Source organism: Paenibacillus sp. GM1FR (genome assembly GCF_002803315.1).
Taxonomy (GTDB): domain Bacteria; phylum Bacillota; class Bacilli; order Paenibacillales; family Paenibacillaceae; genus Paenibacillus; species Paenibacillus amylolyticus.
The window spans coordinates 1-57,671 of record NZ_MKZL01000006.1; the positions used below are offsets into that span (position 1 = coordinate 1).

A 57,671-nucleotide genomic window follows, 5' to 3' on the forward strand; every position below is an offset into this window, starting at 1 on the left:
GAGTGAAAGTGACAAATAACACTGAGCCTGAACAGCCCTGCTGTCAGGCTAGCGTCTTTAGGCGCAGTTTGGCAACAGGGGGTTATACCCCAAGAGCAAACCACCCGTTGGACGGGTGGTCCTGATTTAGATGCAAAGAGCCTACAGAATGGTGCAGGTAATGTCGGATGCGAAGAGAATGACTTTGCTAAGCTTAAATTAACGTGGGAGGGATGATATGGATACGCTGAGGCGGTTAAATGAAGCCTTGAATTATATTGAGGAGCATCTGATGGATGTCGTGGACATGAAGGAGATTTCCCGAATTGCCTGCTGTTCGGAGTATCATTTTACACGCATGTTCTCTTTTCTTAGTGGTGTAACACTCTCGGAATATATTCGACGTCGCCGCTTGACACTTGCGGCCATGGAGCTAAGTCAAAGTGACAGCAAAATCATTGATATTGCACTAAAATACGGGTATACATCGCCGGATTCTTTCTCGCGTGCTTTTCAAAGCATGCATGGCACTACGCCCTCCGAAGCGCGAAACCATGGTCCATCCCTTAAAGCCTTCCCACGGATGACATTTCAACTGACCATTCAAGGAGGAAGCGAAATGAACTACCGCATTGAAGACAAAGAGGCTTTTCGAATCGTGGGTATTCGTAAAAGGGTGCCAATCGTATTCAACGGGGTTAATCCGGAGATCGCTGCGATGTACCAGAGTCTCACACCGGAATTGATTGATACGATCAAGGGGGCATCAAACGTCCAACCTCTGGGCTTAATCAGTGCTTCAGCCCATTTCAGTGAGGGACGGATGGCGGAACAGGGAGAACTGGATCATTACATTGGTGCAGCTACGACAAAAGAGACGCCTGAAGGACTGGAACAGCTGGAAGTTCCTGCTTCGACGTGGGCTGTATTTACTGTCGTTGGCCCGTTTCCAGGCACGCTTCAGGAGGTGTGGGGCCGGATCTACGCGGAATGGTTTCCTTCATCGGACTATGAGCTGAGTGAGGGCCCGGAAATGTTATGGAATGAGCACAAGGATGTTACTGTAGAGCAATATAGAAGTGAGATATGGATACCTATTCGGAAGAGATGATACTGTCTCTAGCTTGGTATCTGCGGGCGCAGCTTTTTGAAGCTGCGTTTTTTGTATTCAGAATTTGCTATCGGATATGCGAGCCGTTTTCATTGCAAATTTATGTAATATAATGGTATTATTTTATTGGAATTGTAAGAATACTTGTATTTAGAAGAGTGATTTAAGAAGGGGGTGGCGAGATCAGGTTTACATGAAGTGATGACTCTATTCTATACGCACGCAGACATAACATTCCATTGATTATGGACAGGCTCACATAGCAGACATATCGATATGAGACGGAAGTGCCAGTTATTATACATTATTATGTAAGCGCTTTATTAAATGAGTTCCAAGGAGGGAATTACTCATGACCAAAAGTATAGTGAGAAAGGCGCTTGGTTTGTTTTTAATCATCGTTATGATCGCAACAGCTGTTGTATACCCTGCATCTACCGGACACGCGGCAACCATTAATGTTACGGATAACGGCTCCAGAATTGAAGTAAACACCGGATCAGGATTAGTCTATGTGGTGAACAAAACCAATGGGGATATTATATCGGCCAAAATGAACGGTACGGAGCTGAACAGCAACAGAGGATCGCATATCGGCTCAGGTTTGGGTTCCTCCGCCAATGTGACGTGGAATACCTCTCCTTCAGGATCAACCGTGTTAATCACGGTATCCACAAGCACACTGACTCACTATTATGCTTCGCGTGGTGGGGAGAACATCATATACATGGCCACGCATATCACAGCTCAACCTTCGATCGGGGAGCTGCGGTACATTTTCCGCGGTAATGGTAGTGTGTTGACAGGTGTTCCGGCGAATTCCAATAATCGAGGTAACACAGGAGCGATTGAAAGTCAGGATGTGTTCGGGTTTGCAAATGGACAGTCGGCCTCCAAATATTATGGTAATGATCAGGCCAAAGATTTATCCGTTCGTGGAGTTACGGGGAATGGCGTCGGTGTATTTATGGCCTACGGCAATCGGGAAAAAAGCTCTGGTGGTCCATTCTTCCGCGACATCCAGTTCCAAAGTGGAACAGAGACGGAAGTATATAACTATATGAACTCGGGACATGCACAGACGGAGAATTGGCGCCTGGGTCTACATGGGCCGTACGCTTTGATCTTTACAACGGGAGGTACGCCAAGTGTACCCGATTTCAGCTGGATGTCTGGTCTGAATCTGCAGGGTTGGGTATCCAGTCGGGGGAACGTAGTGCTTAATGGCCTCTCCGGGATGGATACAGGATATGCTTACACAATTGGGTTCGCTAATAGCAATGCCCAGTATTGGGTGGGGACGTCTTCAAGTGGGGCGGCCGCCAAATACAGCATGATCCCGGGCACGTACACTATGACAGCTTATAAGGGAGAACTGGCCGTATATACGGAAACGGTTAATGTCACGGCAGGGCAAACGACGACTCTGAATACACGTACGATCAACAATGACCCAAGTAAAGCCTCTAACATCTGGCGAATCGGCAACTGGGATGGTACACCACGGGAGTTGCTGAATGGACAGACGATTCCGATCCGTCACCCTTCCGATAGTCGCAACCCAAGCTGGGGACCTGTCACCTATGCCACCGGTAGCGCGACCAATCGATTCCCGGCAATCCAGTTCCGTGGTCAGAATTCTCCAACCACAATAACGTTTAATTTGAATGCATCTCAAGCGGCATCTTCTCATACGCTCAACATCGGTATTACGGCAGCTTACAATAATGGCAGACCGAGTGTAACGGTTAATGGACATGCTTTAACCAATCCTGCTGCATCTTCACAACCCAATTCTCGTAGCTTCACCATTGGTACGTATCGTGGGAACAACACAACCTTTAGCTGGAATGTTCCAGCATCCTACTTCGTGAATGGTTCCAATACTATCACGATTACGCCGATCAGCGGTTCTAGTGACTTGGGTAACTGGTTAAGTGCAGGCTGGGTCTATGATTGTGTTGAATTGCTGAATTGAATGAAGAATGCAATATAGTGGAAGGAATATAGGAGGTAGCCTGCCTGGTTTTCTTAACCAGGTTCAGGTTACCTCTTTTAGCTTTGTCATCCGAAATGAAAAGATATCGCTTCGTGATATCCCTAAGGATCTTGCTTTGCTGGAGATGGTGATCCGGATAGTGGTATAATTTTCAATACGTAATCATGAGTGAATGAACGGGGAGGAAAAGAGAATGAGAGACGATCTGTTGGTTCAATTGCAAGAGTGGCATGAAGAAGATGAGTTTCAGGAAATTGTAGATGCAATTCAGGCAATTCCTGTGGAAGAAAGAGATTATGAGCTGGTTAACCATTTGGGGCGAGCGCTGAATAACTTGGAACAGTATGAAGAAGCGGTTGAACAATTCCTGACGGTTGCTAAAGAGGGCACAGGTGACCCACTCTGGCATTATCGGATTGGACTGGCTTATTATTATCTGGAGCAATATGCGCATGCGCTGCAGGCGTTTGAAAGAGCGGATGAATTGGACCCTGAGGATGAAGATACGCTGGAGTTTCTGGGATGGATTCGAAGCAAAATGGAGGAGCCGTCCGAATCTGAACCTGAAGTTGAAACTGATCCAGAGGCTGTTGGAGAATTCCATGTACCCGTTGACGTTGTAGCGACCTTTGAAGCGATTCCCAGACCGGAATCCGGCGAATTCTGGAACGATAGTGAGCAGGCACTGGAGCACTATGTGTCCAATCCGCCAAGTGATGGCCTCATTGATTCTGTTGAGGAGCAATTGGTGTTCCGACTGCCGGCTTCCTACATTGAGATGATGAAGCTACATAACGGCGGTATTCCGTACAATCGTTATTTCCCTGTGGCGAACACAGATACGGGAGCTACGGATTATGTTGAAATTGAAGGTATACTGGGCATTGGCCGTGAGAAGCCTCGCACACTAGCGGGTATTCAAGGCAGCTGGAATTTGATTGAACGTGAAGGGTATCCGGAGATTGGTGTGGTCATCGCGGTATCTCCTTCGGAGTCGGGGGTTGTCATGCTCGATTATCGTTCATTCGGTAATGATGGAGAACCTGAGGTCGTTTATGTGAAGAGGGAGAATCCCAAAGAGATCATTCCGCTGGCACCGAACTTTGAGACGTTTATCCAAGGGCTGATGACTCCAGAAGTCTAAAAAATCGACAGAGGTTCTTTAAACTGTTGTGTGGAAGGGAGACAGAAGGTGATATGGAGGAACCGATCAAGGTATATAACACCGCAGTGGAAGCTTTTCTTGAAGTAATCGGGGGGAAGTGGAAGCCTGTTATTCTATTCCATCTTACCTTTGGCAAGAAACGTAATGGTGAGCTGATGAAACTGATCCCTGCGATCACTCAGAAAGTGTTGACGCAGCAACTTGGTGAATTAACGGAGGCGGGAGTTATTGTCCGTATTTCCCATCACCAGGTCCCACCTAAAGTGGAATATGAGTTAACAGCGTATGGATGGAGTCTTAAAGAGATTCTTCATCTGATGTGTAGGTGGGGCGATATACACGTGGAGAATGTATATGGTGATCGAGGAAAAATTCTGTTTAAGCCGCCAACTACTACTGACCGTTGAGGGACTTATATTAGCCGATTCTGGAATTCAGGAATCGGCTTATTTTGCATTTTATTTACTTTACGGAAGGATCTTGCGATCACGTAGATTTCTGAAAATATCCATAAACATAGTCTCAGTGTCAATGAAATCATGGAATCCGAAGCGGCGAGCTTTGGAACCATCTGCGAAGAAATCGTAATCCCACGAGAAGACAAAATCACCAAATGCCCAGGAAGAGACATCATCATAAGGGGTGTTTACCAAACCATACTTTTCAATCATGGAATTCCAAAGATTTTCTTTATCTGCCATCACTGTTGCAAGTGAAAGGGGCAGTGGAGGTGCTGTTTCCAATTCGAAAAACGCAGCGATTTTGGGCCATAGCTCATTCCAGCGAAACAGATCACCATTGGTGATATTAAATGCCTGATTGGCACATTGCGGATCGGTTGCTGCCCATACGGTTGCATGAGCCAGCAATGTTGCATCAGTCATTTCAAGAAGAGAATGATATGCTCCTGGTTTCCCAGGAAATCGAAGGGGCAAGCCAAGTTCCTTGGAGATAGCAGCATAAACGCCAATAACCATGGCAAGGTTCATTGGATTACCCAGGGCAAATCCACATACAACAGACGGGCGCAGGGCTGACCAGGTCCAGCTGCTTCCGGGTTGCCGATCCTCGAGAAACCGTTGCTGATCGACATTGAATTCAGGGGGCATATGATATGCGTCCGTTTCTTTGGCAGGTGTTTTGAATGGCCCCAGATGTGCACCGTACACTTTATAACCTTGCATTAGGCTAATATGTTGGAGATTTGGAGCGATCGGTTCGATGGTATTCACCACATTGACGAGCATGGCCAGGTTGGGCTGTACCAATTCGGCCCAAGTTGGGCGATCCTGATACGCGGCGTAGAAAATATGCGTAACCGTCGTTAAATGACTCAGTTTGTCTTGGGTGTCTACTTCGTTCAGTAAATCAGCTGATATATAACGTAACCTAGGGGCATCTTCCCCTCCGCGGCGAGATACACCAATGACATTCCATTGCGGAAGTGTCATCAGATAATCAATAAGGTTTCTTCCAATGACGCCTCCAGCACCAATGACAAGTGCGGTGTAACGGGTAACGGATTGTTCGGGTTTCAATGGACATGCTCCTCTCTTCTTCTGTTCATATTGTGGGTCAGAAAAAGAAGGATGAGAAGTACGCACCTCAAAGTGATATACGCACCTTGAAGTAATATATGAGCCTGGTACAGGATATGAGCGTTATAATTGGCACTTCATTGGATGTTACTTGCCTACAACCACAAGAAGCTGAAAAAGGAACAATCGTCCTTTCACAGCTTAGATGTGTCTGTATATTCGTTCAATAGATCTGTTGTAAATATGGTTTACGCCGGGAACCCGCCACCTGGAGGCGGCCATGCGCCGTAGAAGCGACGCAGCAGAACAATCTCCCCTAGATGGTACGAGTTATGGGAGGCGATATTGCGCAGAAGTCCTGCTTTAGTTTCACCCGGGAAATAGAGCAGTGGATCATCTAATTGTGCAGTTTCTGCAATGGCTACGGCTTGATCAACTCCATCCAAGAATGCCTGAATATCTGCCTTCCACGTCGCTTCGTCCTGTGGACCCTTCTCTTCAGGCCAGCTTTCACTCACGTTAGCAGGGAGCTGTGGCTTGCGTCCTTCCAAGTGTTCGAGCATGAATTGTTGCCAATAATGCATGTGCTTCACCAACTGATAGATCGTATATGGCATGGCATCGTGCGTACGAGTAGCAAGTGTGACATCGATATCGGGTAGAGCACGGGCGATGCGGATATGACCGCGTTCCCCCACTAATGATTTGACAAGGGCTTGCCCAAAGCTTTGATTAACATCTGACATATGGAACCTTCCTCTCTTCCAAGACCGGATCTGATAACCTGTCTTCTATTTAGTATTATACAATTAAATTGCTAAAAATTAAAAATGGGTAACGAAGAACGCTAAATACTTAAAATGCCTATGATATAATAGTGAAAATAAATCTCAAGACCTCAGGGTCGAGGAGGAAGCTCCTGTGAAAGTGATATTGGTTGACGACGAACGTCTAGCGTTGATAGGCCTTCAAAAATCACTAGAAAAAGAAGTAAGCGGCATTGAAATTATCGCTACATATATGAATCCAACAGAGGCTGTGGCGGGTATTGTGGAGCACCGTCCTGATGTTGTATTTCTGGATATTCATATGCCGGAGATGGATGGTATGGATCTGGGAAGACAGATTCAGGCGGCAACACCGGGCACCGAAATTATATTTGTGACCAGTTACGATCAATATGCGGTGCATGCTTTCGAATTACAGGCTTTGGACTATGTGATGAAGCCGATCCAAAAGGATCGATTGAAGCAGACGGTGAGCCGCGTAAGAGAGAAACTGAGCGTAAAACGCGAGCAGCGGTCAAAGGATACAAACGTACCTTTAATTTGCTGTTTTAATCAGATTCAGTTTAAGCTTCCAGGCAAGGATGTTCAGGTGGCCAAATGGCGTACAAGCAAGGCGCAGGAGCTGTTTGCATACTTGCTTCACCACCGGAACCAGGTCATCCATCGCAGTGTTCTGCTGGAGCTTCTGTGGCCGGGAATGGAAGAGGAGAAGACGACACATCAACTCTACACTGCAATGTATCATGTCCGCCAAACCCTGAAAACTTGCAATATGAATATGATCACGATTCAGAGTGGACACCTGGAGGCAGGTTATCGACTCGAATTGGGTGAGGCTCAGTTGGATAGTGAGCAGTGGGAACGGGAAATCAGGCAATGGAAAGTCGTAGACGCAAGTACCGTTCATGCCTATGAGCAAGCGCTTCATCTATATAAGGGTACCTATCTTGGCAATTACGAATACATGTGGGCTGAACCTGAGCGGGAAAGATTACGCTATCTGTGGCTGTATCATATGAGACAACTAAGTCTGTATTACCAGCAGCATGGGCTGGCGGAGAAAGTGGTCGAGAGTACACAACGTATCCAGCATATGCTTCCGGACGAAGAAGAAAGTTATTTTATGCTAATGAAGTTATATGATGAAATGCACAACGATCTCGGTGTGGAGGAGCAGTATCGTCTCTTAACCACCAGAATGGAGCAAGATTTGGAGATACCGATCAGTGAGGACATTACCGAATGGTATCAGGACTGGAAGCTCGGTTTAACCAAAGTCATGAAAAAATAATTAATGAAATTACTTCAAACGAAACGTATGGACCGTTACAGATATTTGTTCATCATGCTAATCATTTTTGGAGTGTTAATTGGCATGCGCTCGGTATGGTCTGAGCTATTCCACACAGTAGATGAGCATCGCGCCGTTAACGGGGTGCTTGATTTGAGAGATGTGGATCTGGATCAGTCCCCTGTCATGTACTTGAATGGGGAATGGGAAATTTACCCGGATGAGTTGCTGACCCAACAAGATATTGCGAAGAGGAATGGCGGTGCGAAGAGTGTTCAGGTCCCAGGAGACTGGGGGAGTGCACAGAATCAGGAACACGAGAGTTCGTACGGTTACGGAACATATCGATTGCGCATTTTGACAGATCCACTTCAGACACCGGTAACTTTCTGGTTCAAGGGAATCCGAAGTTCATCCGAGGTTGAGATGAATGGACACAACGACGGGGGTATGGGTGAGGTCTCCTCGGATAGCAGTACATATATACCCCGAAGCACTTCATATACAGCGACCTATGATCAGGAAGGAACAACCTCCATTGAACTATTGGTTCGTGTAGCCAATTACGATAGCCCGTATATGGGCGGAATTAGCAAACCTGTTCGCTTCGGTTCACAGGCAGCTGTTGATTTTTCGCGTTGGTATTCTATTGGTTTTCAGATGCTCACCTTTCTGGTTCTGCTCCTCCACGGCATGTATGCCTGTATTCTTTACGCATTTAATCGACAGGAACGTTCCTTGCTGGTTGGAGCCGTATTAACTTTATCTGTGGGCATCACGGTTACGATGGGTCATGACAATATATTGATGTTATGGCTTCCTATTAATTATACTTGGGGCATTAAAATTCGATTGATCTCATTGTTGCTGCAAAATGTTTGTATCCTTCTGTTATTCCAGAGATTAACGATGGTTCATGTACGAAAGGCATGGCTACAGTGGCATGTTGTCATGACCTTGATCTATACGGCCGTGATTGTGGTGGTGCCCATTCATATTACATATGCCATGATCCATTACAACGTCATTAACCTATTCTTTCTTGTATCCATGATCTGGTTTCTATACATCGTCGGAACGATGATCTTCAGGAAACAGGCGGACCGGGATATTGTTTTTCTGCTGCTTACTGCAGGAGGCATTATATCCAACCTGATATGGAGTGTGGTCGAGACAGCCAAAGATGTGACAACAGTCTATTATCCCATTGACATTATCTTTGCGATTACCGGCTTCTCCGCCTATTGGTTCAAGAAATACTTCAGGAATGTCAGGGAGAATATGAAGCTGAACACAGAACTACAGAAGGGCGACAAAATTAAAGATCAATTCTTGGCGAATACATCACATGAACTGCGGACCCCGCTGCACGGGATCATTAACATCGCTCATAACGTGATCACCCGGGAGAAAAACCGGTTGGATGAACGGAGCCTGGAGGATATGGAGTTGCTGATTACGATCGGTAGACGGATGTCACATCTTCTTGGTGATCTACTGGATGTAGTCCGGCTGAAGGAGCACCGCATTGAGTTACGTCAGGGGCCTCTTTCCATACAGTCGGTTGTGCCTGGCGTTATCGCCATGCTGCAATTCATGGCAGAACGAAAACCAGTTCGCCTTCATATGGAGATTCCGGAATCGTTCCCTCAGGTCATGGCTGATGAAGAAAGGCTCGTTCAGATTTTGTATAATCTACTGCATAACGCGCTTAAACATACAGAGGAAGGAACGATATCCGTAAGTGCCGAAATTCGTGAAGGACATGCTCTGATTCATGTGACGGATACAGGCATTGGCATGGATGAGGATACACGGATGCGTATTTTCCTCCCGTATGAACAAGGGTCGTATGGAATCAGTGATGGACAAGGCATCGGGCTTGGACTGAACATCTGCAAAGAGCTCGTAGAACTGCACGGCGGGGCACTTACGGTTCACTCGGAACTCGGAAAGGGCTCGGTATTCAGCTTCGATCTACCACTCGCGGATGAAGCCGCCGATCAGGCTCAGTCGCAGCTACCTCTAATTTGGGAACAGGCCGCGGAGATGATGGAAGATGCACCTAGCGGATTCCTGTTACCCCGCCCAGGTATGGGGGACGCGGAAGCCTTGGCGACAGCAGAGATGGCTCCGTTGTTAAAAGAGGGGAGAGCTACCATTCTGGCTGTGGATGATGATCCGGTGAATCTGGATGTGTTGGTCAGCATTCTTTCGACGGAACCATATGATATAACTACAGCAGGTTCGGGTCAGGAAGCGATGGAATTGCTCGGCACACGTCAGTGGGATCTGCTCATTACAGATGTGATGATGCCCAATATGTCCGGATATGAGTTAACCCAGAAGGTGAGGGAACAATTCTCGATGTCTGAGCTTCCTGTGCTGCTGTTGACGGCACGAAGTCAGCCGCCAGATATCTACACGGGATTTGCATCGGGGGCCAATGATTATGTCACGAAGCCTGTAGATGCGGTGGAACTGAAATATCGGATACGTGCATTGACCATGCTAAATCAGTCTATCCAAGAGCGCCTGCGCATGGAGGCCGCTTATTTACAGGCTCAGATTCAGCCTCACTTCCTGTTTAATACGTTGAATTCACTTATGGTTTTAAGTGATATTGATACAGAGCATATGCGGAAGCTTGGCGATGCTTTTTCATCCTATTTACGGATCAGCTTCAACTATCTCAACACAGGGGAACTGGTGAAATTATCATATGAGCTGGAACTCGTTGAAGCCTATCTTTTTATTGAAAAAACACGATTTGAAGATCGCTTGTCGGTGGTATTAAACGTCGAACCGGATCTTCCGTTGCTTCTCCCGCCGCTGTCGATTCAGCCTTTGATTGAAAATGCCGTCAGACACGGACTATTAAGCCGCAATGTAGGCGGTACGTTATGCCTATCCATCACTCGTCATGAGGGTTATACCCGTATTGAGGTGAAGGATAATGGCAAAGGCATGGAACCCGAGAAGGTTGCTGAGCTACTGCGTGCTACACTGGGTGGAAAAGGCGGAATAGGCATTGCAAATACGAACCGTAGGTTGCTACAACGTTATGGTCAGGGATTATCGATTATAAGCGAGCCGGGTGAGGGAACGATGGTGTCATTTGATATTCCGGATGAGATATAAGGAAAAGGCCGCAGAAGTGAAAACTTCCGGCCTTTTTATTTTGCTTGAGCGTTCATTCCCTAATTTTAATTATTTCTAATGCTTCTTTCATATGTTAGTATATTTAACATTAGAAGCGCGGGTTCCGGCATTGGGCGCTAAACGTTGTTATAGTGGGTGAAGAGATCGATGCGCAATTGGGTCAAAAATGAGAATGTGCAGATGACGGCCATTGCCTTTACCACTGCGGTAGGGGCGCAATTCAAGATAAATCCGTTCCGGGAAGATTACTTCCGAATCGGGCTGGGGGTTAGCATCCTTTTATTTCTGCTGATGATCATGCCACACTTGTCTTATGTGAAGACAGGAATCCTGACAGGCATCGCGAATTTGCTGTTTCAGTCGGTAGATCTCATCAATCATGTACAGACGGTGTCTATACTGGAAAGCATGCGGGACAATCTGGGTGCAGGTATGTATTATGTTTTCTTTGCCTATGGGCTTAGCAAATTCAAGCATCGATTCCATGAGATGCAGCCTCTTCTGCTCGGCGGGTTAATCACATGTATCGATTTCTCCTCTAATCTTGTTGAGCTGCTTTTTCGCGGAATGTTAAGCGGGACCAATATCTTTTATATGAAGGAATGGTTGTATCTGCTTGTGGTAGGTGGTCTGCGAAGTTACTTTGTGATTGGGCTATATAACAGCATTGCGGTGAGGCAGATGCGGCTCTTACATGCAGAGCAGGAGAAGCGGATGGAGCAGATGCTGAGTGTGAACTCGGGTCTGTATGGCGAGGTCTTTTACCTGAAGAAAGCGATGAATACGATCGAAGGCATTACGGCTGACAGCTATGATCTATATCGCGATCTCCGGGAGCAGGACATGAATCAATACAGTCAGCGCACCCTGGGCATCGCTCAGCAGATTCATGAAGTGAAGAAGGATTCACAACGCATTCTCGCGGGTCTGCTGAAGCTGTATGATAACGAAAAAGCAGTCAACATGAGCCTATCTGAAGTACTGAACTTTGCCAGCAAAGCAAACCGAAAATATAGCGAAATGCTGCATAAGCAGGTCGAGATCGATATTGAGCAACAGTATGATTGTGAGTCTCCGTATTACATTCCTCTTCTCACGGTAATGAATAACTTGATTGCCAATGCGGTAGAAGCGATTGAGCATGACGGGAGGGTCCGAATTCGTGTGTATGAGCAAGAAGATGACGTGCATTTCGTCGTGATGGACACTGGAAAAGGCGTACCTGAAGCCAAACGGGATGTTATTTTTGAACCAGGCTATACAACAAAGTTCAATGAAGTTGGCATTGCTGCGACGGGCATTGGCTTGTCCCATGTACGTGATATCGTTCAGTCGTTGGCGGGACAAATTAAGGTAGAGTCGGCGCCTCCGGGAGAGACAGGGACAACATTTGTTATAGCTATTCCCAAAATAAATCTGATCAAGGGGGCCGATGTCGATGACACTTTCTATCATGATCGTGGATGATGATGTGGTAAGTCGGAGCATGCTGCATGATATCATTGAATCCTGTGGTATCGGCGAGCTTGCGGGCATGGCGGAGGGCGGAATAGAAGGAGCACGCATGATCATGGATCTGCGTCCCGATGTGGTGCTGATTGATCTGCTGATGCCGGATCAGGACGGAATTGAGACGGTGGCGAAGCTGAAGCACGGGGGTTATACCGGGAAATTCATCATGATCTCTCAGGTGGAGAACAAAGAGATGGTAGGAGCGGCCTACCAAAACGGCATTGAATTCTTTATTCATAAACCGATTAATCGGGTGGAAGTGGAGCATGTGCTCAGCAAAGTGAATGACCAGTGGAAGTATGAACGATACGTGCTGGAGATCAAGCAGTCGATGGCCCGATTGAATCTGGCGGAAGCGCCGGCCCCTGCCCAAGGTCGTACGGTGCGAGATGCGGCACGAAACATTCTAATGGATCTGGGGATCATCGGAGAAAGTGGTAGCAAGGACATCATTGCGCTCATGGAGTATGCGATTGATCAGAAGCAGGTCGCAGAGTGGCCGCCACTGAAGGAGTCCTATGAAGCGGTGGCCCAGACGTACAAGTCCACGCCCAAAGACGTCGAGAAAGAGAGCAAGGCGATGGAACAGCGCATTCGCAGAACGGTAATTGCCGCGTTAACAAACATGGCCTCGATTGGACTCACCGATTATAGCAACCACAAGTTTGAGCATTATGCTCCCCTGTACTTCGACTTCCAGGATGTTCGAATGAAGATGAGAGCCATGGAAGAAGATCAGGCAGGCGACAAAGGCAAGGTTAATATCAAAAAGTTCCTGCATGTGTTCTACATGGAGACGCTTGAAAAGATGAATAACTAAATAATTATAGTAACTGAGATAGTTATCTCTTAACCAAAAGCCGATGTCCAGAGGAGGAGAAAGTGAAATGAACATAACTATTGATCAGCAAGGCAATTCCAAGGTCGCCATTATTGAAAGTGATGGTATCGTCATCAACAATGCTCAAGATGCACTGGATTTGATGGCTTCGGTAAGGTATACCGATGATGCTGATAAACTCATTATCGACAAATCGAACATCACGGAAGAGTTCTTCGAACTAAAAACCAAGCTTGCAGGCGAGATTTTGCAGAAATACGTGAACTATCATGTTAAGCTTGCTATTGTGGGAGATTTCGAAGGACATAACAGCAAGAGCTTGAGAGATTTCATCTATGAGTGCAACAATGGCAAGCATGTTTTCTTTTTGAAAAACAAAGAGGAAGCGCTTCAAAAGTTGCATAATATCAGTTAAGCGTACATCCGAGGCATGTAGAGAGCCTGCTTATAATATGAACCAAACGTAGGAGGTTTGCACCGTGATATCTAATGAGAATTTAAAGGTATATACTCTGCCTGAGATCGGAAATCTTAAAGTGCATGGCAGAACAACTGGAGAGCGATCGCCGTTGACGTTATTTTGGACGGGGAGTGCAGTTGAACTCAATGTACAGGGCTCCGAACTATGGGTTGAAGTAGAGTCGCAGTATGACATGTATGAGTCATGGATCAGCATTCTGATCAATGGTGTTTCGGTGAGCAGACAGATGTTAACGGCGGGAAGGTACTGGGTCTGTGTATTCCGAGGTATGAACGCGAATGTGGTGAAGAATGTTCGGATCGTTAAGGATGTTCAAGCGATGAGTGGTGACCCGGGTTGTTCCTTGCAGATTCATGCGGTGAAATCGGATGGAGCGTTCCTGCCTGTGCAGGAAAAACCGTACAAGATCGAGTTCATTGGTGACAGTATTACATCTGGTGAAGGTGCGATTGGAGCGAAAGCGGAGGAAGATTGGATTCCGATGTGGTTCAGCGCCATACATAATTATACGTTTATGACAGCAGAGGCATTGAATGCAGAATATCGGGTCATCTCGCAAAGTGGCTGGGGTGTGCTGACAAGTTGGGATAACAATCCAAAGGGGAACATCCCCGAGTATTACGAACAGGTCTGTGGCTTGCTTACTGGTGAACGTAACGAAGCGTTAGGTGCAGGAGATGAGCATGATTTTGGTTCGTGGCAGCCGGACGTGGTGGTCGTGAACCTGGGTAGCAATGATGGGGGTGCATTTCAGTCACCGGAATGGAAAGACCCCGACACTGGCAAGGTGTACAAGCAGCGTTTGAACGAAGACGGTACGTATCATGAAGAAGATCTGGCTGCTTTTGAGAAAGCGGTGGAACAGTTCCTGTTCAAACTTCGGAAAAACAATCCGGATGCACAACTCGTATGGGCTTATGGCATGCTTGGTTTTCCCATGATGCCTGCCATCTACCGCGCGGTTGATACGTATACGAAGGGGACAGGAGACCGCAAGGTCTCAATCATCCAGCTTCCTGATACAACCGAAGAGACGGTAGGAGCGCGTACCCATCCTGGCGAGTTATCTCACCGTAGGACGGCAGAGGTGTTAGCGGAATATGTACGAGGAATGATAGGATAACTTGATACTTGATACTTGATACTTGATACTTGATACATGGTAATGGAAAGACCACTCTTTCATGAACGGGTACCCCAATGGTTAGATGGTGTCTAACTTTATGGTGTCCATGTATCACAAGAATGGTCTTTCCCTTTTCTACTTATCTAGACATTCGAAGCTGTATCCGCTGGGCCGCTGTTCTGTACCTCATAACGAATCGAAATGATCTGTCCCAGCGTCTGGGTTCGGAGCATTTTAAATTGACTTGGCACAGTGCCTGTCGGGAATAAAGGAATGCCTTCACCAAGAATCTTGGGAATGATGGCGACTTCGATCTCATCCAGTAGTTTTTTTGCTAACACAGCTTGAACCAATATGCCGCCACCCACAATCCACACATCTCCATCAGAAGTTTGTTTTAACTGGGGAATGAGCGTATCTACCTCCTCGGTTGTAAACTGTACATGCGGAGCGGGCGGCTGTTCCGAGCGGGAAAGCACATACGTTGGGCGATCCGCATAGGGAAATTCTTCGGAAAGTGTGAGCACCTCTTCATACGTATAACGTCCCATAACAACGCTACCGATTGTTTCATAAAAGGCAGCATACCCGTTGTCTCCACCATCACCCTCCACATCAAATAACCAATCTACCGAACCGTCCAGTCTTGCGATATATCCATCCAAACTCATAGCAATGTACAAAATTGTTTTGTTATCAGACATGTTCATCGCTCCTTTCTAAAATGTATGATACACTTTAACTATGACAAAAGTTGACGTAGTTAGGATGTTGAATTCATGAATCATCGAAAACTGGCTATTATGCGCCTGATGGATTCCAGACAAAAGTTCACCGCCCGGGAACTGGCAGAACGGTTCGACGTATCGATTCGTACGATCCAGCGAGATCTGGATGCATTGCAGGCGCTGGGTTTTCCTTTGTACACAGAAGTTGGCGTGAACGGAGGATATCGGGTGTTGCCCAATCGGATTTTGCCACCTCTTCAACTGACACAGCAGGAGGCATTAGGGCTGTTTATGATGCTGGAATATCTACAGCAAGTACCGGATTTTCCGTATGGATTAATGCGTGAACATCTGGCTGAGCAGTATTTCTCTACTTTGCCCGAAGATGTACAGGATCTGATTATGCGAATGAGAGAGCATATCACCTTTGTCCAGCACCCCGGTGGGCATTCCGAGCCTTTAACAACAGCGATATTGGGTGCAGCGGTAGAAAAGAGAGAAATCGAATTTATGTATCATGCCCGCAGTGGTCCTAAAAAAGTACAGGTCTTTCCCTATGGCATCTACTATGAGCAGGGACATTGGTACATGCCAGCCCGAAATAAGGACCGCGTGTTATTGTATCGGGTGGATCGCATGCAGCAATTGACGGTTATGGAATCAGTGGATAAATCTGTTCCAAGTCTAAAGGCATGGCTAGCTGCCAAAGAAGATAGAGCAAGCGTAGAAGTGGTGCTGCAATTCACGGAATTTGGAGCAAGGATTGCGGCGTCAGATGTGTTGTTCAAGTCAGTTGAAGGCCATGAGTGGCGCGGACTTGTTCCGCCCGAGGAGTTCTCTTTTACAGCGCGAAAATTACTCTCCTATGGGCCGGAAGTGAAGGTGGTGTCTCCGCTCGAACTGCAACAGCAGGTTAGAGGGATGCTGGAACGGAGTTTAAGCCAGTATGGTGGGGGATAAAAGCTTTAAAAGCTGGATATTAGGGTATCAAGGAAGAGATAAGAAAGGTGTGTAGACAAATGAGCGAAGTTTGGACTAAAGACATCATCCCGACTGTATCCGATAAAGTAGTGATTGTGACAGGTTCGAACGGCGGGTTAGGGTATGAAACGGCATTAGCGTTAGCTGAAAAAGGGGCAAAAGTTATCCTTGCAGTTCGTAATCTGGAAAAAGGTGAAAAGGCAGCTAATAAAATAAAGTCGTCTGTGCATGTAGCTGGAGAGGTAATCGTTATGCAACTTGATCTTAGCGATTTAGCTAGTATCCGTAAGTTCGCAGCCGCTTTTCTTGAGCAATACGATTCTTTGTCCATTCTCGTTAATAATGCAGGAATTATGAACCCTCCATTCCAGTTGACGAAAGATGGCTTTGAATTACAGTTTGGTAGTAATCATCTAGGCCATTTTGCGCTTACGGGTCTACTATTGCCTCGATTGATCTCTACTCCGAAATCGAGAGTTGTCACTGTAAGTAGTATGGCAGCTCATAATGGTGCGATTGATTTTAATAATTTAGATGGCTCCAAAGGATATAATCCCATGAAGTTCTACAGTCAAAGCAAGCTAGCCAATCTGATGTTTGCGAGAGAGCTGCAGAATAAATTTAATTCCGCCCATATTGATTCCATGAGTATCGCCGCTCATCCAGGAATTTCGCATACCAACCTATTTTCCTTCGGTTCGGGGAAACAGACCAATATATTCATGCGCAGTCTTTTGAAAATCATTAGTCAACCGGCACATATGGGGGCATTACCTACCTTATATGCTGCAGCAGATCCGACGATCACGGGAGGGGAGTATATTGCTCCCAGCGGTATGGGCGGCACTAAGGGCTATCCCAAGAGCGCTAAGATCATCGAAAAATTATATGACGCTAACATTTCAAACAAGCTATGGAGCGTATCAGAAGAATTAACAGGGGTATATTACAGATTCGACGTGTAGATTTTGCCATGAAGGAAAATAAACCTTATTATGGAATAGACAGTTAAAAGTTCTTCAGCACGAATAAGATTAACTGAATGGGGGGCTACCATGATTCGTTTCATAAGAAATTTCACGATCCGCTCTATGCAGAGTCCATGTGATGAACAACGGCGGTTGTTTGTATAGAGCGTGAAATCCATTTCCGCCATATCATTGTAGTGCATATCCAATGTGTTCATTGTACGACTCTGCTGCCTTAAAGATTTTAACTTTTAAGGAGTGGAGCAACGTGAAATATATTAATGCGGATACAATCTTCCCGGAAGAATTACTCAAAGAAATACAGCGTCATATCTCTGGTGGCTTGATCTATATTCCGAGGCCCAAGGATGCCCACAAGAAGTGGGGCGAGAATTCGGGTGGCAGAAGGATTGTCCGGGAGCGGAACGACGAGATCCGCCAGCTTTTTGCTGCCGGAACAACCATCGATCAGCTTGCGGACCAATACTGTTTATCCATCGATAGCATCAAGAAAATTGTGTATTGCAAAAAGGGATGAAACTATAAAAGCCATGTTCGAGCAATCGAATGTGGCTTTTTCCTGTAAGAATAAAGAATAGTTATTAAAGCTTTTTTACATATTCGAGGTTGTTAATTACGCGTACAATTCATTTGACGGTACAAGGATATGCGTTGAGAGTTCTTGAAATTAACTCCTTAAATCATCTGGTAAGGTTGGTGAATATGAATATAGAAGTGAAATTAACGAATAAAGACGAGGCGTATGTGATTAAAAATATGTACCCGCTATACCTTCATGATCTATCCGGACATTATGGTCTGGGTGGAGAGCATACCCCGAACGAACATGGCATTTTTGAGCCAAGTCCTGATTATATAACTTTGCAGGATCAGTATAACGTCCAGAACATATGGTGGGAAAAACCGGAGTGTCTTTATCCGTTCCTCATGATTGTGGGTGGCATACCGGCAGGGTTTGCGTTCATAGCTACTCCGCCATATTGTTCATAAGGCACGAATTTCTTTGTACATGACTTCTTTCTGATGCAGCCGTTTCGAGGTGTAGGCGTTGCTGAACACGCGGCATCGACGATCTTCGGAATGTTTAGAGGAAACTGGGAGTTGTTCACCAATCCATCGGAGAAAAATAAGATTGGCCAATCTTTCTGGCGGAAAACAGTGAATAATTATACCAAAGGTAACTATCGGGAAATGTACGGGCAAACGTTCGATGGTTATAAATTGATTTTTCAATTCTCCAATATATAAAAAGAGAGACCGTCTCCCAATGAGGAAAACGATCTCTCTCTACTGCCTTTTATAAACTACCGTTGAAATAGTGATACTCAGAATTTACTTCAAAACCAACACTGCGGTACAGATTCAAAGCACGTTTGTTCTCGGTAACAACGGATAAGCGGATATCTGTGTAACTTTGTTTCCTTAGGAGATCAACCAGGATGCTAAGCGCAGTGCGCCCCAGTTTCTGTCCCTGATAAGCAGGCAAGATACAGAAGTTATGAATAAATGCGGTTGTTGCATTAATGGAGTTGACCCGTACCAGCCCAACAGGCAGTTGATTCTGCCATGCAATATAGGTGACTCGGCTGGGTTCATTCGTTTGCATAAAGTACTCGCGTGTCCAGTCCTCCGAATCTCCAAAGGCTTGGGAGGAGCAAGTGACCATAAACTCCATATCCTCGGTTTCTGCCACGGACAACGTTAGTTCAGGTGGCTCCACAACCGAAAGGACCTCATTCACAAGTTGCATCGAGTACTCCGCACGATCATAAATGGCTCCAAGGGATTGGGCAGTATGAACACCCGGAGATAAGCCCTGAGGAACGCGATAACTGAGTTGGTTAATCCCTTGTGGTTTCATATCCAGGATGGCTCTTTTCAGTAGGCTGCCGAACACACCTTGGCGACGAAAATCTGGGTGTACGATGGCATTAATATTCCCGGTTACGCCGTCGGATGGATACCAACTGAGGAGTCCTACCAAATCACCGTGGCGATAACAGAGGAGTGCATGGTCTCCGTCTTTTTTGCTAATATGGTCAAGGTCTGCTTTCAGATGAATGGAATCAAGCTGTTTACATTGTTGTTCGAGTAAAATAATAGCATCAATCTGTTCCTTGGAATCATAGATCATAGGAACGACTTGATAAGTTAACATAGCTTTCACACCTTCATTGTTGAAGGAAACACGCAGTTATTGGACCAGCAGGCGCTGTCCTTCGAGAGTTGGTCCAGTTGTAATTTTGATCATCATCATTATCTCCTCCAAATCACTTCCCGATGACTATAACACAATCTATGATGAAGATGACACCCAATGGATATAATTCACTGGGTGTCTGTTCAGATTCGCCCAATAACTGGACATTATATCCTATTGAAGGGATAATTGAGAGTAATATGACGAGAAAGGGAGGGGTTAACCATGCGCAAGTTGGCATATGTGATGGGTATATTATTTCTTTCCGCCAGACAACAGAACTCACTGTGGATGGCAAGGACTATGAGGATACGTTAGAGATGGAAGGGTTATTGGCCAAAGGAGAGACGATGAAGCCGTTCCTGACCTCCAGGAATTATGAGGCTTACATGGCTAATCGATATATTGTCTTGCCTCTTCAGGTTGCACACATCGAACAAGCGAAACTGCATCCTGAAAATATACAAACCAAGATCAAAGATAACAAGAGCGACTGGATTCTGGTGGAATACACGCTTGATCTGAAATTTACAGACAAGAACGGCAAGGAGTTCAAGTCCATTCCGCTATCGGGCGATATCACCTTTTTGCAGGATCAGGGAGAATGGCGCATTCAGGATGATACGTACAACAGGGATGCATTCGCAGACATCATTAATAATTCTCTATAGTTCATGAAGTGTCTGTGATTCCGGCACATAGGGGTTGTGCTCGAATTATCCATTACGAATAAGCTCTTTCATATTAAGTACGCACTTCAAAGTGCGTACTTTTTTGTGGGTGTGTCCAGCTAAGCGTGCGTCGTCAAAAGGGCTTCATCGTGATGATTGTTCTTGTCTCTTCCTAGAAATTTGCAGGGTACATTCTCCTGTAATGATGATATCATTTGGATAAATAAACTTACTTATTGCGCTTTTAGAGATTGGGGTTGGATTCATCATGAGGGGAATTCTCCGAGTCGGTTCTCGTAAGGTGTGGTTTTATATCGTTGTTGCCGTTATTGTTGGCTTGGTTGCAGGCTATGTCGTCCTCTCTGAGCCGGACTCTCCTAAGTTCCAAAGTGAAAAAGGTATTCTGGATTTAAGGCAGGTTCAGCTCAGTGCGAATCCGCAAAAGTTAACAGGGGAGTGGTCGTTCTACTGGCAAGAGCTACTGTCGCCTGAGGACATACGGGTTCGTTCGGCAAGGGAAGGAAATCAGGACCACTGGATCAGCATCCCAAGCTCCTGGCTTGGCTATCCGTTAGAAGGTCAGCGGCTGAGTGGTACAGGCTATGCAACCTTTCGACTGGTCATACAACTAAGCGAGAACGATCGAAACGAGCAGCTTACTCTGCGGTTGCCGAGCATTTTTCATGCGTACAAATTATGGGTGAATGGCGAACTTCTAGAAGAAGTTGGTGAGGTGGGTCAGGACAAGAGCCGCGTGACCCCGCATCTGGAGACGAAACTGGTGTATTTTCAGCCTAAAAACGATACGATAGAGCTGGTTATGCAAGTAGCCAACTTCAATCATAAGCGTGGCGGCATTACCAAGGATATCGAGCTGGGTGGTAGTGACGTACTAACTTCCAAGACCAATCTGAATCTTGCCAGGGATATGTTCATCACGGCAAGTTTACTAGTGATCGGCTTGTATAATCTGCTGTTGTTCATGCTGCGACGTAAGGATAGGGCTCCGTTATATTTTGGCCTGTTTACTGTACTGCTTGGTATTCGATCCTTGTTCAACGGGGAGCTTATCTTTACACAATGGTTGCCTCAGTTTCCTTGGGAATTGCAGTTCAAGATTGAATATCTGATTCTTTGTGTCAGTGGTTATATCATCAGCATGTATTTTGATAGCATTTTTCCCAATTACATATCACGATGGTTTCGTCTTTTTAGCTTGATTACAACCGGCGCATTCTGTGTCCTTGTGGTGGTAACTCCTGCACTTATATATTCAAAATTTATGCTGATGATCGGTGTAATGGTGGTACTACATATGGTTTATCTGATGATCGGGCTGGTTTACTCGGCTGTGCGACGATTAGAGGGAGCTTTAATCTTCCTGTTGGTGTCGGTGATTACTTTATTCACGGTTGTCAACGATTTTTTATATTTTAACGGATGGTCGCCGATTGGAAATACATCTCCGCTTGGGTTATTGATATTTACGATTGCGCAGTTGATTCTGCTGTCTTCGCGATCTACGAGGACGGCATCGAACGAAGAGAGAATTACACGTGAATTACAGGACGTTAATGACAAGCTGATCGAAATGAATATGAATCTGGAACAGACCGTTCAGGAGCGAACACAGGCCTTATCTACAGTGCATGATGATCTCCAATCCTCGTATGACCGACTGCTTCACTCCGAGCAAGGGAGGAAGAAGCTTCTTGCTTATATTACGCATGATCTGCGTATGCCGTTGTCCAGTATGCTTGGATATGTAGAAGCTATACAGGACAGGGTCAAGCCGGAACGCAATGAACAATATCTGAAGTACATCCGGGAGAACACGATAAGGATTAACCGTATGATCGAGGAGTTGTCCTTCTTGTCTCATTTGGAGACCGGACAGGTCTCGTACCGAATGGAGCCGATTCAGATGATTCCTTTCTTGCATGGTTTTTTTGAACAATATGAGTTGGTAGTGCGTGACGCAGGATTAGACTTCGTACTGGATATCGGAGATACCGAGGATAGACGATCTATTTTGCCAGTTGTCGAGATGGATGCGAAAAGAGTAGAGCAGGCCTTATTTAATCTAGTATCTAACGCCATGAAGTTCACCTCCAGCGGGGGGGTGGTGCGTATTGCACTAGTTGTGGAAATGGTGAATCATGCTCCTCATGCAGTTATTAGCATAGAGGATTCTGGTATGGGGATTCCTCCGGATCAGCTTGAGCAAATCTTCGAACGTAATTACAGATACGATCGGCCGGGAATGGGCATAGAGGGCAGTGGACTGGGACTGGCAATTTGCAGGGAAATCGTACAAGCGCACGGAGGCATGGTTCGAGCGGAGAGCGACGGCAAGATGGGGGCGACATTCTATATAACGTTTCCTTGTACGGTGATTGAAGGAAAGGGGTGCTGAGATGGACACGCACAAAATCATGATCGTTGATGATGATCCTCATATATGCGAGATTGTGCAGGTGTATTGTGATAGGGAGGGATTTGTCTCCACCTGCAGTCATAGCGGGTCAGAAGCGATGGAGCTGCTTGCATCGTTTGAGCCGGATTTAATTATACTGGACATATTACTGGCTAATGAAAACGGTATTGACTGGTGCAGGAATGCGCGTAATCTCACCAGTGCGCCGATTGTGTTTCTGAGCAGTCAAGAGGAAGACGAAATAAAAATTAGCGCATTATCCTATGGCGGAGACGATTATGTGACCAAGCCGTTCAGTCCGGGAGTGCTCATGGCCAAGATCAAGGCTCACCTTCGCAGAGTGTCGACGGGTAGAAGGGAACAATTGCTGGAGTTACCGGGTTTGACACTGGATTTCTACACGCAGTCCGTCAACATGGGGAGTATACCTATCTCTTTATCGAAAAAAGAATTCAGTCTGCTGTCCTATATGGCACAAAACGTGAATCGTGTCGTCAGTGTCGATACGTTGTTTCAAATCATCTGGGGAATGGAAAGTCTGGAGGATACAAGAACGGTTGCTGTACATATCAGTAATTTACGCAAAAAAATTGAGTCTGACCCTGCCGACCCCGAGCGAATCATTACGGTTCGGGGGAGCGGATATATGCTGGTTTCTAACAGTACGTCACAAGCATGAATATAGCAGTAAGGGTGGTAGTCTATTATAAATGGGAAAATGGCGTTGGAGCAGTACCTGACGCTATTGGCCCATTTTTTGTTCTTTCCACTAGCTTCGTAACCGACTCAAGATATTGAATCCCTCAACACCAGTCTGCGCTTTTCCATCCTCGTCAAAATGATGTGCCATCTCTCCGAAGAATTAAAGGATCCAATACGAACGGATTTAAAGTTTTCTTTAGGTTTCTCAAGTAGGTTAATCCATCATGATAAAATCACTGTGGTCGATATAACGACATATTTCATCAAATTGCAACTGATTATTAGCTACGAGGGCATTACATTCAAGCCGGATCAAACGATAATACGTGAAGAAATGGTTGTCTTGCTGTCCCGCATTAGTACTTGAAGAGAAGGAAGTGGCTCCGATGGCACGAGTTATATGTATCACATCAGGGAAAGGCGGAGTTGGCAAGACAACGGTCACGGCTAATCTCGGGACTGCCCTTGCCTTATCGGGGAGCAGCGTTTGCTTGATCGACGCTGATTTTGGATTGAGAAATCTGGATATTCCGCTTGGTTTGAGTAATAGGGTAGGGTATCACATTTCTGATTATCTGACGGGTCAATGTGCTTTACATCAAGTGATCGTCAAAGATAAGCGAATCAGTACCTTGTCCTTTATCTCTTGTAGTAACGACGCGGTGCATCACGATGATCCGCAAGTTTTTCGCGTGGTTGTGCAGCAAATAGCCCAAGGTTATGATTATGTGCTGATCGATTCACCTGCAGGCATTGAAAATGGATTCTGGAATGCGGCTTTGGCAGCAGATGAGGCTATTGTCGTTACTACGCCTCATCGTACATCGCTTCAGGACGCGGATCGCGTAATCGGATTATTAGAAGATATGATTCCGGCTCCGCCACAGCTCATCATTAATATGGCCGACGGACAGGAAGCCCGTTCGGCAACGGTAAAGATGCAGGATATTATCGATATTCTCAATATTGGTGTGATTGGCGTGATCCATGCCGATGTACAAATTATACGTTCCGTACATAAGGGCATTCCGATTGCGCTTAATCCCGAGTTCGAAAGCGGGCTGCGCTTCAGGCATATCGCCCACAATGTGGCGAAGAATCAGCAGGAGCCTTTTATCTCATTGAAACCTAAGAGGCATATTAGTGTTTTTTCACTTCCTCCAAGACTGCGTTGGGGGAAGAGCAGTTCGTTATAGTCGATTCTGGTAGATGAATCGTTGAGACGGGAATCATCTGGAATGGATTGCAGACTAGCTTAAGAATTCATGAAAAATAGTGGTGTGGGAGTTACCTTCCCTCAGCCACTATTTTTTGATGTCATTGATGTTCTCGCTTGCGAGTAGTTGCTTACTTAAAGTTTTCTTTATAATTCACAAGCGCCCCTATCTCGCATGTTAAAATATTGAAGAAAAAACGACATAATTTGCTGTGTCGGTGTCACAATTCGACTGCGACTGATCAGAAAGGTCGGTGAACGAATTCAATCTGTAAAGTTGGCATTATCGTACCTTAAAGCAGTCGGATCTCTCCAGTTGGATGTTTGAGCTGACGTTGATGTTCTGAATGTTGAACGTCGCAGCTAGGACAACGCCATTTCTGTATGTTAAGTTTTTCCTCGCTTGATCTCCACGTGCCGAGCGAACTGACTCGCAGGAGACCAATGAGCCCGATCTGGGCCATTGGTTTCGGCTATTAGTCTGGCTTTGTTGATTAGCTTGGTTAGAAACCAATTTTGGATGGTCTTTTTTAGTTTGATCTATACATAGAAGGGATGAATAAAAGTGAAGAAAGTAATACAGGGATGGAAGGTGAGCCGGCAGATCCTGATGTGGATGCTGGTGATCAGCTTAATCGTTACTGCCGTGCCCCTATTACCAGCGCAATCGGCAGTAGCGGCTGAACTGCCGATGCAGAAGACAAAAGTAATCGCATCCACTGGATTCCAGGATGTGAGTCCCACCGACTGGTTCTATGATGCAGTCGTCCATGTGCAGGAGAAGGGCATATTCAGCGGAACGAACGCGAGTAGCTTCTCTCCTAAGGGGACAATGACACGTGCCATGTATGTAACGGCACTTGGCCGGATGGCCGGAGTCGATGTGGGGGCGTACTCCACTTCGAGCTTTGCCGATGTACAGGCGGGCAGCTGGTATGCGCCATATGTCGAATGGGCGGTTAAGAAGGGAATTACCGATGGCACGGGGGATCGGAAATATTCGCCGGATGCTACCGTATCTCGGGAGCAGATGGCGACGATGACGTTGCGTTATTTCGAAAGCGAACAGATTCCATATCAGACCGAGAATCCGGTCACGACAGAGCCGGGCGATCTCGCGAATGTTTCGCCTTGGGCGGCTGACGCGGTCGTCAAGCTGTGGCAAGCCGGTGTGTTCACCGGAGACGCCAAGGGCAACTTCAATCCGCGTGCGCAAGCGACTCGCGCTGAAGCGGCGGTTCTCTTCATGCGTAACAACGCGGTTGTGGAAGCTTGGAAAAATCAGAATCCAACGCCAGTGACGCCTACTCCGACACCAACACCGACAACTCCGGTGACAACAACGCCGACACCCGGCGGTAACAATGGCGGCGGAACGCCTGGAGACAACGGAAGCAGCCCTGGCGCCGGTTCCACTGCGTATACGCTCACGTTTGAGAGCAACGGAGGCACGGCGGTTGCTGCGCAGACGATACGAAAAGGCCAGGTGCTAAATAACCTGCCGGCTCCAACAAAAGAGGGATACATTTTCCAGGGATGGTTTACAGACAGCGATTTCTCGCTCATTTTTGCAGAGGGTAGTACGCTAACTGAGGATATGAAGTTGTATGCGAAGTATACGGATAGCATAGATAATGCCGTACAGAGCACACCAAGCTATTCGGTGCTGGATGTGGCACCGGACTTCACGATCGCAGTACACGATGCATCAGGCAACCTGACAGTATCTGAGGTTCAAGCGAAAATGACCTTCACAGACACGGCGAATCCCGACTTTGCTGGAGTTACCGTCACTGGCGGGAACGGGGCCTTCACGGTAGCGTCCGCAGCTGAAGACGGAAAATTCGTTGAAGGCAATACGTATCAACTGACGTTGAATAGCGATAACCTGTCCTTCCAAGGTCAGGATGCGACGACGCGTATTTACGTTTTTAGTGTCGCTAAGCGAGAGGTTCTGGACATTCCGCTGAACCCGAACATGATCTACCTCCCGTACACGGATGTCACGGATATGATGCTAAATGGCACAGAGGTGGGTTCACCAGCGATTTCGGTAGTTGCCACGACAGTGGGCGGTAGCGAAAATGCGCTCGCTGAAGCGAATGCGAGCAGCGGAACGTTTAAGTATACAGAAAACACCGAGATTCAAGTGGGCGATACCGTCGCCATCTATCAAGGAACTCGTCCCGATCAACGCACGTTAGAAACCACCGGCGCTGACGACGGCGATGTGGCCTATGTCCAGATTACGGCGGTAGACGGAAGCACCTATACCTACGATCATGCGGATATCAAGCAAGTGTTGCTCAAGCCGGATGTTCTGCCGGTGAGTGTGGAAGCAGACACAGATGGAGATCGGAACAACAAATCCATCACGGTTGAGCATACCCAGATGAATTACAGCGACAGCCTGTATGAGCCTTTCGGCTTAGATGAGTTAACCACGGTGGATGTGGGTGACTTTATCGGTTTTTATGAAGGTGAATTCGGCGCCGAAACAGGTTTTGAGACCGTTGGGTACGGGCGTATCATTTCGATTACGCCTGAAGCTGAGATGGACGTCATCGAATATACTGATGCCACGATTGAAGATATTGAGAATGTCTTCAACATCTATCAGAAGCAAGCCATTGACGGCGAAGATCTGTTATCGGAAGAGCAGATCGCACAGCTCGAAGAGCAAATTGAGCAGCAAGCGAGAGACAGCGGATTCGTCAATGAAGCTGCGGATTATCTGTCTGACATCGCCATGGAGACGAAGGAAATTCAGGAGATCAAGGCTCAGTCCTCCCTAGCGTCCGGTAAAGGGAGCCGGGTAAGTGTGGAGAATCTGACCGTTGTTGCTTCACTCGGCACGAGGCTGAAGAATATTGACGGCCGAACCTCAGGCGTAAGCGCTACATTACAAGTGGGTGCCGATATTGTTGTCAATATCAATGAAGACAGTGATCTTGTCATCCATATGACGGGTACATTCGTTCAGGAGATGAGCCTAGATCTCGGTATTAATGGAGATATGCAAGGGCATTGGCTGAAAAAGTGGGGAATTCCTTACTGGTACAGCATTGATGATTATGTAATTACGGCGAATCTGGATGCTTATAGCTATACCGGAATGAACATCACGGCAGAGATAGCTCTCGTTGAACACGATAAGTTAAATGATGCACTGAATGACTGGGTGGGCGAGAAGAATGCTGGCAGGTTGGGAAAGGTTCAGGACATCGCGACACAGATTAAAGCGGTAATGGCGGGTATGCAGGATACTGCCGTAGATGCGGAATCGTTGAAGGAAAAGTATCAAGAGATGTTGGAGCAAGACACGGAGTGGGTTCCGTTAATCAAGAAAGAGCTCTTTGAAAAGAGCGTACGCGTGGCTTTAGGTATTGTGGAAGTTAAATTTGAAGCGGAGTTTGTGGTCAGCGCTCAGGTGAACCTGACGGTGGGGGCAGATTTCTACTATAAGATGGCCAAGCGCTACTCGGTTAGCTTGCGCGTATTGAGTTTCAGTGGTTCGAGCAATACGGTCAGCTTGCCGGGAGACGGAGATTACCAATTTACCTTCTATGTGATGGGGACGATCGGTTTACGAGCTGGTATTCATATGGAGGTCAAAGCGGGGATTGGAAGCGTCAAGTTGAATAGTATCGGGCTTGCTGTAGAACCCGGTGTGTATGTGAATCTGTGGGGCTACTTCTATTATCAATTGAAAAATATTAGCGGGGTGGAGAGTACGAAGTCTCTAGGTGCTCTGTTCGTTGAGATGGGCATCTATTTGGAGGTCGAACTTGGCGCGCAATTAGGCGATGGAGCGCTCTCGGGCAGCGTGGAGCTGGTCGATGAAGAGTGGCCACTGTATACCATTGGGGAAGAAAAGAACGTCTACGATTTCGCCTATCCACAGGATAAGTCGCTCCGATTGAACTTAGCGGGTTCCGCGTCATCCATCGCTGTGCCGGCGTTATGGCTCACGATGAATACGTTTGATTTGAAGACAGGCGATACGGATACCCGTTCGTATCATAATCCGGAAAATTCGGATTATAACCCATCGAAGTTTGATATCCAGGTGGACCATCCAAATTTCAAATATAATGCGGCTAACGGGATGATTGAAGTGGTGGACAAGAACATTCAGGTGAGTGATGGCAACCTGATTATCACCTGGAAGGGTGCACCAGCGTCGTTCACATCTAGTCCACTCAAGCGCACCATTCAGTTGAGCTGGCTCGCCAGAACAGGTGACTACATCCTACAACTGGACCCGCAAAATGGCGGAGTAACCGATATTGTTGCGGCCCGTTATAATGCGCCGATCAGTGTGACCACCCCGGTATATCGGGGATATACCTTTGATGGCTGGTATACGGCTGCTTCCGGCGGCACGAAGGTGACGATTCCGAGCCGAATGGCTGCGGAGGACCGGAAACTGTACGCACACTGGATTGCGAACAAGGACACGCCATATACTGTTGAACATTATATGTTAGACCCGAACAGCAGGACATCGGCTCCGCCTGTAGATACGGAGAATCTCACCGGAACAACGGACACGGAGATTCGAATCAACTCTGACAGATTCAAGGAACAAGGCTATGAGAACGGAATAGTAAACGGCGTATTAATTAAGGGAGACGGCTCGACGGTCGTTAGAGTTAATTACTCTCCGGGGAATAGAACGATGACGTTCGCTGGGGGTTATGCGGGTGCACCAAGAGTCTCGCTAACGGGAGCAGGCGGCAAGAACATCGCTGCTCGTGTACCGGTGCCGACAAGACCAGGATATACGTTTGCTGGTTGGTCGCCAGATATTCCAAGTACAATGCCGATTGTGGATACCACGTATACAGCGCAATGGAAGGGGAATGAGGGTACACCTTATCAGGTTGTACACTTACTGCAAAATATCGGAAGTGACACTTATACGGTTGTGGATACGGAATCGTATCGTGGAGCTACCTATACAGAAGCGAATGTGGCAGATGCCAAGCCTAAATCCTATGCGGGCTTTGTACGAGATGACAGTGTTCCGGGAGCGGTACTGACAGCTCTGATTGAAGGTAACGGTACAACGGTGCTGAAGGTGTACTATAAGCGCGAGGCGTACCAAATGACTGTTGATTACAATGGTTCTGGACAAACAAGTACAACGGATATCGTTCCATTCGGAGCGACAATGTTGCTCCGTCTAGGCACGCCAACATGGCAGGGATATAGCTTTACGGGTTGGTCGCCAACGCTTCCGACTACCATGCCTGCGGAAGATGTTCAATTTACCGCGCAGTGGGCAATTAACAACTATACCGTAACCTTTGACACTTACGGTGGGTCCGAAGCGACGGCTCAGACTGTGGGATATGGTGCTACGATTAGTACACCGATTGAACCGATGAGAGATGGTTATGTATTTGGCGGCTGGTATAGTGATAACACGTTGACGAATGCTTACGACTTCTCTGCGGCGATAACGGGGGATCTCACACTACATGCGAAGTGGCTGATCCCTTACACAATAAGCTTCGAGAGTAATGAAGGGTCGGTAGTAGATGCCCAAACAGTGAATGAAGGGACCAAGGCTATGGCACCTGTCGCCCCAGAGCGGGAAGGCTATGTGTTTAGCGGCTGGTACAGCGATATCGAATTAATGAACGCCTACAATTTCACTACTATGGTGGTAACGGGAGACCTGACATTGTACGCGAAGTGGACGGTTTATGTACCGAATACGTATACTGTAACTTTTGAGAGTAACGGCGGATCAGTGGTCACAGAACAGACGGTGAATGAAGGTGCCGTGGCTGCTGCTCCTGGTGCACCGATGCTGGAAGGATACACGTTCGATGGCTGGTATAGTGATAGCGAATTGACGACACCTTATGGTTTCACGGAAGGTGTAATGGCGAATGTGATGCTGTACGCGAAGTGGACAAAGAACAGCTACACAGTAAGCTTTAACAGTAACAATGGATCGTCGGTGAGTAGTCAGTCCGTGAGTGAAGGTGACACGGCAACAATTCCTGACGCACCGACGCGCGCAGGACATGTATTTAATGGTTGGTATAGTCAAGCTGGTCTAAATGAAGCCTACAGCTTCATGATACCAGTGATGACTAACCTCACGTTGTACGCGAAATGGACGGCAATCTACACAGTGAGTTTCAACAGTAACGGCGGATCATCGGTGGCTGACCAGACTATGGAAAGTGGCAGCACTGCCATGGAGCCTACTGTACCGACGAGGGATGGGTACACATTCAACGGTTGGTATAGCGATATTGGACTGAATGAAGCGTATAGCTTCACGACATCGGTGACGGGTAACCGCACACTTTACGCGAAGTGGACATTTGACAGCCACATGGTCAGCTTCGAGAGTAACGGTGGGACAGCCGTAGCGAGTCAGGTGGTGGCTCCTAACGGCAATGCTGTGGAACCTGCTCCACTGAAATGGGCGGGCTATCGATTCGATGGTTGGTACAGCGATCGTGATCTGGAGATCGTCTACGACTTCGGGACGCCGGTGACGGCAGACATAAGGCTTTACGCGAAGTGGACCATGACATCGTGGCTGCAGGTGGGTGACGAGCTGGAATTGAATAGCAAGTCCAATATCGTCTTCGACAGTCAAGGGACGCCTTACATGGCTTATATAAAGGACAATAACGAAGTATCTGTGGTGCAATATAAGGGAGGCACGTGGCAGCCCGTTGGCAATCAAAGCGATCTTGAAAAAGCGGGAGGATTGGGGAGCTCAGCTATATCGCTTGGAATAGACAGTAAGGATAAGATTTATGTTGGTTATAAGAACAGTTCAGGTCAAGTAAGCTTTAAGAATTACAATGATGAACATAAGTGGTGGAGACCAGTAACTATTTATGATTTCGATTGGAAAGACGGAACGAGTGTCAGACCGAATGTAAGAAAAGTGGATAGAGTTTACGATAGCTTCGTCATTACCTTTGATAAGGATGATAATCCTTTTCTGATGTTTAGAGGTGTTTTGGTTGGTAATGCTGCAGAACCATCAATGCTCATGTCATGGAGGTTTTATAAAGATAGGGGACGGGTACAAGAAGCGAGGGTACAGGCATACGCAGGTCTAAGAGCATTCCTCGCACCGTTACCAAACAACGGCATGTATTTGTTTGCTCCATCTTACGCATCTGTTTCATCCAGTAGTTATGCGGCATTAGGATATAGCTTACCAGCTAGCTCATCTGGACAGGATAAATTTTGGGAATTATTAGATCCGAAACAATATTCATATCCAGCATCTGCAAATATGGTTGCTGCATCCGCGCTTGATCCGTCTGGCGTACCTTATATGATCTATCTTAGCAGCTCCAACGTTGTTGAAATGTGGAAATATCCGCACTCCATTCCGTCAGAAGATACAGCATGGGAGAAGGTGAGCACTGCCGGATTCTCGGTCGATTCGTCTAAAGGAGGAAGCATGGATATGGCCTTTGACAGCCAAGGCACGCCTTACGTTGCTTATCGAGATGCTGCATATGGCAACAAGGTGACTGTGATGAAATACGAGAATATGGGTTGGAGACCGGTAGGGTCTGCCGGATTCTCCAATGATGACGCTCTGGAGCTAGATGTTTTCATAGACAGCACCGACCACGTTTATGTAAGTTATAAGAAACAAGGTAAAATGAATATGATGAAGTATGATCCGAACTTGTAATATCCTTAATAGATTAGATTGGCAGAACAGCCTGCTCCCATGGGAGTAGGCTGTTCTTTTTGCATATCATCCATATTCACTTTAATTCATGTAGCGTTTGTGTCTCCGGCACATGCTGCACACCCCACTTGCAGATTTCCTCCAGAATGGGCATTAGACTCTTGCCTCGGGGGGTTAAGGAATACTCCACTTTGGGCGGAGTCTGATCATACTCCACTCGTTTTATCACACCTTCATGTTCCAAATCGTTCAGTTGAGAGGTTAATACCTTGTACGTGATCCCGGGGACACGCCTTTTGAGTTCGCCGTAGCGTGTGACCCCATGAAAGGCGAGTTGATACATGATCTTCATTTTCCACTTCCCGCCGATAATGGATAGGGTGTAGTCGAAGGGAGTTAGTGTTTCCATTGGGACTGTGCTCGGATTATCCATCACGAATAAGCTCCTTTATGCAGGTACGCACTTCAAAGTGCGTACTTTTTTTGTGGTGAACAAGTGTATATTCTTATACCAACTACATGTGTCCCACAGAGCGTTGTAAACCGAAGGACCTGCTCAGGGGCACTTCAGAAAGGTTGAGTATGTTGGAAGAAAAAAATACATATGCATTTTCAGCAGGTGATATCACCGTCGATGAAATGTATAAATTAATGACGGGTTCCGTGGTGCCGCGGCCCATTGCTTGGGTCTCTACGCGAAGTATGGAGGGTGTGCTTAACCTCGCTCCATTTAGTTTTTTTACCGTTGCTTCACGCAATCCGGCGACTCTGCTCCTATCCATTGGGCCTGGTGTAGGTGAGAGAGAAGGAACAGTGAAGGATACACTCGTCAATATACGAGAGACGGGAGAGTTTGTGATCAATGTAGTTCCCGCTGTACTTGCAGCGTCCATGCAGCGTTCGTCAGCAGATGTAGCTTCGGGAGAAGATGAATTTGAACTGGCAGGCGTTACACCCAGAGCGGGCATACGTGTAGATGTACCTTCCGTGCTCGAATCTCCGATTGCCTTTGAACTTACACTGGATCAGGTTATTGCGGTGGGCACAGATCATTTGGTTCTTGGAAAAGTAGAGCACATACGAGTGGGTGCAGAAGCATATGCCGGTCATTATAAAATAGCGATAGAGAGCTGGCAGCCACTAGCCAGTCTGGCTGGTGATTACGCTCTAATTAAACCTGCATTTTCAGTCTGATATGGGGTTACGTAATCTATATCTGAAACTGTGCAGCAGAAAGAACCGCTTCTTCAGTTGTGACTCCTGAAAAAACGGCCTTTCCTCGAATTGTAGATGTAGATGGCTCATCCTCATCTCCAATTCATTTTCTTAGTAATTAGTCCGGCCAAATGTGGCATCACCCTTCACTGTTGCGCTGCTGATTGCATTTACAGCATCCAACTGCAAAACATAATCATAATGCCGGATGTAATATCCGGGCTGACTGTACGATTGAAGGGATACTTTGGTGCTATCAGCCCAACCAGGACTGCTTAGGAACGTAGCATCTCCCTTATAGGCGGCGGTGTTGGCGTAAGCTTCAAGTACAATTTTGTTGCTGGCATTATGCTTCAGAAAGTAGCCTGGGAAGTTAATGGACTCAAGCGAGATTCCTGTGGAGCTGGCAAGACCCGGTACGATGCGGAACTGTGAATCCAGAACAGGGGAGACGTTGGCATCCATGCGAGCAGTGTAGTTGGCGTGACGGATGTATCGATCCGGAACGTTGTGTGAACTGAAGCGGCTGTACCCTGTGGCTTCCGGTGTTGCAGGACCCAACATTTTGACCTCGTGCAGGGTTGGGGTGTACCAGTTACCCGGATTATTCCACAAGACCGCGTTCACCATATTGATCCGTACATAACGGGCGGTGAAATGCACAGCATCCGTGGTGAAACCATAGGTCAGATTGTTGGTGCGATCCAAGGTGGAGTAATTGACACCATCGTTGCTAATTTCAATTTTGTATTTGTAGTACCCTTCGGAACCTTTGTACATAAACCAGGACGTGTCGATCTCGGTGATCGTCTTTGGTGCGCCAAAGTCCACCTGCCACCAGGCTGGCCAGCTATTGGAGGAAGCCACCCATGAAGTCTGGTAGTTGCCATCATTGACGTTGGATGCAGACGATCCGGAGGCTGTGGAGCTGGCGGTAGCTGTTTTGCCTTGGGCATGATTGACGAGAGCAGGTGGTGTTACCGCTCCTGTTGCTGCATCGATATTCCACGTAGTATACCACTCCAGTGATGCTGTTCCGTTCGAATCATTCAAGGTTAGCGGCAGCCAGATATGTTTATGCTCTCCGAGGTTCATCGGATTCCAGCGATCCCCCATGTAGATGTAGGATGTGGTGTTGCTGCCTGTAATCGTGGCAATATCATGAATCTGCGAACCAAAGGCAGATGGATTGCCATATGGCGTAAGCGAAGTCCATGGACCCGTCATGGAAGTTGCTGTAGCATAAGCACCCTGATTCGGATACCAGCCAGCGGCTTGAGAGGTGAAGAGGTAGTACCGGTTTCCTTTTTTCACAACAGCAGGTGCTTCACGGTAGGCGTTCTCGAACAGCCAGCCTTCGAAGGATTGTATTCCGGTGTAACTTGCATTCATTTTGAAAATAGCCATCGTATCATTGGCGCCGCCATTTTTGCGTGAAGCAGTAACCAGATAACCTGTGCCATCTGTATCAACAAAGACAGTCATGTCACGGGATTCATAATTCATTGGGCGGAAGCTGCCCTCATACGTGAATTTGCCATTGGGGGTATTGCTTGTTGCGACCGCTACACGCCCGAGGTTGTAGTCCGTACCGTTCTCGTAGTGTGCCCAGAGCACATACTGGTTGGTGGAGGCGTTATAGATGACTTTGGGGCGTTCAATTTTGCTGGAGGCCAGCTCGGTTGCAGAATCTTTCGTCAGAATGGCGTTGCTGAAAGTCCAGTTCTTCAGATCAGTGGAGGTGTAGACGTTCACGCTGTCGAACTTGCCGCCCACCGCATGTTCACCATACAGATAATACGTCGAGCCTACCTGCAGAATGTTGCCACTGTTCGCATGGATGGGGTTACCTGCGGTGTCGAGCCAATCGGTACCGTTGGTTATCGTGACACTTGCTGCGCTTGTTCGTTCAGGATGAAGTCCAAACAGGGTGAACGTGAGTGAAAAGACCAGAAACCAGACGGCTTTCCTGTTACCCATTACATACACCTCCCGAAAGATATCAGATTAAATGTAGCGCTTTCATTTATATTGTAGTTGGGTCAAACTCTTTTTCAAGTGAACAATCCATCCATTGCTGAACAAACCTTCATTTCATCGTGGCTGAGCGGTGAGAGCGGAGGAAATGTTCCTAAATGTCATGTACGATGATGTAGAGAGGATCAGGTACACACGTTAAAATAAAGCTAGACTGAATTCACATCATGGTTGGAGGTGGACCGTCATGAACAAGTTTATTGTAGATGAAGACTTTCAAGTAAAATTGCAAAATGATGAGGATGGAACGAACACTCCAATAAAGGGAGGCATTACTGCTCAGGATTTTGAAGTCATCTCTACGTATCAAAAGGGATGGCTAACCTTCGCCTACCTGCGAGATTCTCAGGGAATATGGTGGTTCAATGCTCGCAAAAACAAGGCGAGTTTGTTCAGTCGGGATACGGAAGCTTTTCGTGTGATCGATGAAGATTACTGCTGCGACTCTCAGTATGTCTATCTGGAAGATCAGGCCGTACCTAACTCTGATCCGAACAGCTTCCGGCTGTTGCCGGATACGCCCTACTTTGCTCAGGACCAACGATATTTATATGTGAAGAGCAGCCAGCACTTTCATCTTTTTGAGGATATGGATACAAACTCTGTGATTGCTCATCACGACTATTGCACCGACAAGGACCATCTGTTTCATCTGTCCAGCTCTCTTCGTTATGCGAATGGGGAAAAGGATGAGGTGAGGGCATGGCTACAGGCACATCATCCCGACGTACATGGCTGGTGGCATGTGCATTATGCCCACAGTGCAGAGGGCGCTACGCAGATCACAGGCAATTGGGTTGAGACGGCGTCGTCTATTTTTTATAGAACAGAATGGGCCCGTACGTATCGTCAAGAAGCAAAAGTCGTATTAAACCTTGTTCGTGGAGCGGACAGGTCTACCTTTGAACCACTGGATGAGCAGTTTGCACGGGACCGTGAATGTGTTTATTTTCAGTGGCGTATTGTAAAAGGAGCAGACCCGGATACGTTCCAGTCACTAGGTGGGCCCTTCGGTCGTGATGGCAAACATGTGTATTACAATGGTTATCGTGTAGATGGAGCTGATACTCAGCATTTTGAAACTTATACCGGGACGGAGCATCTTGGACTTGCCAAGGATCAGCAACATGTGTATCGTGCCGAGGTTGTTCGGACAAGTCAGCCTTTCGGTCATCCTGACGATGTGCTTCAGATGATCAAGGGTGCAGACGCAGCAACGTTTGAGTTAATAACGCCTTCCGGGAGCTGGGCAGTGGATGCCGATCGGGTCTATTTATGGGGTAAACCAAATAAACATATCGATCGAGCCAGTTTTACACATCTATTCGATGCTGAGCCCCAGAGTTGGGCAATGGACCAGAATAGTCTATATAATGCCAATGGAAACCGCAGGGTAAAGGGTGTGAGCGGTAGTACATTTTTCATGCTGAATCAATATTGGGGGAAAGATGAGCATGTGGTGTTCAGCTTTTTGACGGGTGGGGTTTATAAGTCGGGAGATGCAGCGACGTTTATGGTTACGGATGATATCGGGGGCGCGGAGGATGCGTTATTTCGGTATACGGTTGAAGCCGGTACAGTGCGGAAAAAGAAGAGGTAATGAAAAAAGGGATGGTAGACTTAGAAAAGAGTCCACTATCCCTGTTTGAATTTCTAGTTATTTGACCGTGTTTAGCAAACTATTTATGACCTTTGCGAACCTTAAGCTGCATCTTTTTGATCGTTATGTTTTGCATGAGCTCCAGTACGAGAGGGCCTTTGCCGTTCAGGATCTCTACATCCGTCACATTATCCAGAATCGTAATGATACCGATGTCGTCTGCGGTTACCCCTTCAAGCTTGGCAATGGTACCTACAAAGTCAACAGCGCGAAGTTTCTTCTTCTTGCCTCCGTTGAAGTTCAGCTTCATGATCTGTTGGTTCAACTGTTCACGCTTGTCCTTTTTGCGTTCAGGTACAATCTTCAATCGCTTCTCAAAATCTTCTCTGCGGCGATCTACAGCTTCCTCGGAAGGAGCCTTCACGACAGGGATTTCGAATCCAATATAGGATTCAATCTCCGCCAGACGTCTGCCATCTTTCGGTGTAATCAACGTAATGGCTTTACCTGTTTTGCCTGCGCGACCCGTACGGCCTGTGCGGTGAACATATCCCTCTTTTTCCAAAGGAATATCGTAGTTGATGACATGAGTAATATTTGTGATATCAATACCACGTGCGGCTACATCCGTCGCGATCAGATAGCGGAATTGTCCGCGTCGGAATGCGTTCATTACTTCGATCCGCTCATCCTGCTCCATACCACCATGGATACGATCTGCTGGGTAGTCAAGATCAGCCATAACCCGGAACAGTTTATCCACATTCTCCTGCGTACGGCAGAACACGATGCAGCTATCCGGATTTTCCACAATGAACAAGTCTTGAAGCAGTGCGGTTTTGTTCACCTCGGGTACGTTAATCACAGCATGTTCAATGGTGGCTGTTGTGAGTCCACTTGCTTTGATCTCGATCTCGACCGGTTTGTTCATGTATTTGCGTGACAGCTTGGCTACATCTTCAGGGAACGTAGCAGAGAACAACATCGTTACGCGCTCTTGCGGCAGTTTCTGAATGATGGACTGTACTGTCTCAATAAAGCCCATATTCAACATCTCATCGGCCTCGTCAATGACGAGATAGGCAATCCGTTCGAGTGGCAGCGTGCCGCGTTCGATATGATCCAGTACCCGACCTGGTGTACCAACAGCCACGTGGGTTCTTTGTTTTAACTCTGCTTTTTGGATATGAAAAGGGGACTGTCCGTATAGTGCGGTTGCTTTAATACGCTTAAAGCGGCCGATATTCGTAATATCTTCGTTAACCTGCAAAGCCAGTTCCCGGGTTGGTGTAAGAATCAAAGCCTGTGGCTTATTCTCATTCCAATCCACCAGCTCGCAAAGTGGAATGCCGTAAGCAGCTGTTTTACCACTACCTGTCTGTGATTTGACCACAAGATCCTGATTCTCTAGTGCTACCGGAATAACTTTGGTTTGAACCTCGGTTGGTGTCTCATAGCCCAGACTGTCCAGTGCTTTTACGATCTCTTCACCAAGTCCATAATCTTTAAATTGTTGCTCGCTCATCGTTTACCTCTTTTGCGTTAGTTTTTGTACAATTATTGCACCGTACATTTATCGTATACCTCTTCATTATACTCTATATGCAGGCAGGCTAACGGAGTAAATGCTTCAAGTGTGTAAATTGTTTTCATCATTTCCGATTTTAGTAGCAACCACCCGTTGCTATTCGTATGTGTATCATAACGTTCCACGTGAAACGAAATGTATCGGCGTATTTTGCTTGGTGTTAATGAATGACCATTTTACAGCCTTGGTTTGGGGAGGGTAAGATTGAGCAATAACTCCATTGATCCACACCTCTGCACTTCGACCAACGAGTGTCTCATCCAAAGAGACGGTGACAATCTCTTCTTCGATGATGAGTTCGGCGTCCTTGCTGAGCGAGACCCAAATCGGTCCTGAATCAACACCGCCATCTTCTTTATTCTCGATGAGTACCTGACCTCTTTCTTCCTCGAAATTTGTAATAATTCCTCGCACATGTGGCTTCTCTTTCCCTTGTTCCTCGGATTTATCTGCGCATCCGAGCGTTAGCAGGAGCATGATGACTGGTAGTAAGGATAACCTTCGTGCAATGGACATTGGGTTGCTCACCTCTCATCCTTTTTAATGCATCTATAACTATGGACGTTACCTGAGGCGACGAAGTTCCTGTATATCAATAAAAAGAACCAAAATCATTTGATTCAGTCTGGAACTGAAATTTGGAATATGTTAGCATATGGGTAACTTACTGAACGGAGGGATACGTGTGCAAAATTTTTCCCGATTGAGATAGTGTGGCGAAAAACGTCTGTTTACGCTTGCTGTTTACTGCCTGTGTGCAGTTCATCGGGATCGGTTTGCCATTTTACACGTATGCCGCTAGTCGTCGTGAAAGAATCACTCTTTGAAGTGGTTCTTTGATGTACTACTATTTTTTTGTGAGCATTCAGGTATGCCAACATCCGAAATGAACTGCACAGGCGAACATGTCTGTGTTTTTTATTTTATCAAGGAAAAGGGGAGTACCTGATATGACAAAACCGAACTTGAATGAGAATTTGGCAATTCAAAAGGAACTATTATTTTTAGCAAAACAGAACGGACTTCTTATCGTTGAGGAATCCTTAGAGATCAACGAGTCGGGGATGGATTTTCGTGTAGCATTCGCCACGGATGAAGAAGGCCGCAGATGGGTTCTGCGCCAGCCGCGACGCGAAGACGTATGGGAGCGAGCCGAGAATGAGCACAAGGTGCTGGATGTGGTCCGAGGAAATATACCCGCACAAGTACCGGATTGGAGGATCTTCACGCCAGAGTTGATAGCTTATCCTTTACTTGAAGGTGATCCGATCGCAGTTGTGGATCCCGCAGGGGGAGGGTATGTATGGCGATTCCCTCAGGAGGGCTTATCTGATACATTCCTGGATTCACTAGCTACGACTCTCGCCACACTGCATAACATCGATCCCGACAAGGCGAAGAAAGGTGGAGTGCGGATCAAGACGCCAATCGAAGCTCGCAAAGAATTTGCAGCCAATATAGAGGAGGTTAAGCAGAATTTTACGGTGCCAACCAAGTTGGTTGAACGCTGGACGGTATGGCTTTCTATAAGTAGCTATTGGCCTCAGCACTCGGCGTTCATCCATGGTGATCTGCATCCGCCGCATATTATTGTCGATGATGCCCAGCGAGTAACTGGACTTATTGATTGGACAGAAGCGGAGATTGCAGATCCGGGTAAGGACTTTGTCATCTACTACGCACTCTTTCAGGAGGATGGGCTGCGTGAGCTTTTGAGTCGTTATGAGAAGGCAGGGGGAAGAACATGGCCCAAGATGCTGGAGCATATTCGGGAGCAGTGGGCAGCCTATCCTGCAATTGTTGCCAAGTTTGCACTAATTACGGGGAAGGAGTCGGACATGGAGATGGCGAGAGGCATGCTTGCGAATTGGGATGTAAAGAGAGGTTGAGCATCGAAGGCATATATAATTGGTTCACCCTTTATGGCACGTACTCTCGTAAAGCAGTTGCAGCGATAATCCTAACGGTTCGTTAACATAACAAAGGGCGATCCCCACCATGATATCCGTGGGAGGGATCGCCCTTTTGTTTTTCGTTAAGCGTAGTGCGTAACGATTTTACTTATTTCAAAATACTCACATATTTCCCGTATACAAATGCTACACGTCCATCCAGCTTCACTTTTACCCAGCCATATTTGTCTGTACTGATCACCTCAAGCAGGGTGCCCTTTGGTACCGCAGCAACGACCTTCGCTTTGGATGAAGCGCTAGCGCGTACGTTCAGGTAAGCCGCAGTAACCTTGGCTTGTTTGCCTTTGATGACAGTTCCCGGTTTACCAGTGCTTGGTGTGGATGGTTTACCAGGTTTCGACGTGCCTGGAGTTGGTGTTGGTTTTGGTACTGTTGGCGTTGTCGGCTTCTCAGGTGTAGGAGTAGTTGCTCCCTCGCCATTGCCTGCCGCTTTGCGAGCTTTGTTCAGCTGTTGATAGAACGCTCCCTTGGTTTTCACGCCTGCGAATTGTGCTGCACTCACACCTGCTTTGGCAGATAGTGTATCAATCTCTTCTTGAGTCACCGCATCCAAAATGTTAATGGAGGCAATGTTGGTGTACTTGCCATCTTCCGTTGTTGGCACAGACATGATGCCATTGTTAACTAACTCCACCACATCTGCACGCTCTGGTGCAGTCAGGTCTACGCCAGTGATTTTCCAGTTGTGTTGAATCTTCGGTTCGTAGACACCTTTCATGACATCTTTCAGATAGGTGATGGACAGGTTGCGAATCGTACCTTGAATCTCACCAAATGCCGAAGCATCCTTGGAGGACCATAGCTGCTTGAACTTACGTCCTTCCATCGCGCCGCCTTTGGCAATCAGGGCTTCCATTCGATAGGCGTTCATGCCAAGTTTTAACGTATCGTCTTCTTTGACTACTGACCCATTGCTGTACTTGAGATTTGTAATCCGACTGCCGTATGGCTTGGTCAGGTCAATCTCATACGTCACGCCGCCGAAGAAATCATCGGTGCTGTATTTGGAAGCGCGTCGTTTCGGATCAAAGCTGACGGTCACATCACCCTGGCGTGTGGAGTTGAAGTATCCCGCAGACCATTCCATGTAATCCTTCAGATCACGTCCGGTTACTTCATATACAGTCACTTCACCAAAGGTGTATTGGTAGTTGAATGCAATATCCTTTTTCTTGATCGGGCCTACATCCAGCTTGGCTTTGTCGTTATCAATCTGGTGCGCGACCACATCGGCATCACTGTAATGCAACATCACTTCGGTGAAAAAATCAGACAAAGGTGTTTCCTGGATCTGCACCGCAGGTATACCCTTAATCTCATCAGCAGGGACCAGGTTCGTTCCTTTCAGTTCAGCCACTTCAATGTTGGCATCGGCACGAGCGAACTCGTGGAATGGGTGCAAAGTCTCTTCCAGCGCAGGATCGGAGACTTCATACGTTCCGTCTGCTGCTTTTACAGCGAGTGCTTGAGCTTCTTTGCTTTTCAGCACGACTTTGTCGCCGTCTTTTTCAAATGTCAGATCGATTCGTGAAATATGTGAGCCATATTTATTCGGTTCGGAGATCAATACGCCGTTAACCGTTTGGGATTCAATCAAAGTATGCATGTGTCCGGCAAAAATGGCAGCCAGCTCTGGGTTGGCATTGGCGATATCCGTCACTCCGGTTCCCGGATTACCGTTCTCGTTGTCCAATCCCATATGCATGAGTCCAACCATGACATCGACTTTGCCTTTCAGCTCAGCAATGGCCTTTTTGGTCTCTTCCACAGGATCTTTGACGATGATGCCGTCCAGGTGATCCGTGCCTTTTTCAAATTCGGTAATCATAGGTGTGTTCATTCCGATAACACCCACTTTGATTCCGTCTTTCTCGATAATCGTATAGGCAGGCATGTAGCGGTCGCCGTTTTCTTTGAAAATGTTACCCACGAGAGGCTGTCCATTGAATTGGGAAGAGATCTTCTCCAGTACGTCCAGTCCAAAGTTAAACTCATGGTTACCCATAACCCATGCGTCATATTTCATTTCGTTCATTGCAACCATCATGGGAGATTGAGGTTGATCATTAAACAACTCAGCCGAGTTATCCTGAATCATGTCTCCTGCATCCAGCAGGATCGTGTTGGGATTCTCCGCACGGACTTTTTTCACAATGGTGTAGAGCTGTGTCATGCTCCCGGTTGGGTTTGGACCGTCCAGAGCATAGTCCCACGGCATAAATCGACCATGTATATCCGATGTACCCAGCAACGTAATCTTGGTCTCCTTGTCTGCCTCAGCAGCCTGAACCGGAGTGGAAGCAAACGGGGCGAACAAAATGGAGGCACATAAGAGGAAAGATAAAGGCCATCCGACGAAACGTTTCGTTGAAATTTTGCGCATGTTGTAATCTCCCTTGTTATCTAGTGTGTGTAAAGATATGTATCATTTCATACTAGATAAACATGTGGTGAATGTAAACTCCAATGTAAGAGTTATGTTGGATTTAAGTGAGTGAAGCTATAAATAACTTCAGAAAAAGCATTTAAATCTATTTTTTTACAATAAAATACTATAATTTGACAGGTGTTAAAAACCAAAATTATCCAGTAAAATGATGTTTGTAAGCGCTTTATAAAAAAGAATACTAAGGAGGAAAATCATTGATTAAGTCTAAGTGGTTCAAAACAGTCGGCTCACTGGCATTGGTAGGGATTCTCGCTGCTTCTGTTGCGGTTGGTAGTGTGAGCGCTGGTCTGGCGAAAGGTAGCAAATTTCTGGGCAATATTATTGCCAACCAGGTTCCTTCGAATTTTAGCCCGTATTGGAATCAGGTAACTCCGGAGAACTCTACCAAGTGGGATGCTGTTGAAGGCACACGCAACGTAATGAATTGGGGCCAGGCGGACATGGCCTACAACTATGCTAACAACAACGGGTTCCCGTTCAAGTTCCATACCCTCGTATGGGGAAGTCAGCAGCCAAATTGGATTAACAGTCTCTCAGCCGCAGATCAGAAGGCTGAAGTGACACAATGGATTAAAGCCGCAGGACAGCGATATTCCAAGGCAGCATATGTGGATGTCGTCAATGAGCCGTTGCATGCCAAGCCTTCTTATCGCAACGCGATAGGTGGAGATGGAGCCACTGGCTGGGATTGGGTAATCTGGTCATTCCAGCAGGCGAGACAAGCTTTCCCGAACGCGAAATTGCTGATCAATGAATATGGTATTATCGGAGATCCGGCTAAAGCAGATCAATATATTCAGATTATCAACCTTTTGAAAAACAGAGGTCTAGTTGATGGTATTGGTATTCAAGCGCATCACTTCAATATGGACAACGTCTCTGTGAACACGATGAACACGGTACTGAACAAGCTCGCGGCTACGGGGCTACCAATCTATGTATCCGAGCTGGATATGACGGGCGATGATAATACACAATTGCAGCGTTATCAACAAAAATTCCCTGTACTTTGGAAGCATTCTGCCGTTAAAGGTGTGACGCTGTGGGGCTACAATCAGGGGCAAACGTGGGTAAATGGTTCACATCTGGTTAATAGCAACGGTACAGAACGTCCAGCTATGCAATGGCTGAGAAATTACCTGGCGAACAATCCTTAAGCGTGCGTTTGCACGAATCTGAGCTTCCTTTGTAAATCCGGTAATCATATAACACCAAATAGCGCCTGTTCTACATGTTAAGCATGGGAATATGGCGCTATTTGTGTTAGTGCTTTCTCTCAACAGTGCTCGGCAATTTATGGTGCAGGGAAACATTTAATTTTAATCCAAACCAATACAAAAGCGATCAGCGCAAATATCATTCCGCTCCAGATCAGTTGATGTATTCCTAGGTTTGCGATGAACCATCCGCCGATAGCAGTACCCAGGGTAATACCGAGGTTGGAAAAGGATACATACAAGCTGTTGCCGAATTCAGGCGCGTCCTGCGCTTCAGCGGTTAACCAGGTTTGGCTTACAATTAATCCTCCTGAATGCACGGATGCCCAGAGGATGACTACAATAACCATCCACATGAAGTGGGGACCGGCCCAATAGACGAGTGCGTAAGCTGCTACATACAGCAGGGGGAACATGAGGACAGTGCGGACCACGCTCTTACGCAGAAACTGTCCAAACCCCAAATTTCCGATGATCATGACGACACCAAAGACGGTAAGCATAACACTGATCCATGATCCGCTCATGTGAGTGACCTGTCCAAGATACTCGGCGAAATAGCTGTATACGGAGAACATGGCGGCGAATATAAAAATGACTGCGGCAACATTCAGCCATAATCCAGGTTTGCGCAGAATACCGAGCTGCTTGCCATAGGACATCTTTTCCTTCACGGGCATCGAGGGTAGCCAGATCCATATGCCGATTAAAGCGACCACACTGACCATCGCTCCAAACAGGAAGGCGATTTCGAGGGATATGCGTTCAGCAAGATACGATGTGAGTGGCACGCCAAAGGCAAAGCCCGCGGTAACTCCGGTGAATACTTTGGCGACGGCCTGACTGCTTTTCTCTGCCGGAACAAGTTGGGCACTGGTGACCAGGGCTACGGAAAAGAAGACGGGATGGAATAACGCGGGAATGATACGGAAGATAAGCATGGTATCAAATGTTGTGGCGTAGGCATAGACCACGTTTGAAATGGCAAACATCAGCACAGCGGCTAAAAGGATAATTTTGCGATTCATCCCGGATGCCAGCAAGGTGAGAAAAGGGCCCGCAATGGCTACAACTAGCGCAAATATACTGACCAGCCAACCTGCCTGTGCAGCCGTAATGTTGAATTTATTCGCAACCTGAGGCAGTACCCCCACAATTCCCATTTCTGTTGTAATAATCCCGAATACCCCGAGTGCCAGCATCAGGATAAGGAGTGGATTGACCTGTTGTGATTTCATGTAAAGCGTACCTCCATTAAATTTAAATATACAGAAAAGTAGATATAATATGCTGAAATGAGCCTGCCTTGCCTCCTATAATATGATGGACATGAGAGTAAGTTCTCTGGACTACATTATATCTAGATTTATAGATTTGTAAATATAAAAGGTGAAACGTCATTTCTTTAAGTTGTCTTCGGTTTGTGTTCTACAGTAGCAATAATGGTGACATTAGGCATTGAATGGCCCATGAAAAATAGCGCCGGCCCGGGGAATCCTTGGGGCCTGACGCTATTGATGTTCGCGTTTTTAACGATGTGTTGGATTAGTTATTTCGGATGAATAACCATGCTGTTGAATGAATCGGCTTCCAGCTCCATGTGTAGGGTCTGTCCTTCTTCAAGGGTTAGATACAGGTCACGACGGTCCTGGAATGGATTGTTGATGACAATAACGAGACTGTTATCCGGGTTGCGGAAAGCAACGGATTTCCCGCTCCACGCGCCTGACAGACCGACTCTTCGAGCACCAGGAACAATATGATGCGCGAAGTGTTTCATCACATAATACTCCGGGTTACGAGTAACCTCCTTATTGTCCGGATCTATCGTAATCATGGAGTTCTGCTCCCAGCCCCATGTGCTACGGCCTTTGGGTTCCAGAACCATGTTCCAGTAGATGTACGCGTTCACTCCGTTGCTGAAGTAGTGCTGATAGAGATTATATACATACTTGGCATAGTTCCATGAGTTGTTGCCATCACCGCATTCGTTCTCGGTTTGCATATAACGCAGCTCCGGATAACTCGCCGAGGTACGTTGAATCGCATTTTTGCCTGCCCACTGATATCCAACACCTTTGATATAGGAATAGGCCTTTGGATCACTCAGGACAAGCCCGGCGTACTCATCGAAGTCGTTTGTTTTTTTCTTGATTAATTCCTCCCATGGATCAGGGGCGTTGATCGTTCCCAGCCAGATCTCCGTATCCAGACCGTGTTGGTCAAAAGCCGGGCCCAGATAATCGGCAATAAACTCTCGAAGCTGCTCGCCTGTCCACATGCAAGAAGGAAATTTCTGATCTGCAATCACTTCGTTCTGCACATGCACCTGATGGATCGTAATGCCTGCGTCACGGTAAGCCTGTACAAACTTTACGAAATACAGGGCGTAGGCCTCCAGAATATCTTTCTCCCAGCGCAGTGTCCCATAGTTATAGGCTTTGGGCGACTTCATCCACGTTGGCGGACTCCATGGCGAGGCGAAGAATTGCAGGTTCGGGTTATAAGTCAGAGCTTCCTTGATGTAGGGAATCAGATATTTGAAATCACGTTTGATCGAAAAATGTTCCATGGCCACGTCGCCGTCTACCTCGTTGTGGCTATACCACTGCTCTGCATAATCACTTGCGCCGATCGGCAGGCGACAGATGTTAAACTTGTGCTCGCCCTCCGGATGGAAAAGAGAGTGAAATACCTCATGGCGCTGCTCCTCATTCAAATGGGACAGAGCCATATAACCAAGCTCGTTGAAACATCCGCCAAACCCTTCCACAAGTTGGTGCTGTTCACCCGTGAGTTTTAGGTTAGCGCTTTCATTAGTTGGCACAAAAGATAGCTCTCTCCACGGGCTGTCTTGGGTTGTGGAATAACCAGTGAGCGTGAATGTCATGTGAATTTCCTCCTCGCTTGAACCTCAGTTGTCATATATATTACGTTCAGTATAACAACTCCTACGGCAAAAGAAGATATGCTAAACCGTGTGAAATTTACCCTAATCCAAGATAGAGCATCACGAGTTCGTATCCGCATAGACAGATGGTATAGTGTGTTTGCTTGAGATCGGCGATGTCCATATACCATTATCCAATGTCATATCACAACTGTCATAACACAACAAAATCCCCGCTGATCGTTCAGACGGGGACTTGCGCTATGTTTCTCATATTCTCTTATGGCTGCAAATGAACGTGAGACACAACTTAAGGCTGTACACTCTCACCAAGCTGTTTATTTTCAAAAATCAGAATCGTTTTGCTGCTTCCGATGTAACCAACAGAGGTATTGAATTGCTCCGAGATGAAGCGAACCGGTACAAAAGCTTTACCATCTTTCATCAGAAGAGGAGCATCATTGATCGCAAGTGTATCATTCACGACAACTTGTTTGTTACCCACGCTCCAGCGGATGGTCTTGTCATTCTGTGTGATCACAGCTTCGCGGGTACCGCTGTTCCAGTTCACACGGGCGTTTAACTGCTCCGAGACAAAACGCAGAGGCACATAGGTCCGGCCTTCATCGATAAAAGGTGCAGCATCCAGTGCGTAAGCACGATCCCCAACATAGGCGGTGGTAGACCCTTCAATCAGACGCTGAAAGCTGCCCTGGGGCGTTCGTTTCTGCTCCCGCACATTCATCCGGTTCAGAAGCTGCATCGTATGACTGCCACTCACAACATCCAGATAGTTGTTCTGCACCGTGAGTCCGGCAGGCTCAACCTCTGAGACAGAAGTCTGAATACCGGAGGATAACGAGGTAGACGCCGAGATATCCTGTATAGCATTTGTCGCTGACTGATCACGGGTAAACGTAAAACCTGCGATCGGTGTCAGATCCCACACCCGGTTGTTGGATAATTTTAATACGTCCAGGCTGGAAAGCTGCCGTAAAGGTTCCAGATCATAGATCTGATTGGACTCTGCATTCAGTTCCGTCAGCCCAGTCAGTCCCTCAAGCCCCTTGAGATGCTGTACTTGGTTACCAGAGATATCAAGTGTCCGAAGGCGTGTCATGTGCTCCAGTGGTGTCAGATCCGTGATTTGGTTGCCTGCCACATTCAGATTCCGCAGTGTATTTGGCAGTTCAGCCAGTACGTCCAGCGTCTGAATCTGATTGTTTGCTACGTTGAGTTGTTGGAGCCGGGTTTTACCCATGAGCGGTGTCAGATCGCTAATGGTATTGTTCGAAATCTCAAGCCACTTCAGTGCATCCGCATCCGAGAGGGCCGCAAGATTGTCAATCTGGTTACCGCTGGCGTGGAACGTATGTAATCGGTTGAACCCACGTACAACCTCTATGGAAGAAATGGAATTGTTGCTGATATACAGCCGTCCCAAGTCTTTTAATTCAGTAAGTGCGTCTATGGATGTAATGTAATTATTGCGAACATCGATCTCGCGAAGCTGGGTTAGGTGCGCCAGCGGTGTGAGATCCTCAATCTCATTCCCATATAATCGGAGGTGAGTCAGATTGGTTGCATATTCGAGACCGGACAGGCTGTGAATACCTGCATTGCTCAGATCTACCACCTCAAGCTGCTCCAGATCCGTTGAAGTTAATGGCATATCCAGAGGTTTGTTCAGGATTAACTTCAGTCCGTCCTCCAAAGCGGGATCTTCAATGATTCCCTCGCCCAAGTCTGTAGTGGTGTAAGCCATGGCTTGCCCCGATGCCCCGAGACTCAGGATGAATACTAGAAATAATAGCGTCATTCTTCTCATTGCATGCATTCCCTCCGATTTTTAGAATTATAAAATAATCCGAACAGATTGAGTTAGTTAAGTATAGTATCTACACGATAACAGCGACCGGAAGGTTGTTCTGCCCACGGAGTGTTCAGTGTGAATTGAAGAGTTTAACATATACAGGTTCGGCTCAAAGCACATCTATAGTTATTAACCCGTCAACGGGAAAAAGGAACAAGGAATTTCGTAAATGGGTATTTCTCTACTTCTATTCTATATGAAACAAACCCTGCTCTGCACTCTTCAGAGACATGTTTATCAAAAAAAATAGAACATCTCCCGCAGACCCTATTCAACCCACCCTTGAAACGGGTAAAGATGAAGTAAAGATGCCAATTTGGAGGGGAAGATGTGAGTATGCGCCAAGCCATGATCATTAGTAATCCATCGTCAGGTAAGGAAGAGGCCGAGCAGTATGTGTCCCAAGTCAGAGAAATTCTGGAGTCACAGCAGTATGAGGTGGTGGTTAATGAGACGGCCGGGGAAGGTGATGCCACCAACTACTGTCTGAGCGCCTGCAAAGACGGCTGTGATCTGGTCATCTCCATCGGAGGCGACGGTACACTGCATGAGACGATTAACGGCATGATGGATCAGGATCATCGTCCCCGATTAGGCGTTATACCGCTAGGTACGGTGAATGATTTTGCACGTGCGCTGAATATCTCGCTTGACCCGGAAGAAGCCATTAGGCAGTTACGTTCGAATCAGACGCATATCGTGGATTTGGGGAAAATCAATGATCGCCTGTTTGCCAACGTTGTGGCTGCAGGTTCTTTGGCAGAAGCTCTGTTCTCCGTATCCTCGGAAGAAAAGTCGAAGCTTGGATCATTCGCATATCTCAAAGAAGGCTTGAAAGACCTGGTGAATACACCAGCCAATCATCTAACCATCGAATATGACGGACAGTTCTGGGAGGGGGAATCGCCACTTTTTCTGGCGGCGCTGACCAATTCGGTCGGAGGATTCGAGAAGTTATCCCCGGATGCAGAGGTGGACGATGGTCTGATACATTGTTTTGTTGTTCGTAATATCAGTGTGTTCAACAGTCTGACCCTGGGCACCTCCCTATTATTTGGTAGTCTGAAAGACCATAAGGACGTGGACTATTTTACAGCCAAAGAAGTTCATGTTCGCTCAGACGAAGCCATTCGCACTAATGTAGATGGGGAAGAAGGTCCTGCCCTGCCAATTCATATCCGTGTCCTGCCAAGGCATATTGAGGTCATTATACCGGAAGAAGTATAGTTTATTCTTTTGGATCTATAGGCTGGAATGAAGAACCTATCATTTCTCCATATGAATGTAGGATAAAGCTATTGAAACCGATTGCAGATATATGTCACAATCAAAGGTAAGATACACGATAATATTCGAATATGGAGGGAAAACATCTTGAGAACGATTAAATTGGGCAGCAGTGCACTAGAAGTACCTGTAGTCGCGGTGGGCTGCATGCGGATTAATTCACTAGACGGTAAGGAAGCCGAACATTTTGTTCGTTCTGCAATGGAGGTTGGCGCAAATTTCTTTGACCATGCCGACATTTATGGTACAGGAACATGTGAGGAGATCTTCGCCGAAGCAGTACAGATGAATCCCCAAGTTCGTGAAAATATGATTCTTCAATCCAAATGCGGTATCCGCAAAGGCATGTTTGATTTCTCCAAAGAGCACATCCTGAATTCAGTCGATGGCATCCTTCAACGTCTGAAAACGGAATATCTTGACGTTCTGCTGCTGCACCGTCCTGATGCATTGGTTGAGCCGGAGGAAGTTGCTGAAGCCTTTGATCAACTGGAGCGCGAAGGTAAAGTGCGTCACTTCGGGGTATCCAACCAGAATCCGAACCAGATCGAATTGTTGAAAAAATACGTGAAACAGCCACTGGTAGCCAACCAGTTGCAGATGAGTATTACCAATACGACGATGATTGACAGTGGCATCAACGTGAACATGGAGAACGATGCCGCGGTTAACCGTGACGGTAGCATTCTTGATTACTGTCGTCTGCATGATATCACCATTCAGCCGTGGTCCCCGTTCCAGTATGGATTCTTCGAAGGTGTATTCCTGGGTAGCGACAAGTTCCCGGAATTGAATGCAAAGATTGACGAGATTGCTGCGAAGTATGACGTGAGCAATACAACGATTGCAATCGCATGGTTGCTTCGTCACCCTGCACAGATGCAACCTGTGACAGGCACGATGAATATTGAACGTCTGCAAGACTGTGTAAAAGCAGGAGATGTTCATCTTACGCGTCCAGAGTGGTATGAAATTTACCGTGCGGCAGGCAATATACTGCCTTAAATTCAAGTTATAGTGAGCATGATGACTGCTGAGTCAGTTGAGAACACGAGCCCGTAGATGGCTCGTGTTTTTTGTCTATTTTCAGGTTTGATGTCAGGCGCGTTTTCGATATAAAATAAAGATAGGAGTGTCTGTTTTATAAAAGGATTAAAATGGTTTTAATACAAATTAGTTGAAATTATTATATTGACCGATACTTTCTAATTACATATAATTACTTTTGCATACCGATAATCCTGTTTGTGTTTTTTTATTTTGGAGGGTGGTGTTCGTTTGGAGTCGACAACCACGATACGCGATCACTTGGAAAGTTATCTGAAGCGTGAACAGATGTCCATTAGTCATTTTTCGGAAACGTCAGGGATTAATTCGGGTACGCTCAGCAATATTTTGAATAAAAATCGGCCTATTGCCATGCAGCAGTTGGATCGCATTACTTCCGCCATGAGAATGGAAGAAGGTTACTTCTATGAGTTATACATAGATGAGTGTTTTGTACACGCGACCCCGGACTGGCGAAGACTGGGACCCTTCCTTCATCGCTGTGCCGAGTTGGACAAGTTGGACTGTATTGAAGAGGTTATTCGTCTGATGATGGATAATCTATCCTATATTCCTTTATTATTTGATGTGGCTGAAGAATTCTTCCAAGCGGGTAAATTCAAACCGGCCATTCTTCTATATGAAAACATTGCTGAAAGCGAGAAAATGCAACATTCCGAGCGGCTTGCACTCTGTCAGTATCGGCTGTTCAGATTGGGACTGACCAATGATCAGCAGCGGAATCTGATTATTGCAGCTCGGTTCGAATACTATGTGGATCGGCTGGATGAACGCTATCAGTTGGATGCGCTTAACGAACTGATTAATGCTTTTGGAGCATTGCATAGATGGAACAAGGTTCAGGAGTTATCTGAAAAATTGAAAATAAAAGCGTCCATCCATTATGAGATGAATGGCAGACGGAAACAAGAAGAGACCAAAAGACCAATTGTTTTCTATATTCTGTACTCCGATCTAGCTGCAGGAAGTGCCTGTTATCATTTGAAAGACTACACCGGAGCACTAAAATATGTTTCTTTATATTCGGATAATTGCTGGGTGAGGAACCCGGATAAAGATGAAATCGTTGTTATGAATCAGTTTCAGGAATGGGCTGAAGCAAATCGATATATATATCATTTAATGGGCGGTCATTTTGAGGTGTTACCTGATTATCTGGCGTATATCTCAACGAAGGAAAATGAGATATTCCCAGCGCTGTGTGATATTGTAACAGCGGCTAATCGTTATGATAAGGATATTGATCATGTTCTCAAACAGTATGAATCGTACTTCACTTATCAGGAACAGAGTAACCGAATTGGCAAAGTGAGCAGTCAGGTTACGGATGATCGATATTTACGACTTTTAGCAGATTTGGGTGCATATTATTTAAAGAAAGACGAGTATCATTTAGGTATAGAATTTGTGCTAGATAGTTTAAAATTTTCTATTGAAATTAGCAGTGGACGAGGTATGCTTAGAGGTGTCGGACTGTTCGAGCAATATCGGGAATTTGCATCTGAGACGGCGAAACAGCAATACAAAATGATAATTAGTGAGGTGCAGAAACTCAATGAAGAGAAAGTTGGCTTTGCTGATAGCTACCTGTAGTATCGTTGTATTCATCGTAGCCCCTGCTACGGAACCTGTCCCAGGCAAGGAAATCCCGAACCCCGAAATTATGAGACCCGCTGATCATGGATTTGGAACTTAATGAAAGTAAAGAACGCTTCTGATTTATTCAGAAGCGTTCTTTTTTTGTGTATCAAAGTGGAAGAATAAGTATGTCGTATCTCACATGCGCTTATGATTGGCATAATACACTAAAATATGACAAAAAGGAGGGGTACTATGGATCGCCTGGATTTGATATCACGGATCGAAGATGCCAGACAGTTGTTATATCGCATGCATATGGAATACGGCAGTCTGCTTCATCCGGAAGTGATCCAGCAATCCGTAGTCCTGGACGGTCTTATTAATCAATACAACAGAGCCAAGGTAAGAAAGGCGATGAATTAAGTTCGCCTATTTACATTTGCGTCTTTGTATACTATAGTTAGTTACATGAGTAACTAACCGACTAACTGACTAATGAATACGTATGAAAGTTGGAAGCACATGAAATCGACTTTGGATGAATCTCAGCCTATTTTTCATCAGATTGCCACAATGATTATGGACGATATTGTGGAAGGCAGATTGAAGGTGGAAGAACAGGTTCCCTCAACCAATGAACTGTCACGCTTCTACAATATCAATCCGGCTACAGCCCGCAAAGGACTGCAGGAACTCGTGGACAAGGGGATTATATACAAACAGCGAGGTGTTGGAATGTTTGTTGCAAAGGGAGCAAGAGAAGCATTGCTCGTTGAACGGAAGCAAGATTTTTATGAAGAATACATCAAGCCTTTACTTGAAGAAGCCAGACGGATTCACATGAATGAAGACATGATCATTGATCTGATTCGCGGCAAGAAGGATAAGGAGAGTGAGTTATGATTCATATGGAGCAGGTCAACTACAGCTACCAGAAGACGCCCGTTCTGAACCAGGTTACGCTACATGAGAGTGAGCCAATCATTAGTGCAATTTGGGGAAGAAATGGAGCGGGTAAAACAACCATGATGAGTTTACTTGCAGGGCATAACCGCCCGGACAGTGGAACCGTTCAGATCATGGGTCAAGACCCCTATAATAATCTGGTTGCCCAAGAGCATCTGTGCTACATCCAGGAGAATCATCCCCTGGGGAAAAACTGGACAGTTAGTGATATGGTTCAAATGGGACAATATTTTCACCCGCAGTGGAATCAGGATTTGGCGGAACGTTTAATCGATGTGTTCGAACTACCGACGAAGAAAAAGATCATTAAATTTTCGAAAGGCATGAAGACTGCTGCCCAGATTATATTGGGTCTTGCCAGTAATGCAAAGATAACCATTCTGGATGAACCTACCAATGGACTCGATGCTGAGAAGCGTAAATTCTTCTATAATGCGCTACTGGAAAGTTATGAAGATAACCCGCGTCTGATTCTAATATCCAGTCATCATATTGAGGAGATTCAGCCTTTATGTGAGTCCCTTATCGTTTTGCAAGCCGGAGAGGTGTTGTTAAATCAATCGATGGAAGAGATGCGCGAAAAAGGAGTTCTTCTAACAGGGGGAATAGATGATATCAACCGAGTCACAGCAGGTGTTAAAGTTATAGAGTCTTCCCAGATGGGATCGACTGTGAAAGTCATGATTGATGAGCCCTACTCGAAAATGTGGAAGGATATCGCTCATTCACAGGGGCTATCCATTGAGAAAGCGACATTACAAGATTATTTGGTTAACAGGACCCGTAATCAAGAGGGGGTTAAACCATGAACGCAGTAAAAGGTACGAATCGACTGATTCGCGATGATATGCGTTTGTATCTGGGCATTTTTTCATCCATCGCTCTGATGCTCGCCGTTGTATATCTGGCCATTGGCTTCATATTTGATGTCTCGTATGCTACGCAACTGTTTGGTCCCATGTACGGAGGGATATGTACGTTTGCAATAGGGGGAATGATTACACTGTTTCCGGTGGCGATTGGTATGGGCAGTACACGAATTCAATTCATGAAATCCTTCTATATGAACTCGGTATGGATGGTTGCAGGCACCATGGTCATTCTGCATGTGGCGTATTTCCTCATACACCTGCTTCAGGAAAAAGGAATTGTTGACGTAACCCTTTATCAACCAGGCATGTTGTATTCAAACAAATATCATTTTTTATCCTACCTGTGGATCGATCTGATGTGTGGCTTTCTCGTACTGGGAATCTCTGTCTTCCCAACGGTTTGTTGGATGCGCTTGGGGATGCGTAACTTCTTCATTATGTTCTTCGGGGTTGGCTTGGTCTTTACGCTGATAATTACATTGGGCGATCTTGGTGAGTTTATGTTGTGGATTGCTAGGATCAATCGCATGACATTGTTCACCGTTCTGGGATGTATTGGTGGTGCGCTACTTCTATCTACGTACCCCATGATGAAGAATGCGCCGCTTACCATGAAATCCAAAAAAGACTGACAGGAAACAGTTATAAAGGAACTGGGCAAGGAATCTAAGTGAAATCATTCCGAAATCAGAAAACACGAGTGCGAACACGCCTCGTGTTTTTTGTATCATCCTAAATCATTGGATTTACCTATTCAACAATCTTTATACGCAATTCCTAATGAAGGTGCATCCCTTAAGCCTGAGCCTGCGGTTTGAATCCTTCGTCTTTGAGATACTCGCCAGCTTCGCTACGCGTTTCAAAAGCCATATCCAGGTTATCACCGGAATACACATACCACATGTCATCTTCGTATTTTAAAGTCAGCATATGTCCCTCTTCATCGATCCACGTTCCGCCACCGGTAGAGGTTGTAGACAATGCAGGAGCAGCAGCTTTTACTTGTTCTGGCTCTTGGAATTCAACTGCGTTGGGATTGTGAGACATCGCTTGGATCGTTTCATCTAACAAGGTGCGCAGATCTGCTTCGGAGTAATCACGAATATTGACGAATCCTTTAGCATCGGTCTCATAGTTAGGCAGTAGTCCTGCATAGATATAACCGTTTCCGTTAGGGTGAATATGGAGAGCAACAATTTTTTTATCATACGCACTATCCTCGTAGTGGAAATTAACTCGACCGAGAGAAACATCTTTGCGTTGCAGTTGGGGATACGATTGTAGCACTTCTAGCTTTTGTTCCACGTTAAGCATAATTGCCTCCTGTAAATGTTCAATAGAGGTGATTATAACATGCCCTCCTGTTAATTTCCCGATAAAATGTTTCTCCCCAGTTCTTTTAGGTGTTCCATAACTTGCAGATAGGGATATGGCCCGTAACTTACACGTGCTACACCCAGTGTGGCAAGCTGTTTTGGTGAAGGCTCAGGAGACGTAACCATAACGTTAATAGGCAGCGGTGAACGCTCACACAATTCCTGAATCAGTTGGTGATCCTGCAAACCGGGTACAAACAGACCACTGGCTCCTGCATCTGCATAATGGCTCGAACGTATAAGTGCTTCCTCCAGGAGAGAGTGGTTATGGTGTTCAGGTGCATGTTGCAGAAAAATATCTGTGCGGGCGTTAATGAACAACGGTATGCCTGCTTGCTCCGCAGCTTCCCGGGCGGCGGACAATCTTGGGCATTGCTCCTCCACAGTGTACAATCCCAAGCCAGCGGGAAGTTGATCTTCAATGTTGATACCTACAGCACCATGATCGATGACTTGCAGAATATTTTGCTTCACTTCTGACACAGACCTCCCATACCCTCCCTCTATATCGATCGTTACAGGCAGATCCACGCTCGCTGTAATCCGTGCGAGATTGGCAAGCACCAGATGGAATGGCATGGCTTCACCATCGCGTTCACCGTGGGCCGCAGCAACGGACCAGCTTCCGGTAGCAATGGCCGTTGCTCCAGCGGATTGGATGGCTTGTGCACTTCCGGCATCCCATACATTGACCAGAACAAGTGGTTTTCCTTTCACATGGTATTGTTGGAACAACGCTGCTTTTTCTTCTAAGGTACTCATATTATGTTGACTCTCCTTTGTTATATCATGCATTTCTTTGGACATTTGATGCGTACTTCATTACTTCATTCTGTTTTTCAGCTACCCTGTTTTTGTTTCTCGTGAGTCAAAAGCCAGTTTTTGCGAGTTAATCCCCCGCCGTATCCGCCCAGCTCACCACTGGCATTGATTACACGGTGACATGGAATCACAATCGCAAGCTGATTGGCTCCATTCGCCTGTGCGACAGCTCGGCAAGCAGTCGGTTTTCCCAGTGCATTTGCAATCTCTTGATATGACCTCGTTTCACCAGCCGGAATGGCCAGCA

General features: G+C 46.4%; 47 protein-coding genes (1 of these 47 running past the window's edge). 31 read left to right on the forward strand and 16 right to left on the reverse strand.

Annotation, left to right across the window (positions count from 1 at the left end; all coding sequences use genetic code 11):
* The first annotated feature begins 217 nt into the window (after positions 1 to 217).
* The 4 genes from PAEAM_RS03570 to PAEAM_RS03585 all read left to right on the forward strand — a co-directional run bounded on the left by PAEAM_RS03570 (position 218) and on the right by PAEAM_RS03585 (position 4,661).
* Positions 218 to 1,090, forward strand: a complete 873-nt coding sequence (locus tag PAEAM_RS03570) for an AraC family transcriptional regulator (RefSeq protein ID WP_100526682.1) — start codon at positions 218 to 220, stop codon at positions 1,088 to 1,090.
* A gap of 352 nt (positions 1,091 to 1,442) precedes the next feature.
* A complete protein-coding gene (locus tag PAEAM_RS03575) occupies positions 1,443 to 3,068 on the forward strand; it encodes a rhamnogalacturonan lyase B N-terminal domain-containing protein (protein WP_036611768.1) in 1,626 nt (541 codons plus the stop codon).
* Positions 3,069 to 3,282: 214 nt separating this feature from the next.
* The gene (locus tag PAEAM_RS03580) at positions 3,283 to 4,233 is read left to right on the forward strand and encodes an SMI1/KNR4 family protein (protein WP_100526683.1); all 951 of its coding nucleotides are present in this window, start codon (positions 3,283 to 3,285) and stop codon (positions 4,231 to 4,233) included.
* A gap of 53 nt (positions 4,234 to 4,286) precedes the next feature.
* Complete coding sequence (locus tag PAEAM_RS03585) at positions 4,287 to 4,661, forward strand: winged helix-turn-helix transcriptional regulator (RefSeq protein ID WP_036671801.1); 375 nt, start codon at positions 4,287 to 4,289, stop codon at positions 4,659 to 4,661.
* Positions 4,662 to 4,721: 60 nt separating this feature from the next.
* On the opposite strand, the gene PAEAM_RS03590 is transcribed toward PAEAM_RS03585, so the two are convergent.
* Positions 4,722 to 5,792: an SDR family oxidoreductase gene (locus PAEAM_RS03590; protein WP_100526684.1), complete on the reverse strand. Its 1,071-nt coding sequence runs from the start codon at positions 5,790 to 5,792 to the stop codon at positions 4,722 to 4,724.
* A 248-nt stretch (positions 5,793 to 6,040) separates the two neighbouring features.
* Complete coding sequence (locus PAEAM_RS03595; protein ID WP_100526685.1) at positions 6,041 to 6,538, reverse strand: DinB family protein; 498 nt, start codon at positions 6,536 to 6,538, stop codon at positions 6,041 to 6,043.
* Positions 6,539 to 6,713: 175 nt separating this feature from the next.
* Here PAEAM_RS03595 and PAEAM_RS03600 point away from each other — a divergent pair, with 175 nt between their 5' ends.
* The 6 genes from PAEAM_RS03600 to PAEAM_RS03625 all read left to right on the forward strand — a co-directional run bounded on the left by PAEAM_RS03600 (position 6,714) and on the right by PAEAM_RS03625 (position 14,990).
* On the forward strand, positions 6,714 to 7,871 hold the full coding sequence (locus tag PAEAM_RS03600; RefSeq protein ID WP_100526686.1) for a response regulator: 1,158 nt from the start codon (positions 6,714 to 6,716) through the stop codon (positions 7,869 to 7,871).
* 3 nt (positions 7,872 to 7,874) lie between these two features.
* Positions 7,875 to 11,012, forward strand: a complete 3,138-nt coding sequence (locus PAEAM_RS03605) for an ATP-binding protein (protein WP_100526687.1) — start codon at positions 7,875 to 7,877, stop codon at positions 11,010 to 11,012.
* A gap of 156 nt (positions 11,013 to 11,168) precedes the next feature.
* Complete coding sequence (locus PAEAM_RS03610) at positions 11,169 to 12,500, forward strand: ATP-binding protein (RefSeq protein WP_243391259.1); 1,332 nt, start codon at positions 11,169 to 11,171, stop codon at positions 12,498 to 12,500.
* Positions 12,472 to 13,365, forward strand: a complete 894-nt coding sequence (locus PAEAM_RS03615) for a response regulator (protein ID WP_100526689.1) — start codon at positions 12,472 to 12,474, stop codon at positions 13,363 to 13,365. The genes PAEAM_RS03610 and PAEAM_RS03615 overlap by 29 nt, the downstream gene beginning before the upstream one ends.
* Before the next feature lie 67 nt (positions 13,366 to 13,432).
* Complete coding sequence (locus PAEAM_RS03620; protein WP_100526690.1) at positions 13,433 to 13,801, forward strand: DUF4180 domain-containing protein; 369 nt, start codon at positions 13,433 to 13,435, stop codon at positions 13,799 to 13,801.
* 64 nt (positions 13,802 to 13,865) lie between these two features.
* Positions 13,866 to 14,990 (forward strand): SGNH/GDSL hydrolase family protein, encoded by a 1,125-nt coding sequence (locus PAEAM_RS03625; protein WP_100526691.1) that lies wholly within the window; start codon positions 13,866 to 13,868, stop codon positions 14,988 to 14,990.
* A gap of 146 nt (positions 14,991 to 15,136) precedes the next feature.
* Here PAEAM_RS03625 and PAEAM_RS03630 read toward each other — a convergent pair whose 3' ends face one another.
* A complete protein-coding gene (locus tag PAEAM_RS03630) occupies positions 15,137 to 15,703 on the reverse strand; it encodes a dihydrofolate reductase family protein (RefSeq protein WP_100526692.1) in 567 nt (188 codons plus the stop codon).
* A 69-nt stretch (positions 15,704 to 15,772) separates the two neighbouring features.
* Here PAEAM_RS03630 and PAEAM_RS03635 point away from each other — a divergent pair, with 69 nt between their 5' ends.
* The 5 genes from PAEAM_RS03635 to PAEAM_RS32190 all read left to right on the forward strand — a co-directional run bounded on the left by PAEAM_RS03635 (position 15,773) and on the right by PAEAM_RS32190 (position 18,939).
* Positions 15,773 to 16,681 (forward strand): helix-turn-helix transcriptional regulator, encoded by a 909-nt coding sequence (locus PAEAM_RS03635; protein ID WP_100526693.1) that lies wholly within the window; start codon positions 15,773 to 15,775, stop codon positions 16,679 to 16,681.
* A gap of 59 nt (positions 16,682 to 16,740) precedes the next feature.
* The gene (locus tag PAEAM_RS03640; protein WP_100526694.1) at positions 16,741 to 17,667 is read left to right on the forward strand and encodes an oxidoreductase; all 927 of its coding nucleotides are present in this window, start codon (positions 16,741 to 16,743) and stop codon (positions 17,665 to 17,667) included.
* Positions 17,668 to 17,938: 271 nt separating this feature from the next.
* The gene (locus PAEAM_RS03645; RefSeq protein WP_036611734.1) at positions 17,939 to 18,208 is read left to right on the forward strand and encodes a CD3324 family protein; all 270 of its coding nucleotides are present in this window, start codon (positions 17,939 to 17,941) and stop codon (positions 18,206 to 18,208) included.
* Positions 18,209 to 18,321: 113 nt separating this feature from the next.
* Entirely contained in the window at positions 18,322 to 18,681 is a 360-nt protein-coding gene (locus PAEAM_RS32185; protein ID WP_243391260.1) for a hypothetical protein, read from the forward strand.
* Positions 18,682 to 18,714: 33 nt separating this feature from the next.
* A complete protein-coding gene (locus PAEAM_RS32190) occupies positions 18,715 to 18,939 on the forward strand; it encodes a hypothetical protein (RefSeq protein WP_243391261.1) in 225 nt (74 codons plus the stop codon).
* Between the two features lie 49 nt (positions 18,940 to 18,988).
* Here the strand turns inward: PAEAM_RS32190 and PAEAM_RS03655 are convergent, their stop codons facing one another.
* A complete protein-coding gene (locus PAEAM_RS03655; protein ID WP_100526695.1) occupies positions 18,989 to 19,849 on the reverse strand; it encodes a GNAT family N-acetyltransferase in 861 nt (286 codons plus the stop codon).
* A 242-nt stretch (positions 19,850 to 20,091) separates the two neighbouring features.
* Between PAEAM_RS03655 and PAEAM_RS03660 the strand changes: the two genes are divergently transcribed.
* From PAEAM_RS03660 to PAEAM_RS03670, 3 genes are all read left to right on the forward strand, one after another.
* Complete coding sequence (locus PAEAM_RS03660; RefSeq protein WP_100526696.1) at positions 20,092 to 20,562, forward strand: hypothetical protein; 471 nt, start codon at positions 20,092 to 20,094, stop codon at positions 20,560 to 20,562.
* Between the two features lie 268 nt (positions 20,563 to 20,830).
* A complete protein-coding gene (locus PAEAM_RS03665; protein ID WP_100526697.1) occupies positions 20,831 to 22,978 on the forward strand; it encodes a sensor histidine kinase in 2,148 nt (715 codons plus the stop codon).
* A gap of 1 nt (position 22,979) precedes the next feature.
* Positions 22,980 to 23,678 carry a response regulator transcription factor gene (locus PAEAM_RS03670; RefSeq protein WP_091012342.1) on the forward strand — a complete coding sequence of 233 codons (699 nt, stop codon included), beginning with the start codon at positions 22,980 to 22,982 and terminating at the stop codon, positions 23,676 to 23,678.
* A gap of 237 nt (positions 23,679 to 23,915) precedes the next feature.
* On the opposite strand, the gene PAEAM_RS31685 is transcribed toward PAEAM_RS03670, so the two are convergent.
* The gene (locus tag PAEAM_RS31685) at positions 23,916 to 24,110 is read right to left on the reverse strand and encodes a hypothetical protein (RefSeq protein WP_165789823.1); all 195 of its coding nucleotides are present in this window, start codon (positions 24,108 to 24,110) and stop codon (positions 23,916 to 23,918) included.
* On the opposite strand from PAEAM_RS31685, the gene minD reads away from it, so the two are divergent.
* Together minD and PAEAM_RS03680 are read left to right on the forward strand one after the other, a co-directional pair.
* Positions 24,088 to 24,897, forward strand: coding sequence for a septum site-determining protein MinD (minD, locus tag PAEAM_RS03675; RefSeq protein ID WP_100526698.1), 810 nt, complete (start codon positions 24,088 to 24,090; stop codon positions 24,895 to 24,897). The two genes, PAEAM_RS31685 and minD, sit on opposite strands and share 23 nt — an antisense overlap.
* A gap of 585 nt (positions 24,898 to 25,482) precedes the next feature.
* On the forward strand, positions 25,483 to 32,610 hold the full coding sequence (locus tag PAEAM_RS03680) for an InlB B-repeat-containing protein (RefSeq protein ID WP_100526699.1): 7,128 nt from the start codon (positions 25,483 to 25,485) through the stop codon (positions 32,608 to 32,610).
* A 76-nt stretch (positions 32,611 to 32,686) separates the two neighbouring features.
* Here PAEAM_RS03680 and PAEAM_RS03685 read toward each other — a convergent pair whose 3' ends face one another.
* A complete protein-coding gene (locus PAEAM_RS03685; RefSeq protein ID WP_100526754.1) occupies positions 32,687 to 33,019 on the reverse strand; it encodes a winged helix-turn-helix transcriptional regulator in 333 nt (110 codons plus the stop codon).
* A 173-nt stretch (positions 33,020 to 33,192) separates the two neighbouring features.
* Between PAEAM_RS03685 and PAEAM_RS03690 the strand changes: the two genes are divergently transcribed.
* A complete protein-coding gene (locus PAEAM_RS03690; protein ID WP_100526700.1) occupies positions 33,193 to 33,804 on the forward strand; it encodes a flavin reductase family protein in 612 nt (203 codons plus the stop codon).
* 132 nt (positions 33,805 to 33,936) lie between these two features.
* Here the strand turns inward: PAEAM_RS03690 and PAEAM_RS03695 are convergent, their stop codons facing one another.
* Positions 33,937 to 35,805: an AbfB domain-containing protein gene (locus tag PAEAM_RS03695; RefSeq protein WP_100526701.1), complete on the reverse strand. Its 1,869-nt coding sequence runs from the start codon at positions 35,803 to 35,805 to the stop codon at positions 33,937 to 33,939.
* 244 nt (positions 35,806 to 36,049) lie between these two features.
* Between PAEAM_RS03695 and PAEAM_RS03700 the strand changes: the two genes are divergently transcribed.
* On the forward strand, positions 36,050 to 37,462 hold the full coding sequence (locus PAEAM_RS03700) for a DKNYY domain-containing protein (RefSeq protein WP_100526702.1): 1,413 nt from the start codon (positions 36,050 to 36,052) through the stop codon (positions 37,460 to 37,462).
* Positions 37,463 to 37,541: 79 nt separating this feature from the next.
* On the opposite strand, the gene PAEAM_RS03705 is transcribed toward PAEAM_RS03700, so the two are convergent.
* On the reverse strand, positions 37,542 to 38,987 hold the full coding sequence (locus PAEAM_RS03705) for a DEAD/DEAH box helicase (RefSeq protein ID WP_100526703.1): 1,446 nt from the start codon (positions 38,985 to 38,987) through the stop codon (positions 37,542 to 37,544).
* Between the two features lie 174 nt (positions 38,988 to 39,161).
* Positions 39,162 to 39,566 (reverse strand): hypothetical protein, encoded by a 405-nt coding sequence (locus tag PAEAM_RS03710; RefSeq protein WP_100526704.1) that lies wholly within the window; start codon positions 39,564 to 39,566, stop codon positions 39,162 to 39,164.
* Between the two features lie 434 nt (positions 39,567 to 40,000).
* On the opposite strand from PAEAM_RS03710, the gene PAEAM_RS03715 reads away from it, so the two are divergent.
* Positions 40,001 to 40,939, forward strand: a complete 939-nt coding sequence (locus tag PAEAM_RS03715) for a macrolide 2'-phosphotransferase (RefSeq protein ID WP_100526705.1) — start codon at positions 40,001 to 40,003, stop codon at positions 40,937 to 40,939.
* Between the two features lie 172 nt (positions 40,940 to 41,111).
* On the opposite strand, the gene PAEAM_RS03720 is transcribed toward PAEAM_RS03715, so the two are convergent.
* The gene (locus PAEAM_RS03720; RefSeq protein WP_100526706.1) at positions 41,112 to 43,406 is read right to left on the reverse strand and encodes a 5'-nucleotidase C-terminal domain-containing protein; all 2,295 of its coding nucleotides are present in this window, start codon (positions 43,404 to 43,406) and stop codon (positions 41,112 to 41,114) included.
* A gap of 260 nt (positions 43,407 to 43,666) precedes the next feature.
* Between PAEAM_RS03720 and PAEAM_RS03725 the strand changes: the two genes are divergently transcribed.
* Positions 43,667 to 44,629: an endo-1,4-beta-xylanase gene (locus PAEAM_RS03725; protein WP_100526707.1), complete on the forward strand. Its 963-nt coding sequence runs from the start codon at positions 43,667 to 43,669 to the stop codon at positions 44,627 to 44,629.
* Positions 44,630 to 44,766: 137 nt separating this feature from the next.
* On the opposite strand, the gene PAEAM_RS03730 is transcribed toward PAEAM_RS03725, so the two are convergent.
* The 3 genes from PAEAM_RS03730 to PAEAM_RS03740 form a co-directional block, all read right to left on the reverse strand.
* Entirely contained in the window at positions 44,767 to 45,927 is a 1,161-nt protein-coding gene (locus PAEAM_RS03730) for an MFS transporter (RefSeq protein WP_100526708.1), read from the reverse strand.
* Between the two features lie 311 nt (positions 45,928 to 46,238).
* Positions 46,239 to 47,579, reverse strand: coding sequence for a glycoside hydrolase family 30 protein (locus PAEAM_RS03735; RefSeq protein WP_100526709.1), 1,341 nt, complete (start codon positions 47,577 to 47,579; stop codon positions 46,239 to 46,241).
* Positions 47,580 to 47,889: 310 nt separating this feature from the next.
* Complete coding sequence (locus PAEAM_RS03740; protein ID WP_165789824.1) at positions 47,890 to 49,407, reverse strand: leucine-rich repeat domain-containing protein; 1,518 nt, start codon at positions 49,405 to 49,407, stop codon at positions 47,890 to 47,892.
* Between the two features lie 381 nt (positions 49,408 to 49,788).
* On the opposite strand from PAEAM_RS03740, the gene PAEAM_RS03745 reads away from it, so the two are divergent.
* From PAEAM_RS03745 to PAEAM_RS03775, 7 genes are all read left to right on the forward strand, one after another.
* On the forward strand, positions 49,789 to 50,679 hold the full coding sequence (locus tag PAEAM_RS03745) for a diacylglycerol/lipid kinase family protein (protein WP_100526711.1): 891 nt from the start codon (positions 49,789 to 49,791) through the stop codon (positions 50,677 to 50,679).
* 147 nt (positions 50,680 to 50,826) lie between these two features.
* Complete coding sequence (locus PAEAM_RS03750; RefSeq protein ID WP_076213731.1) at positions 50,827 to 51,744, forward strand: aldo/keto reductase; 918 nt, start codon at positions 50,827 to 50,829, stop codon at positions 51,742 to 51,744.
* A gap of 273 nt (positions 51,745 to 52,017) precedes the next feature.
* On the forward strand, positions 52,018 to 53,400 hold the full coding sequence (locus PAEAM_RS03755) for a transcriptional regulator (protein WP_100526712.1): 1,383 nt from the start codon (positions 52,018 to 52,020) through the stop codon (positions 53,398 to 53,400).
* A gap of 240 nt (positions 53,401 to 53,640) precedes the next feature.
* Positions 53,641 to 53,811: an aspartyl-phosphate phosphatase Spo0E family protein gene (locus PAEAM_RS03760; RefSeq protein ID WP_100526713.1), complete on the forward strand. Its 171-nt coding sequence runs from the start codon at positions 53,641 to 53,643 to the stop codon at positions 53,809 to 53,811.
* Positions 53,812 to 53,910: 99 nt separating this feature from the next.
* Entirely contained in the window at positions 53,911 to 54,291 is a 381-nt protein-coding gene (locus PAEAM_RS03765; RefSeq protein WP_036611682.1) for a GntR family transcriptional regulator, read from the forward strand.
* A complete protein-coding gene (locus PAEAM_RS03770) occupies positions 54,288 to 55,163 on the forward strand; it encodes an ATP-binding cassette domain-containing protein (protein ID WP_100526714.1) in 876 nt (291 codons plus the stop codon). The genes PAEAM_RS03765 and PAEAM_RS03770 overlap by 4 nt, the downstream gene beginning before the upstream one ends.
* On the forward strand, positions 55,160 to 55,858 hold the full coding sequence (locus tag PAEAM_RS03775; RefSeq protein ID WP_100526715.1) for a hypothetical protein: 699 nt from the start codon (positions 55,160 to 55,162) through the stop codon (positions 55,856 to 55,858). The genes PAEAM_RS03770 and PAEAM_RS03775 overlap by 4 nt, the downstream gene beginning before the upstream one ends.
* A 163-nt stretch (positions 55,859 to 56,021) precedes the next feature.
* On the opposite strand, the gene PAEAM_RS03780 is transcribed toward PAEAM_RS03775, so the two are convergent.
* The 3 genes from PAEAM_RS03780 to PAEAM_RS03790 form a co-directional block, all read right to left on the reverse strand.
* The gene (locus PAEAM_RS03780) at positions 56,022 to 56,540 is read right to left on the reverse strand and encodes a hypothetical protein (protein ID WP_100526716.1); all 519 of its coding nucleotides are present in this window, start codon (positions 56,538 to 56,540) and stop codon (positions 56,022 to 56,024) included.
* A gap of 50 nt (positions 56,541 to 56,590) precedes the next feature.
* Entirely contained in the window at positions 56,591 to 57,364 is a 774-nt protein-coding gene (locus PAEAM_RS03785; protein ID WP_100526717.1) for an isocitrate lyase/PEP mutase family protein, read from the reverse strand.
* Between the two features lie 77 nt (positions 57,365 to 57,441).
* Positions 57,442 to 57,671, reverse strand: the final stretch of a protein-coding gene (locus tag PAEAM_RS03790) for a bifunctional transcriptional activator/DNA repair enzyme AdaA (RefSeq protein WP_100526718.1). The gene runs 823 nt beyond the window's last position; the window shows 230 of its 1,053 coding nt (coding positions 824–1,053); the start codon falls outside the window, past its right edge; its stop codon occupies positions 57,442 to 57,444.

Excerpts from the sequence above, each read along its gene's own strand:
- PAEAM_RS03655 (WP_100526695.1), bottom strand. The coding sequence starts at position 19,849 with ATGTTAACTTATCAAGTCGTTCCTATGATCTATGATTCCAAGGAACAG.
- PAEAM_RS03695 (WP_100526701.1), bottom strand. The coding sequence starts at position 35,805 with ATGGGTAACAGGAAAGCCGTCTGGTTTCTGGTCTTTTCACTCACGTTC.
- minD (WP_100526698.1), top strand. The coding sequence starts at position 24,088 with ATGGCACGAGTTATATGTATCACATCAGGGAAAGGCGGAGTTGGCAAG.
- PAEAM_RS03715 (WP_100526705.1), top strand. The coding sequence starts at position 40,001 with ATGACAAAACCGAACTTGAATGAGAATTTGGCAATTCAAAAGGAACTA.
- PAEAM_RS03760 (WP_100526713.1), top strand. The coding sequence starts at position 53,641 with ATGGATCGCCTGGATTTGATATCACGGATCGAAGATGCCAGACAGTTG.
- PAEAM_RS03670 (WP_091012342.1), top strand. The coding sequence starts at position 22,980 with ATGGACACGCACAAAATCATGATCGTTGATGATGATCCTCATATATGC.
- PAEAM_RS03735 (WP_100526709.1), bottom strand. The coding sequence starts at position 47,579 with ATGACATTCACGCTCACTGGTTATTCCACAACCCAAGACAGCCCGTGG.
- PAEAM_RS03665 (WP_100526697.1), top strand. The coding sequence starts at position 20,831 with ATGAGGGGAATTCTCCGAGTCGGTTCTCGTAAGGTGTGGTTTTATATC.
- PAEAM_RS03635 (WP_100526693.1), top strand. The coding sequence starts at position 15,773 with ATGAATCATCGAAAACTGGCTATTATGCGCCTGATGGATTCCAGACAA.
- PAEAM_RS03640 (WP_100526694.1), top strand. The coding sequence starts at position 16,741 with ATGAGCGAAGTTTGGACTAAAGACATCATCCCGACTGTATCCGATAAA.
- PAEAM_RS03620 (WP_100526690.1), top strand. The coding sequence starts at position 13,433 with ATGAACATAACTATTGATCAGCAAGGCAATTCCAAGGTCGCCATTATT.
- PAEAM_RS03700 (WP_100526702.1), top strand. The coding sequence starts at position 36,050 with ATGAACAAGTTTATTGTAGATGAAGACTTTCAAGTAAAATTGCAAAAT.
- PAEAM_RS03720 (WP_100526706.1), bottom strand. The coding sequence starts at position 43,406 with ATGCGCAAAATTTCAACGAAACGTTTCGTCGGATGGCCTTTATCTTTC.
- PAEAM_RS03770 (WP_100526714.1), top strand. The coding sequence starts at position 54,288 with ATGATTCATATGGAGCAGGTCAACTACAGCTACCAGAAGACGCCCGTT.
- PAEAM_RS03595 (WP_100526685.1), bottom strand. The coding sequence starts at position 6,538 with ATGTCAGATGTTAATCAAAGCTTTGGGCAAGCCCTTGTCAAATCATTA.
- PAEAM_RS03705 (WP_100526703.1), bottom strand. The coding sequence starts at position 38,987 with ATGAGCGAGCAACAATTTAAAGATTATGGACTTGGTGAAGAGATCGTA.
- PAEAM_RS03740 (WP_165789824.1), bottom strand. The coding sequence starts at position 49,407 with ATGAGAAGAATGACGCTATTATTTCTAGTATTCATCCTGAGTCTCGGG.
- PAEAM_RS03765 (WP_036611682.1), top strand. The coding sequence starts at position 53,911 with ATGAAATCGACTTTGGATGAATCTCAGCCTATTTTTCATCAGATTGCC.
- PAEAM_RS03660 (WP_100526696.1), top strand. The coding sequence starts at position 20,092 with ATGACGAGAAAGGGAGGGGTTAACCATGCGCAAGTTGGCATATGTGAT.
- PAEAM_RS03685 (WP_100526754.1), bottom strand. The coding sequence starts at position 33,019 with ATGGAAACACTAACTCCCTTCGACTACACCCTATCCATTATCGGCGGG.
- PAEAM_RS32190 (WP_243391261.1), top strand. The coding sequence starts at position 18,715 with ATGCAGCCGTTTCGAGGTGTAGGCGTTGCTGAACACGCGGCATCGACG.
- PAEAM_RS03730 (WP_100526708.1), bottom strand. The coding sequence starts at position 45,927 with ATGAAATCACAACAGGTCAATCCACTCCTTATCCTGATGCTGGCACTC.
- PAEAM_RS03585 (WP_036671801.1), top strand. The coding sequence starts at position 4,287 with ATGGAGGAACCGATCAAGGTATATAACACCGCAGTGGAAGCTTTTCTT.
- PAEAM_RS03710 (WP_100526704.1), bottom strand. The coding sequence starts at position 39,566 with ATGTCCATTGCACGAAGGTTATCCTTACTACCAGTCATCATGCTCCTG.
- PAEAM_RS03575 (WP_036611768.1), top strand. The coding sequence starts at position 1,443 with ATGACCAAAAGTATAGTGAGAAAGGCGCTTGGTTTGTTTTTAATCATC.
- PAEAM_RS03630 (WP_100526692.1), bottom strand. The coding sequence starts at position 15,703 with ATGAACATGTCTGATAACAAAACAATTTTGTACATTGCTATGAGTTTG.
- PAEAM_RS03780 (WP_100526716.1), bottom strand. The coding sequence starts at position 56,540 with ATGCTTAACGTGGAACAAAAGCTAGAAGTGCTACAATCGTATCCCCAA.
- PAEAM_RS03570 (WP_100526682.1), top strand. The coding sequence starts at position 218 with ATGGATACGCTGAGGCGGTTAAATGAAGCCTTGAATTATATTGAGGAG.
- PAEAM_RS03580 (WP_100526683.1), top strand. The coding sequence starts at position 3,283 with ATGAGAGACGATCTGTTGGTTCAATTGCAAGAGTGGCATGAAGAAGAT.
- PAEAM_RS03605 (WP_100526687.1), top strand. The coding sequence starts at position 7,875 with ATGAAATTACTTCAAACGAAACGTATGGACCGTTACAGATATTTGTTC.
- PAEAM_RS03615 (WP_100526689.1), top strand. The coding sequence starts at position 12,472 with ATGACACTTTCTATCATGATCGTGGATGATGATGTGGTAAGTCGGAGC.
- PAEAM_RS03745 (WP_100526711.1), top strand. The coding sequence starts at position 49,789 with ATGCGCCAAGCCATGATCATTAGTAATCCATCGTCAGGTAAGGAAGAG.
- PAEAM_RS03785 (WP_100526717.1), bottom strand. The coding sequence starts at position 57,364 with ATGAGTACCTTAGAAGAAAAAGCAGCGTTGTTCCAACAATACCATGTG.
- PAEAM_RS03775 (WP_100526715.1), top strand. The coding sequence starts at position 55,160 with ATGAACGCAGTAAAAGGTACGAATCGACTGATTCGCGATGATATGCGT.
- PAEAM_RS03690 (WP_100526700.1), top strand. The coding sequence starts at position 33,193 with ATGTTGGAAGAAAAAAATACATATGCATTTTCAGCAGGTGATATCACC.